This is a genomic window from Salipiger sp. IMCC34102, from assembly GCF_004145405.1.
Taxonomy (GTDB): Bacteria; Pseudomonadota; Alphaproteobacteria; order Rhodobacterales; family Rhodobacteraceae; genus Loktanella.
In genome coordinates this window covers 1-56,209 of sequence record NZ_SELQ01000004.1, presented here as the reverse complement: position 1 = coordinate 56,209, position 56,209 = coordinate 1, and the positions used below count along the sequence as shown (strand labels likewise).

The following is a 56,209-nucleotide window of genomic DNA, read 5'->3' as shown; positions in this document are numbered from 1 at the left end:
GAAAAGCGCGGGCACGATGGCAAGGGTCTGCGGTGTCATCATCGCCCCGCCGATCCCCTGCACCACCCGCGCCCCGATCAGTGTCTCGATAGAAGGCGCCAGCCCGCAGAGGGCGGACCCCAGGGTAAAGACGCAGACACCGCCGATGAACATCCGCCTGCGCCCGTAGACGTCGCCCAGGCGCCCCATCGGCAACAGCAGCAGGGCGAAGGTCAGGATGTAGACCGCGACGACCCACTCGATCTGGGCCTCGTTGGCGCCGAAGGCCGCCTGCAGCGACGGAATCGCCACGTTCACGATGGTCACGTCCATCAGGTTCATGAAGCCCGCCACCAGCAAGGCGGCCATGGCAATCCATCGCCCCGGAAGGGGCGCGTCGTCGTTCGTGCGGTTCATGGGTCCGGTCTTTCCGTTTTGCCCACACTTACGGCCAGCCACCGGGGAGTTACAGGGCCGCTTTCGAGTAAATAGAAAGGGCCCGGCGCATCTCTGCACCGGGCCCTTTCTATTTACTCGAAAGCCCGACGGATCAGCGCAGGATGCGCACGATCGTCCCGGTCTCGGCATCGACCAGCACGGGCAGGTTGTTGACGTTGAGATAGCGCAGGTTCTCCTGCGGGACCTCGTAGGTCGTCACGCTCGCCGGAATCGCGGCGCCACGGACGACTTCGCCGTCCAGGTAGACCGTCTCGACCGGGTTCGCGTTCACGAAGGTGATCGTCTCTTCGGTGGGCTCTGCCACCTCGGATCCCAGCACCGTTCCGGCGATGCCAGAGGCCACGATCGCGCCTACCGGGCCACCGAAGGCCGCCGCCGTCAGCGCACCGACCGTGCCGGTCGCCAGCGCGGAGGCGGTCTGGTCGCCTTCCGTCACCTCGCCATCCGCGACCTCGGCTTCGGCCTCCACGGGGCGCTCGATCACGGTCACGGGGGCCTGCTCACCGGCCATGTTCACCAGCGGCACCGCCTCCGAGCCTTCGGCCACGTAGAGGTACTGGCCCGACGCCCAGCCCATCATCTCGCCCGAGGAGATCTGGCACCAGCTCACGTCTTCCAGGCAGCCGTCGATCGTCACTTCGGCACCCTGTTCCAGCACGCCGGAAATCTCGCCGAAGGGGCTGGGGGTCGCGCGCACGTTCAACTCGGTCGCGGTGTTGGCCATGGTTTGCGCCGCGACGGGTGCAGCCGCGATCAGGGCGGCCACGGATACAGCGGTCATCATCTTCATCGACATCTTGGTTCTCCTTCCGACCCACGGGACCGCCAATCGGTCCCGACCCACAGGCCGGAGCTTGTGACCAAGATCTGCGCCCCGCGTCGGTGCAAATCCAGATGGCAGCACGAGGGGTGAGCGCAGATTGGCCTATCGCGACAGGGCGAATGGCGGAATTTCGGAAGGGTGGATTTCGAGCGGGAACCAAACCCGTTTCGGCGTACTCACCAGCGCAGGATGCCAGCAAACCTTGCCGTCACGCTTTGGTAGCAGTTGCAGCGGCGCGGCCCGAGGACCGCGCCGCGAGGTTCGCTTACGAGTTGATCTTGGCCGTGATCTCGACCAGGCGCTTGGACTGGTGCGCGATGGAACGCTTCTGCACGTCGGTCAGATCGTTGCCGCCGACCATGGAGTAGCCATAGGCATTGCCGCCGTCCTCGAACTTCACCTCGTCCGAGTAGCCCGGCACGACCGGGATCGCCCCCCAGTGCATCGCCGCATGATAAAGGTTCATCAGCGTGTTCTCGACGCCGCCGTTGGGGTTCTGGGCCGAGGTGGTGGCGGTGATCGTCTTGTTGACCAGGATGCCGGTGCCCCACAGGCCGCCCAGGGTGTCGATGAACGCCCGAACCTGGCTCGACTGGCCGCCGAACCGCACGGGGCCGGAGAACCACAGCCCGTCGGCCCATTCGACATCGTCTGGGGTCGCCTCGGGAATGTCGGCGGCGCGCTCCTGCTGGGCCTTCCAGGCGTCCTGTCCGTCGATCACGGACTGGGGCGCCGTTTCGGGGATTTTCGCCAGGCGCACTTCGGCGCCCGCGGCTTCGGCCGCCGCCTTGGCTTCGAGGGCGACAGAGTGGTTCGTGCCATAAGTGGAATAGAAGAAGATCGCGATTTTCGGGGATGCCATTTTGATCAGCCTTTCGTCTCGGGTTTCCTTGCCGCAGATCTAGCGTCAGGCACGCCGCACACAAGTTGCACCTGAAAACAGGCCCCCTTGCAAAATCGCACCGATCCGATCAGCCGCCGTCGCGCCAGCGGTTCACGATCGGGTAGCGCCGGTCCAGCCAGAAGGCACGCTGGCTGAGTCGCGTGCCGGGCGCGGACTGGAAGCGTTTGTATTCGCTGATGTAGATCAGGTGTTCGATTTTCTTGACCGTCTCGAGATCATGGCCCGCGGCCACGCAATCGGCGACCGATTGCTCCTCGTCGACCAGCCGGATCAGGATGTCGTCCAGCACCGGATAAGGCGGCAGGCTGTCCTCGTCCCGCTGGTCGGGGCGCAACTCCGCGCTGGGGGGCTTGTCGATGATCGCCGTGGGAATGACCTCCCCCGCCGGGGCCTGCATCCACGGCCGGTGGTGCGCGTTGCGCCAGCGGCAGATCTCGAAGACCCGCGTCTTGTAGAGGTCCTTGATCGGGTTGTAGCCGCCGGACATGTCGCCGTAGATCGTGGCGTAACCCACCGCGACCTCGGACTTGTTGCCGGTGGTCAGCAGCATCTCCCCGAACTTGTTGGACTGCGCCATGAGCAAGAGCCCGCGCAGGCGGGACTGGATGTTCTCCTCGGTCAGATCCGGGGCGTGGCCGTCGAAGAGCGGTGCGAGCGCTGCCTCCACGGCATGCACCGGATCCGCGATCGACACCTCGTCCAGCTTGCAGCCCAAGCTGCGCGCAACCGAGGCCGCATCGTCGAGCGATGCCTGGCTGGTGTATTTCGACGGCAGCATCACGCAGCGCACATTCTGGGGCCCCAGCGCGTCCGCGGCGATGGTCGCCACGATCGCGCTATCGATTCCGCCCGAAAGCCCCAGCAGGGCGGTCTTGAACCCGGTCTTGGCGAAGTAGTCCCGCACCGACAGCACCATCGCGTGATAGTCCTGTTCGTGGCTGTCCGGCAGAACGGGCCGCGCCGCCGGGACGGCCTGCCAGCCCGCCTCGCCCCGTTCCAGATCGACATGCGCCACCGCCTCCTCGAAGACCGGCAGTTGCAAGGCCAGCGCGCCGCCGCGGTTCAGCACGAAGGAGCCGCCGTCGAAAACCTGGTCGTCCTGCCCCCCCACCATGTTGAGGTAGATGAGCGGCACGTCGTTCTCGACCACGCGGGCGACCATGTTGTTGAGCCGCACCTCCATCTTGTCGCGGAAATAGGGGCTGCCGTTGGGAACCAGCAGCACCTCGGCGCCGCTTTCCACCTGCGCCTCCGCCACGTCCGGGTACCAGGCATCCTCGCAGATCGGCGTGCCCAGGCGCGGGCCCGGGGTCGCGAAGGGTCCCTGGATGTCGCCGCGATTGTAGAGCCGCACTTCGTCGAAGACGTTGTAGTTCGGCAGGAAATGCTTGTCGGCCCGCCCCGCGATCTTGCCGTCCCGCAGCAGGTAATAGCTGTTGTGCAAGCGCACGCCGTTCATGCCCGGCGCCCCGATCATCAGCGCCGGCCCATCGGCACAGGCGGCGGCCAGCGCCTCGACCTGCGCCACGGCGTCCAGAATGAACCCCGCCCGCCGGATCAGGTCCTGGGTCTGGTAGCCGGTCAGGAACATCTCCGGCAGGGCCACGAGGTCGGCACCGGCATCGCGGCCCAGCTCCCAGGCGGCGCGCGCGCGCGCTGCGTTTCCGTCGAGGTCTCCCACGGTCGGGTTCAACTGGGCCAGCGTGATGCGGAAGCGGTCGGTCATGGCGGATCTCCGGTTTCGCAGGAGCCATAGCAGATTGCGGGGCAAGGGAAACCCGCCGGCAAGACCGCGCGCGTGTTGTCATGATGCAGGCCCGCGCGGTAGGGTGCAGACCGAGACAACATCCGGGGACTTCCATGACGCGCATCGCCACGGCCGCATTTCTGGCGCTGGTCCTTTCGGGACCCGCGTTCGCACAGACCGTCGAGACCAAGCAGTACGACGATGGCGGCGTCTACGAAGGCGCGTTCCTGGGCGGCAAGCAACACGGGCAAGGCACCTATCGCCTGCCCAACGGCTACGAATACACCGGCGAATGGGTCCAGGGCGAGATCTCGGGCCAGGGCCGCGCCGTCTTTCCCAACGGATCGGTCTACGAGGGCAGCTTCGCCGCCGGCAAGCCCGACGGCACCGGCACCATCGCCTTCGCGGACGGCGGGACCTACGAAGGCGACTGGGACGCGGGAGAGATCACGGGCCGCGGCACCGCCACCTACGCCAACGGCGTGGTCTACGAAGGCGAATTCCGCAACGCCATGCACCACGGCACCGGCACCATGCGCAGCCCGGACGGCTATTCCTACACCGGCGACTGGATCAACGGGGTCAAGGAAGGCCGCGGCACGATCACCTATGCCGATGGTGCGACCTACGACGGCGCGTTGACCAACGGCGAACGCAACGGCGAGGGCTCGCTCTCGATGCCCGACGGGATGACCTACACCGGCACCTGGGTCGACGGGCAGATCGAAGGCTCGGGCACGCTCGTGCAGGCCAACGGGGATACCTACGAAGGCGATCTCGTGGGCGGACGCCGCGAAGGCCAGGGCCGCGTGACTTACGCCAACGGCGACGTCTACGAAGGCGGTTTCGCGAACGATCTGCGCGAAGGCGAAGGGACCTTCATCGGCACCGACGGCTACCGCTTCGAAGGCGACTGGGTCGCGGGACAGATCGAGGGCGAAGGCACCGTGATCTATCCCGACGGCGCGGTCTACACCGGGCAATTCGCCGACGATCTCGCCGATGGCACCGGCAAGATCACCTATCCCGACGGCTCCACCTACGAAGGCGAATGGACCAGCGGCGTGATCGACGGCACCGGTCGCGCCGTCTATGCCAACGGGCTGATCTACGAGGGCGAGTTCTCGAACGCGCGCAACGACGGGCAAGGCACGATGACCTACCCCGACGGCTACACCTACAGCGGCGGCTGGTCCGACGGCGAACGCGACGGTCAGGGCACCGCCACCTACGCCGACGGCACCGTCTACGAGGGCGGCTTCCGCGCCGGACAGCGCCACGGCACCGGCACGATCACGCTGCCCGACGGCTTCACCTATACCGGCGACTGGGCGGACGGAGAGATGTCGGGCGAAGGCATCGCCACCTACGTCAACGGCGACGTCTACGAAGGCAACTTCGTGCGCGGTCGCAGGGAGGGTCCCGGCACCATGCGCTACGCCAGCGGCGAGACCACCAGCGGCGAATGGGCCGACGGCGCGATGCTCGTCCCCGACAGCGACGCCGCTCCCGACGCCGCCCCGGCGAACTGAACGCCGCCCCCTCTGTTCTAGAAATATCCCCGCCGGAGGCATCGGCCGCGCAGCGGCCGACCCCTTGCACCGAGGCATGAAGCGCATAGGTCAGTCCCACCCAAAGGACCGACCCCATGCACCATTCCATCCTCGACCTCGCCCCCGTCACCGAAGGCCAGACGGCGGCCCAGGCCATCGCCAATTCCGTGGACCTCGCCCGCACCGCCGAGGAGGCGGGCTATCACCGCTACTGGCTGGCCGAGCACCACAACATGCCGGGCATCGCCTCCGCCGCGACCTCCGTCCTGATCGGCCATATCGCGGCTGCGACCCGCCGGATCCGCGTGGGCGCCGGTGGCGTGATGCTGCCCAACCACGCCCCGCTCGCCATCGCCGAGCAGTTCGGCACGCTGGCCACCATCTACCCCGACCGCATCGACCTTGGCCTGGGCCGCGCGCCGGGCGGTGATCACGCGGTGATGCGGGCGATGCGCGCAGGCCCGCGCGGCGACACCTTCCCCAACGACACGGTCGAGCTTCTGTCCTACTTCGGCGAGGCCGATCCCGCAGCCCCCGTCCAGGCGCACCCGGGCCAAGGCACGCATGTTCCGGTCTGGATCCTGGGGAGTTCGCTTTTCGGCGCCCAGCTTGCAGCACACCTGGGCCTGCCTTACGCCTTCGCGAGCCACTTCGCCCCCGACGCGCTCGAGGATGCCGTCGCGGTCTACCGCGATACGTTCCGACCCTCCGCCTACCTCGATCGGCCGCATTTCATGCTCGCGGTGAACGCCATCGTGGCCGACACGGACGCGGAGGCGCACTACCTGCGGACCTCGCAACAACTGGCCTTCGCGCGCTTGCGCACGGGGCAGCCGGGCAAGCTGCCCGCCCCCGTCCGCGATCTGGATGCGACCATCGGCGCCGGTCTTCGGCAGGGGATCGACAACGCGCTGCGCATCAGTGCCGTGGGCAGCACGTCAGCCGTTCGCGCCCGGATGTCCGAACTGATCGCGCGCTATGCCCCGGACGAGGTCATCCTGACCGGCCAGATCTTCGACCCGGAGGCGCGCCAAAGGTCCTTCACCCTCGCGGCGGAAGCCTTGTCCGACCTCAAGATCGCCGCCTGAGCGCGGAATCGCGGATTGGAAATGTCGGCGGGGGCGATCCCGCCGCTTTCGGGTCAATATCCCGCGCGGCGATCCACCAGGTGCAGCGCCGTCTTGCCCGCCTCGACCCGCGCGATGTTCTGCGCGACCACGGTGGAGGCAGTCTTCGCCCGCGTTGTCGAGGCGATATGCGGCGTGACCGTGACCTTGGGATGGGCCCAATAGGGATCATCCGCGGGCAAGGGTTCCTCTCGGAAGACGTCCAGCGTCGCAGCCGCCACCTGACCGCTGTCGAGTGCCGCCAGAAGGCCCGCGTCGTCGATCAGCGGCCCGCGGCCGGGGTTGATGACGAAGGCACCGGGTGCCAGCAGGGCAAGGGCGTCGGCGTCCAGCGTATTCTCTGTCTGGGGGGTCTGCGGCAGCAGCAGGATGACGATCTGCGCCTGCGTCAGCGCCGCGACCAGACCATCCTCGCCTGAAAGACAGCGGATACCTTCGACCGATTTCTGGCTGCGCGACCAGCCCGTCACGGGAAAGCCCAAGCCCGCGAGCGCCTGCCCGCAGGCGGTGCCCAACTCGCCCAAGCCCAGGATCGTCACCGGCCGGTCCTGCGCCAGCGGCGGATAGTCCATGTTCCGCCAGACGCCGTCCTGGCCCTTCACATGCGCGTCGAGGTCCAGGTGATGACGCATCGTGTGACCCGTCACCCATTCGACCATGCCTTGCGTCAGGGCGGGATCGACCATGCGGGCGAGCGGCTGGGTCAGGGTCTCGTTGTCGACGATCTGCTCGACCCCCGCCCAGAGCCCCATGACCAGCTTGGTGTTCACGTAAGGTGCGAGGTCCGTGACCGGTCCGTTGGGGGCGAAGACGATGTAGTCGACCTCTGCCGGGTCGGACTCGCGCGTCAGCCGCGCGTCCAGCCCTTCGGCGGCCAACGCCTCTGTCAGCAGGTCGCGGTAGTCGTCCCACAATTCGGGGCGGGCGGAAAACAGGACGGTGATCATCGCGGCTTGTGCACGTGGGCCGACTGGATCAGGCCGAAGGCCACGAGCAGCACCAGCATCGCCGATCCACCGTAGCTGACCAGCGGCAAGGGCACGCCCACGACGGGCGCCATCCCGGTCACCATCGCCATGTTGACGGCAAAGAACAGAAAGAAGGTCATCGCGATCCCCAGGGTCAGAAGGGCCGCGAACCGGTCCTTGTTGGTCATGGCCGAGGCCACGCAGAACAGGATGATCAAAACGTAGAGCGTCAGCAACCCGATCGCCCCCAGAAATCCGAATTCCTCGGCCAGCGTGGTGAAGATGAAGTCGGTGTGCTTCTCGGGCAGGAAATCGAGGCTGCTCTGCGTGCCTTGCATGAATCCGCGCCCGGTCAACCCGCCAGAGCCCAGCGCGATCTTGGCCTGCGTGATGTGATAACCCGCCCCCAGGGGATCGTTCGATGGATCGATGAAGGTGTCGATCCGGCGGAACTGGTAGTCCTTCAAAAGCTGCCAGGACGTGCCGCGTGATTGGAAGACCGCCAGAACGGCGCCCACGCCCGCGGCGAAGACGGTCACGAAATAGGCCCAGTGCACGCCCGCCACGAACATCACCGTCGCCCCGCCCAGTAGCAGCAGCAAGGCGGTGCCCAGGTCCGGCTGCCCCAGCACCAGTACGGTGGGCGCCAATATCAGCCCCACCGGGATCAGCACCCAGAGCGGATGCGACGTCTTGTTGATCGGCAGCCAGTCGTAATAGGCGGCAAGGAACATCACGAGCGTGATCTTCGTCAGCTCTGACGGTTGCAGGCGCATGAACCCCAGGTCGATCCAGCGCTGTGCGCCCATCCCGACGGAGCCGAACAGCTCCACCCCCACCAGGAGCGCGATCGACAGACCGTAGGCAAGCCCCGCCATGTTGCGCCAGAACCAGATCGGCACCATGGCTACGCCTACCATCAGCACCATGCCCAACGCGAAGCGCTTGATCTGCGGCTCCATCCAGGGCGTCGCCGATCCACCGGCGACGGAGTAGAGCATCAGGAACCCGAACGAGCAGACCGCCAGCAGCAAAAAGATCACCGGCCAGTTGAGATACATCAGCTTGCGCGGCCCGGTCGGCACGTAGGTCGCGTTGTTCGTCAGGTAGCTCATGCGGGCGAGACTCCACGCCCGACCTTGGCGATCCGGTCGGCGATGCGCTTCTGCTGCTCCTCGATCGCGCCCCGGTCGGCGCTGGGATAGGCCTCCAGCGGCGGCGGCCCGTCGTAGAGCGCCTGCAGCATGATGTCGCGCGCGATGGGGGCCGCGGCGGTGGAGCCGCCGCCGCCGTGTTCCACCACGACCGCGATTGCGTACTTGGGATTCTCGACCGGCGCGAAGCTCACGAAAAGCGCGTGGTCGCGGCGCTCCCACGGCAGGTCCTCGTTGCGGGTCACGCCGCGGGCGCGTTCTTCGGCGGTGATCCGGCGCACCTGGCTGGTGCCGGTCTTGCCGGCCATGTGCATGCCCTCGGCCACGATCCGGGAGCGCTGCCCGGTGCCCCGCGGATGGTTCACCACCGCGTCCATGGAGGCGCGGCACCGGCGCAGCCAGTTCTCGTTGATCGGCAGGGGATCGCCCAGCCCGCTCGGCTGTTCGACCCCGTCGATGGATTTCACCAGCCGGGGCGTGACGTGTCGCCCTGTCGCGATCCGCGCGGTCATCACCGCCAGTTGCAAGGGCGAGGCCAGCACGTAGCCCTGCCCGATCGAGGCGTTGACGGTATCGCCCACGCGCCAGGTCTCGTCCCGGACCGCGCGTTTCCAGGCCTTGTCGGGCGCCAGCCCCTCGGCCACCGCCGACAACGGCAGGTCGTGCCTGACACCCAGTCCCAGCAGGCGCGCCATCTCGGCCATCTTGTCGATGCCGACGCGTTGGCTGACCTCGTAGTAGTAGCAATCGCAGGATTGCTTGAGGCTTTCGTGGAAGTTGATGTTGCCGTGCCCGGCGCGCTTCCAGCAGTGGAACCGCGTGCCCGAGACATTGGTGTAGCCGGGGCAATAGACCGTCTCGTCGGGGGCCACGACGCCCGCCTGCAGTGCGGCCAGTGCCGTGACCATCTTGAAGGTCGACCCCGGCGGATAGGCGCCCTGCGCCGCCTTCGCCGCGAGGGGGCGGTACTTGTTCTCGTTCAGGTCGGTCCAGTCCTTGACCGAGATGCCCCGCACGAAGAGGTTCGGATCGAACGACGGCGCCGAGGCGATGGCCCGCAGATCGCCGTTTTCCAGGTCGATCACCACGGCGCCCGCGCTTTCGCCGTCCATCCGGGCCTGCGCGTAGGATTGCAGCCGCTCGTCGAGGCACAGCTGGATGTCCTTGCCCGGCTCGCCTTCCTGCCGGTCGAGCTCTCGCATCACCCGGCCGAGGGCGTTGACCTCGATGCGCTTGTTGCCGGCGCTGCCGCGCAGCGTGTGTTCCAGCTTGTTCTCCACCCCGGTCTTGCCGATCTGGAACTTCGGGATCTGCAAGAGCGGGTCCTTGTCGTCGATCCGCGCCAGGTCGTAGTCGCTGACGGGGCCGACGTAGCCCACCACGTGGCCTACGTCCGCACCATAGGGGTAACGGCGCGACAGGCCCACCTCGGCGGTGATCCCGTTGAGCGCGGGGGCGTTCACGTTGATCCGCGCCACGTCGTCCCAGGACAGACGGTCCGCGATGGTCACCGGCACGAAGGGAGAGCGGCGGTACATCTCCGTCTTGGCCCGCTCGATGACGTCTTCGGACAGCGGGACCAGCTGGACCAGCTTGGCCAGCACCTCGTCCACGTCGCCGGCCTCCTCCCGGACGATCACGACCCGGTAGTTCTGCTCGTTGTCGGCGATGGCAATGCCGTTGCGATCGAAGATCAGCCCGCGGGCAGGCGGCAGAAGACGGATGTTGATCCGGTTCTCCTCGGCCAGCAGACGGAACTCGTCGGCCTGATCGACCTGCATCGACTGCAACCGCCAGCCCAGCACGCCGGCGACCCCCAGCTGGGCGGCGCCCACGATCAGGGCGCGACGGCTGACCGTGCGGCTTGAGGTCTCGATATCCTTGGCGACGCGTCTCATAACTTGTGTCCAAAGCTGTCGACCTGACCGGGTGCCGGTCGGGTCAGTCCGAAGAATAGCTGTGCCAGCCCCACCACCACCGGGTAGACCGCGATCGTGGCGACCGTCTGCACGAGGGTCAGGCCCAGGGGCGGCTGAGGCACCATCGCCAGGATCAGGACCAACCGGTAGCCCAGCGCGATGGCGACGATGCTCAAAGCTACCGTACCCCATTCCATCAGCAATGGCACGTTCCGCAAGCCCCGGCTGCGCCTGCGCAACATTTCGCTGACCCCGCAGACCAGGGCGGCCCACAGGCCCGGCGGGCGTTGCAGCAGCAGGTCCGCCATCAGCAGCACCCCCGCCAGCAACGCGAAGGGCACGAAGGCGGGGCGGCGAACGACGAAGGCCAGCACCAGCACCAGCAGCATGTCGGGTCCGGTCCAGCTTTCCGGTTTCGCGCCGGTGGGAAGAAGCTGCACGAAGAAGATCGTTATGGCGAGCGCGACGAAGGTCAGACGGCCCCACCAGATCCGCGTGGTGGGCGTCTCAGCCATCGGTGGCCTGGGCGGTCGCGGGCAGGAAGGGGCCGAACTGCGGCATCTCGCCGGCCAGAAGACCACCCGGATCCTCGATCCGCTCGTTGGGACGCGCGCGCAGCACGCGCAGGAACTCCAGCCGCTCGTAGTCGGCCGCCAACCTGACGCGCAGCCGCCGGTCGCTGCCCAGCGCCACCTGCCCGATCAGCAGATCGGCGGGAAACACGCCGCCGTCGCCGGAGCTTACGACCCGGTCGCCGGGGCGCACGGCGTCGGGATTTTCGAGGAACTCGATCGGCGGGTTCAGGGTGTTGTCGCCGCCCAGCACCGCCCGCTGGCCGGTCGGTTGGATCGTCACGGGGATCCGGCTGGAAGTATCGGTCAACAGCATCACCCGCGCGGTCTTCTGCCCCACGCCGCTGATCCGGCCCACCAGGCCGATCCCGTCCATCGCGGCCCAGCCATCGACGATTCCGTCACGCGCGCCCACGTTCAGCAGCACGGACTGCCGGAACGGAGAGCCGCTGTCGGCCATCACCACGCCCGTCACGTAGGTCAGCTGCGGATCGAGCCGCACGTTGTTCAGATCCAGAAGGCGTGCGTTCTCCTGCTCGAGTTGCAGGGCCGCTTCCTTCCAGGCCTTCATCTGCTGCAATTCGCGGCGCAGATCGCCGTTTTGCTCGGCCAGCGCCTGGTAGCTGCGGAAGTTGTCGACCAGCCCCACGAAGCCCGTCACCGGGGCCATGGCCCAGTCGAAGTTGGGGATCACCCGGTCGATCACCGCCATTCGGAAGCGTTCCACCCGCGGGCTGTCGATCCGCCAGACCAGGAAGATCCCCAGCAACAACGCGATCCCCACCGCCACCAGAAGGCGGCGCAGCGGCGTCGTGAAATCCTCAGAGGCGCGGTCGCGGGCCAAACACGGGCTCCCGTGATGAGATCAGCTGTCGTAGTCTATCACATGACTAAGCTGTTTTTCATACTCAAGCGCCTTGCCGGTGCCCAGCGCCACACAATTGAGTGACTCGTCGGCCACCGAAATCGCAAGCCCCGTCTGCTCGCGCAGGGCAAGATCCAGCTGGCCCAGAAGCGCGCCGCCACCCGTCAGCATCACGCCGCGGTCGACGATATCGGCCGCCAGATCCGGCGGCGTGGCCTCGAGGGCCGTCATCACCGCCTCGCAGATCTGCTGCACCGGCTCGGCCAGCGCCTCGGCCACCTGGGCCTGGCTGATCTCGGTTTCCTTCGGCACGCCGTTCAGCAGATCGCGGCCGCGGATGTGCATGGAGGATCCGCGCCCGTCGTCGGGCATCCGCGCGGTCCCGATTGAGGTCTTGATCCGCTCGGCCGTGGCCTCCCCGATCAGCAGGTTATGCTGGCGGCGCAGGTAGTTGATGATCGCCTCGTCCATGCGGTCGCCCCCCACCCGGACGGAGCGGGCGTAGACGATGTCGCCCAGGCTCAGCACCGCGACTTCCGTGGTGCCGCCGCCGATGTCCACGACCATGTTGCCGGTGGGATCGGTGATCGGCATGCCCGCGCCGATGGCCGCCGCGATGGGCTCCGCGATCAGGCCCGCGCGACGCGCGCCGGCCGACAGCACCGACTGGCGTATGGCGCGTTTTTCCACCGGGGTGGCGCCATGGGGCACGCAGACGATGATCTTGGGCTTGGAGAAGGTCGAGCGCTTGGCCACCTTGCGGATGAAGTACTTTATCATCTCCTCGGCGGTGTCGAAATCGGCGATGACGCCGTCGCGCATCGGACGGATCGCCTCGATGCTGCCCGGCGTGCGGCCCAGCATCAGCTTGGCGTCCTCGCCCACGGCCAGCACCTTCTTCTGGCCGTCCTTGACGTGGTAGGCCACGACCGACGGCTCCGACAGGACGATACCGCGGCCCTTGACGTAGACCAGCGTGTTCGCCGTGCCGAGGTCGATCGCGATGTCGGATGAAAACAGGCCGTGCCAGAATGCCATGTCAGTGCCCTTTGAAGCCTTCGGAGTCCAGGTCGCCCGACGATTCCCACGTGCGCCGGACTGCCGCCTTATAGAAGAGGCCGCGCGGGAATTGAAAGGCCCGCTGTCAAGTGGCAATCCTCTGCCGCCCACGGGCCTGTGGCACTTCGGGCAAACGCACGCGGCCCTGCGTGGAAAGGCCGGGCGGCCCGCACCGGGCGCGGCGAAAATCCGCCACCGCCCGGTGCGGGCCTGTGTCCGGGCCGGCCCTCAGGCGCCGACGTCGCGGTAATCGACGCTCTTGCGGTCGTGATCGGGCATCGTCTTCTCGCGCCGCACGATCAGCCGGTTGAGCGCATTGACGTAGGCCCGCGTGCTGGCCACGACCGTATCGGTATCGGCCGACTGGCCGGTCGCGATCCGGCCGTCCTCTTCCAGCCGCACGCTGACCGTGGCCTGCGCATCGGTGCCTTCGGTCACGGCATGCACCTGATAGAGCTGCAGCCGCCCCTCGTGCGGGAACAGCGACTTGACCGCGTTGAAGGCGCTGTCGACCGGTCCGTCGCCCGTGGTCTCGACCGATTGCTCCTGGCCGTCGATCTCCAGCGTCATCTCGCAGGTCTGGGGTCCCGTGGTGCCGCAGACGACCCGCATGGAGACCAGCCTGATCCGGTCCTCCTCGGCGGTATTCTGGCGCACGAGCGCGATGAGATCGTCCTCGAAGACCTCCTTCTTGCGATCCGCGAGCTCCTTGAACCGCACGAAGACGTCCGACAGCTGGTTGTCGGCGAGCTCGTAGCCGAGTTCCGCCAACTTGGAGCGCAGCGCCGCCCGCCCCGAGTGCTTGCCCATGACGAGCGAGGTTTCGGACAGGCCCACGTCGGTGGGGCGCATGATCTCGAAGGTCTCGGCGTTCTTGAGCATCCCGTCCTGGTGGATGCCGCTTTCGTGCGCGAAGGCGTTCTTGCCGACGATGGCCTTGTTGAACTGCACGGGAAAGCCCGAGACGGTGGCGACCCGGCGCGAGATGCCCATGATCTTGGTGCTGTCGACGCCGGTGCTGTAGGGCATGATGTCCTGGCGCACCTTCATGGCCATGACGACCTCTTCCAGCGCCGTGTTGCCCGCACGCTCGCCCAGACCGTTGATCGTGCACTCGATCTGGCGCGCGCCCCCCTCGACGGCGGCCAGGCTGTTGGCCGTCGCCATGCCGAGGTCGTTGTGGCAGTGGGTGGCGAAGATCACCTCGTCGGCGCCGTCGACCTCTTCGATGAGCCGCCGGATCAGGTCGGCGCTTTCCACGGGTGCCGTATACCCCACGGTGTCGGGGATGTTGATCGTCGTCGCACCCGCCTTGATCGCGATGTCGACGGTGCGACGCAGGAACTCCCACTCCGTGCGCGTCGCATCCATCGAGGACCACTGCACGTTGTCGCAGAGGTTGCGCGCATGGGTGACGCAGTCGTGGATCCGCTCGGCCATCTGGTCCATGTCGAGGTTCGGGATCGCCCGGTGCAGCGGAGACGTCCCGATGAAGGTGTGGATCCGTGGCTGGCGGGCGTGTTTCACCGCCTCCCAGCAGCGGTCGATATCCTTGTAGTTCGCGCGCGACAGGCCGCAGATGACGCTGTTGCGGGACAGCCGGGCGATATCGCTGACGGCGGCGAAGTCCCCTTCCGAGGCGATGGGGAAGCCCGCCTCGATGATGTCGACGCCCATCTCGTCGAGCATCTGGGCGATCTCGAGCTTTTCGGCGTGGGTCATGGTGGCGCCGGGCGATTGCTCGCCGTCGCGCAAGGTGGTGTCAAAGATATAGACGCGGTCGGTCATTGATGTCGTCCTGAACGAATGGAAGCTGTGGAAAGTCGGCGCGGGACCTGTCCGAGCGGTCGCGCCGACAAGGCACGCTCAGACGTGGTTCAGGCGTAGGGCACGCAGTCGCAGCAGGGCCGAAGGGCCGGATGCGGTGATATGTGGGCGTGCGCTCATGCGCCGCACTATAGCGGTTGTGTTTCACATGAAAAGAGGCGTTTCGCCCTTTTGGGGCTCTGCCCCCGGCCCGAGACGGGCCTCCCCCGGAGTTTATCCGGCCAGATGAAAGATGGACCGCGCGATCCTGTGGCCTAGGTCGCGGAGCATGACAAAGACACTTATCGTCACCGGAGCGGCCTCCGGCATCGGGCGCGGGATCGCGCGGGATTTTGCGGCGCGCGGCTGGCGCGTCTTCGGGCTGGATGTCGACCCGGTGAACCTGGAAGACGTGACCGGGATCACCTGCGACGTGGGCGACGAGGCCCAGGTCTCCGACGCCTTCGCCCGGATCGACGCCTGCGACCTGCTGGTCAACAACGCCGGGATCGCGGGCCCCCACCGCGGCCCGATCGAGGATCTCTCGCTCGCCGACTGGCGGCGCGTCACCGACAGTCACCTGACGGGGGCGTTCCTCGTGACCCGTGCGGCCGTCCCGCTTTTGCGCGCGGCCCGCGGTGCGATCGTCAACATGGCCTCCACCCGCGCCGCGATGTCGGAGCCGAACTCGGAAGCCTACGCCGCCTCCAAGGGTGGGATCGCGGCGCTGACGCACGCGCTTGCGATCTCCCTCGGCCCGCTGGTGCGCGTGAACGCCATCGCCCCCGGCTGGATCGTGACCGAGGGCTGGGACGACCTGCGCGAGGAGGACCACGCGCAGCATCCGGTGGGCCGCGCCGGCACGGTCGAGGACATCGTCGCCGCCATCCGCTGGCTTTCGGAAGCGGGTTTCGTGACCGGGCAGACCGTCACCGTCGACGGGGGCATGACCCGCAAGATGATCTATGCCGACTAGCGCGCTGATCCTGGGCACCGGCGGGATAGGCGCGGCCGTGGCCGAGGCGTTGCGCGCCCGCGGCGACGCGGTCACGACCCTGTCGCGCAGTGCCGACGGTTTCAACGTGACCGATCCCGCCTCCGTCGCGCGTCACCTCGACGCCCTGGAGACCCCGTTCGACCTCGTCTTCGTCGCCGTGGGCACGCTGGGCGCACCCGAGAAAAAACTGTCCGAGATCGACCGCGATGCCATGGCGGCGGTCTTCGCCGTCAATACCTTCGGCCCCGCCCTGATCCTGCGCCACGCGGGCGACCTGCTGCCGCGCGACCGGGCGGCCACGCTGGCGGTGCTCTCGGCGCGGGTCGGCTCCATCGGGGACAACCGGATCGGCGGCTGGTATTCCTACCGCGCCTCGAAGGCGGCGCTGAACCAGATCGTTCACGGCGCCGCCATCGAGCTTGCGCGCACCCACAAGCAGGCCCGCGTCGTGGCCCTGCACCCCGGCACGGTCGATACCCCTTTCACGCAAGGCTACGCCGACCGCCACAAGACCGTCCCCGCCACCGAGGCCGCCGCGAACCTGCTCGACGTGATCGACGGGCTTGCCCCTGCGGACAGCGGCCAATTCTTCGACTACGCAGCGGAGCCCATCCCATGGTGAATCTCGTCCTCGTCCTCGGCGACCAGCTCTCGCCCGGCCTTTCGGCCCTGCGCGAGGCCGACAAGTCCTCCGACATCGTCGTCATGGCCGAGGTCGCGGACGAGGCCTCCTACGTCGCCCACCACCCAAAGAAGATCGCCTTCCTCTTCGCCGCGATGCGAAAGTTCGCGGGCAGGCTGAAGGATGACGGCTGGACGGTGGATTACACGAAGCTGGGCGAGGGGTCGGACAGCATCTGCGGCATCCTGATGGCCAAGGCACAGGACCACGATGCGAAGGAGGTGCTCGTCACCGAACCCGGCGAGTGGCGCCTGATCGAGGCGCTGGAGAATTGCCCGGTCACCGTACGCCAATTGCCCGACGACCGCTTCATCGCCTCCCACAAGGAGTTCGAGGACTGGGCCAAGGGACGCAAGACCCTGCGGATGGAGTATTTCTACCGCGAGATGCGCAAGAAGACCGGCTTGATGATGGACGGCGAGGAGCCGGCGGGCGGGCAGTGGAACTACGACGAGGACAACCGCAAGCCGCCCCCCGACGGCATCGACTACAGCGGTCCCATGCAGTTCACCCCCGACGACGAGATCGAGGAGGTGCTGCAATTGGTCGAACGCCGCTTCGGCAATTCCTTCGGCGACGTCCGTCCCTTCTGGTTCGCCACCGACAGCGGCCAGGCGCGCCAGCACCTTGCCCATTGGGTGAAGAAGGCGCTTCCCGATTTCGGCGCCTACCAGGACGCGATGATCGACGACGAACGCTTCATGTATCACGCCCTCGTCGGCCTCTACATTAACGCGGGCCTGCTGGACCCGCTGGAGGTCTGCCGCGCCGTGGAAGACGCCTGGCAGGCGGGCGACGTGCCGATCAACGCGGCCGAAGGGTTCATCCGCCAGATCATCGGCTGGCGCGAGTACATCCGCGGCATCTACTTCCGCGAAGGTCCCGACTACACGCGGCGCAACGGGCTGGGCCACGACCGCGACCTGCCCGGTCTCTACTGGGGGGACCGGACCCGGATGAACTGCCTGCATCAATGCGTGACGCAGACCAAGGAAGAGGCCTACGCCCATCACATCCAGCGGCTCATGATTACCGGCAACTTCGCCCTGCTCGCGGGCATCGAACCCGCACAGGTCCACGACTGGTACCTGCGCGTCTACGCCGACGCCTACGAATGGGTCGAGGCGCCCAACGTCATCGGGATGAGCCAGTTCGCCGACGGCGGCATCATCGCCAGCAAGCCTTACGTGTCCTCGGCGAACTACATCAAGAAGATGTCGACCTATTGCGACAATTGCGAATACTCCGCCACGACGAAGACCGGTGAAGGCGCCTGCCCCTTCAACCTGCTTTACTGGCATTTCCTCGACCGGCACCGGGACAAGTTCGAGAACAATCCCCGCATCTCCCGCGTCTATTCGACATGGGACCGGATGGACGCCGACAAGCGGAAGACGATCGTCTCCGAAGCCGACGCGTTCCTCGACCGCATGGACAAGGGCGAAACGGTCTGACCGAACCGCTGCACCGTGGGTCCGCTTCTTCTGGCCTGAAATATCCCGGGGTCCGGGGCAGAGCCCCGAAAAGGGGTGGGTGGGCCCACCCGCCCTCACCGCAATTTCGGCGGCATGGTCGGATCGCTGCCCGGTGCCACCGGCACCTCGGGCGTCGCCCGGACGAACTTCGGCAGATCGAAGCGCAGCCCGACCCGTTCCAGCCGCTTCGCCATCTCGTCGCCCGCGCCGACGAAGACCACGTCCATGACGCCCGCATCGATGCCCGAGAAGGTCAGAGCCTCGCCAGCGGCGTGCGCCAGGGCGGCCTGCGCGCTTTCCTCCGCGCCGACGAAGCCCAGCACGTGCCCCTTGGCCCCGTCCTCGTATTCAGCGGCGACGAGCCAGGCGGTCTCGGCCAGGCCCGCGGTCTTCGACAGCTTCCGGTCCAGCGCATCGAACACGCTTTCGGGCAGGCCCGTGGGGCGCGAGATCCCGACCAGCCGCGCCTCGGTCTGTTCGGGCGCGTGGGACAGCGTGCCGATCAGCCACTCCACCCCGTCGGGCGGGATCAGCATGGCCGAGGGCGCGACTTTCAGGTTCACGCCGAGGCCCGCCCCCTGCCCCGCCATCATCTGCACCAGCGCGCGCCCCGGCAAGCTGGCGTAGGGTGCCTCGCGCTTCGTGAAGGCCGTCAGGCGGTCTTCGGTGTCGAAGCACAGCACGTAGTCCACGTCCTCGATGCGCAGGGTCGCGGGCCGCACCGTGTCGCCTTCGGGCTCTCCGTCCAGAAGGATGAAGATGTCGCTGTCGCACAGATCCTCGTAGAACCGCAGGCGCAGGGTATCGTCGCCGGGGGCGGCCTCCATCGCGGCGTGGGATCGGTCGAGGGTCGTCTCGCTCATGCCAAAACCTCTCGCACCCGGGCCTTCAGCACGGGCAGCAGTTCCGTTTCGAACCAGGGATTGCGGTTCAGCCACGCGGTATTGCGCCAGGACGGATGTGGCAAGGGAAAGACCGCGGGCGCGTGATCGCGCCAGTCCATCACACGCTGCGTGACGGAGACCTTGCCGCCCAGGTGCCAGGTCTGCGCATAGGCGCCGATCAGCAAGGTCAGCGGGACCTCCCCCAGCGCCGACATCGCCCGGTCGCGCCACGTCGCGGCACAGATCCGCGGCGGGGCGAGGTCGCTGCCCTTGGCGTCGTAGCCCGGAAAGCAGAAAGCCATCGGCACGATCGCCACCCGGTCGCGGTCGTAGAATTCGTCCTGGCTGACCCCCAGCCAGTCGCGCAGGCGATCGCCCGAGCGGTCCCAGAACGGCGTCTGCGCCTCGTGCACCCGCGCGCCGGGGGCCTGGCTTGCGATCAGCATGCGGGGCGGCCCCTTGAACCAGACCACGGGACGCGGCTGGTGACGGGTCGCGGTGGCGGCGAAACGCTCCGCGCAGATGCGGCAGGCGGCGATCTCTGTCCGAAGGCTCATGAAGGTCCAGCTAAGCCCGCACACCCTCGCACGCAAGGACCGCGGCCACGACCGGACCGGGTCCGCCGGGCCCCCGATCAGGGCCGAAGTGCGCATCACACTTACGAAAATAGTGCAGGAAACGCCTGTCTTTGGCCGTAATTTCCGGGCAGGTAGGCGCAAAGGCCGCAGGATGACTGCCCGCGCCCGCGATCGCGCGGGGCAGGGCCGCGCGCGGCGCAGGAGGCATACAGGCCAGATGCTCGAATTCAACGCGGTCAGCAAGTCCTTCTGGACGGGCAAGCAGCGCAAGGTCATCCTTGACCGGGCGTCGTTCCGCGTGGAACTGGGCAACTCGCTGGGCATCCTCGCCCCGAACGGCACCGGCAAGACGACCTTGATCAACATGATGGCCGGGCTGGAAAAACCCGACGAGGGGACCATCCTGCGGACCTGCCGGATCTCGTTTCCTCTGGGGTTCATGGGCGGCGTGGTCAACAAGCATACGGGCCGCGAGAACGTGCGCTACATCGCGCGGCTCTACGGCCTCGATCCCGATTACGTCGAATCCTTCTGCCGCTGGCTTTGCGGCATCGCCGAATACTTCGACATGCCCGTGGGCACCTACAGCGCGGGCATGCGCAGCCGGCTGACCTTCTCGCTGCTGCTGGCGCTCGATTTCGACATCTACCTCATCGACGAGGGCATGCCCTCCACCACCGACGCCGAGTTCAACCGCAAGGCCGGAGAGATCCTGCGCGAACGGCTCGACTCCACCACCGTCATCATCGTAAGCCACCAGGCCGCCACGCTGGAGCGGTTCGCCCGTTCCGCCGCGGTCCTGCGCGATGGCCAGATTTACATGTTCGAGACCCTGGAAGAGGCCAAGCAGCTTTATGACTACGAAGCCGACAGCTAAGAAATTCCGGATCCGCCGCCCGTCGGAGGTGTCCGCCGACAAGACCGACGCGACCTACGAGGACGCCTCCGTGGCGAATGACGCAGGAGAACGCGCGGCCACACCCTCCCCGCAGTCCCAGTCCCCCGCCAAGCGGCCGCAAGGCCCCGAGACGCCTGCAGGCACGGCCCCCTCGACGCCCGACACGGCAGCGGCGGCGAAGGGCGACGCGGGGCTCACCGATATCGACAGCATCCGGCGCGAGGCTCTGACCGGACGCCAGTTGCGCATGGCGCGGAGGGTCGCGCAGAAACAGGGCATGGCGGTCACGTCGGATTACGACGCGGTCCGGCAGTTGCGCCTGGCGGGGATCGATCCGTTCTCGCAATCGACGGTCCTCGACCAGCCCGCGCAGACCGGCACGGCCCTCACGACGACCAGGGGGGCGGCCCGTGGCGCGGTCCAGACCGTGCCGCAATCGCGGTCGCAGCTGCCGCAGACCCAGGTCAACCTGCCGAACCTGCCGTCGACCGAGGTGGCAGATCCCGGCACCCGCCGGATGAGCGAGCTGACGAAGATCCGGACCGACATGGCGCGCCGGCGGCGGCGGCGCGCCGTCCTGATGTTCACGCGGCTGGCGGTCTTCGTGGTCCTGCCGACGTTCCTGGTGGGGTATTACTACTACAACATCGCCACCCCGATGTACGCGACCGATTCGGAATTCGTGATCCAGCAGGCCGAACCCGCCAGTGCCGCGGGCGGGCTGGGCGGCATGTTCCAGGGCACCTCGATGGCCACGCAGCAGGACAGCATCACGGTGCAATCCTACCTGCAGTCACGTGCCGCCATGGTGCGCCTCGACGCGGACCACGACTTCAAGGAGCATTTCTCCGCGCCGCAGATCGACCCGATCCAGCGCCTGCCCGAGAACGCCTCGAACGAGGCCGCCTACAACGTCTACCAGGAGCGGGTGAAGATCAGCTACGATCCCACCGAAGGCATCCTGCGGATGAAGGTCATCGCCGCCTCGCCCGAGGTCAGCCAGGAATTCTCCAACGCGCTCATCAACTACGCCGAGGAACAGGTCGACCAGCTCACCCAGCGCTTGCGCGAGGACCAGATGTCGGGCGCGCGCGAAAGCTACCTCCTGGCCGAGACCGCCCGCTCGGAGGCGCTGCAGAACTGGCTGGAGATCCAGGAGCAGGTCCAGCAGATCGACCCGATCGGCGAAACCCAGGCCCGCACCGCCCAGATCAGCGAACTCGAATCCGAGCGCCAGCGCCTTACGTTGACCTTGCAGGAACGCCTCTCCGTGCGCCGCCCGAACGAAGCGCAGGTGAACGCGCTGGAAAGCCAGATCGCCAACATCGAAAGCCTGATCGCGGATCTGCGCCAGCAGATGACGACCGCCGACGACGCCGGCACCAGCCTCGCCGCGCGCAACACGGAACTGCGCCTGGCCGAAGAGGATTACACCTTCCAGACCGCCCTCGCCCAGCAGGCGCTCACCCAGATGGAGACCGCCCGGATCGAGGCGAACCGCCAGGTCCGCTACCTCTCGATGGGCGTCGAACCCGTCGCCCCGGACGAGGCGACCTATCCAAAGGCCTTCGAGAACACGATCCTCGCTTTCCTGATCTTCTCGGGGATCTACCTGATGATCTCGATCACGGCTTCCATCCTTCGCGAACAGGTCACCAGCTGATGCACGACGTCTCCATCGGATCCCTCACCGTCTCCAACGACCGGCCCTTGACGGTCATCGCCGGGCCCTGCCAGCTCGAAGGGGTCGAGCACGCCGTCATGATCGCCGAGACGATGGCGCAGGCCTGCGCCGCGGCGGGCGCGCAGTTCGTCTTCAAGGGCAGCTTCGACAAGGCGAACCGGACCTCGCTGTCGGGCAGGCGCGGCCTGGGCATCGACGAAGGGCTGGCCGTGCTGCAGGCGGTCAAGGACCGGATCGGCTGTCCCGTGCTGACGGACATCCACACCGCCGATCAATGCGCCCCGACGGCGCAGGTCGTGGACATCATGCAGATCCCGGCGTTCCTGTGCCGCCAGACCGATCTGCTGATCGCCGCCGGAGAGACCGGCGCCGTCATCAACGTCAAGAAAGGCCAGTTCCTGGCCCCCTGGGACATGCCCAACGTGATCGACAAGATCGAAAGCACCGGCAACACCCGGATCCTGCTGACCGAGCGCGGATCCTCCTTCGGCTACAACACGCTGGTGGCGGACATGCGGTCGCTGCCCACGATGGCACGGACCGGCTACCCGGTGGTCATGGACGCGACCCATTCGGTGCAGCAGCCGGGTGGCCAGGGCGGATCCAGCGGCGGGCAACGCGAGTTCGCCCCGGTCATGGCCCGCGCCGCCGTCTCGCTGGGGATCGCCGCGGTCTTCATCGAGACGCACGAGACCCCCGACACCGCCCCCTCCGACGGCCCGAACATGATCCCGCTCGACCGGATGCCCGCCCTGGTGCGCAGCCTGATGGACTTCGACCGGCTGGCGAAGGCAGACCCCCTGCGCGTCTGATCGATCCTGCCGGAAATAAGCTGGAAAATGCATCGACCGGGGCTTGAAGCCCCCTCCGGTTTCTTCTATTCGATCCCTCGCGTTGGGGTGTAGCCAAGCGGTAAGGCATCGGTTTTTGGTACCGTGTATCGTAGGTTCGAATCCTACCACCCCAGCCAACCTCCCGAAAAAGATTTTTTAGATCACGACTTTAGGGTTTTCCGCTGAGGAGCCCTGAGAGAAGGTTACACAGCTGTTTACACGGATGGTCACACGTGACCGTTCGAGGATCCGCTGTTCGCTTCATCACTCCCTGTTGCGGTGACCCAGCGGAGGTCACGATGCAGAGCGTTCTCTATCTGACCCAAAGGCGAGAAATCTTCTTTTTTCGCAGAAGGTTACCGGAGTTATCCACCGAGTTATCACCGATACTGGTCTCCCTCGGGACGACAGATCGGCGGCTGGCCTGTAAATTGTGCATGCGATTGACCGCCCACATGGACCAGATGCTCGACGCCAGACTGCATATCGACCTGCCCTCGCGGACGTTCCGGCCTTCTTCAAGGCCGAGCTGCGCCGGTATCTCACGTCGCTGACGGCGCAGCGACAGCGCGAGTTCATGGACGGATCCCTGACGTCCGAGCGCGCGCGCACTCAGAGGCTGGAGGTCCATGCCCTGCGCAGCCTGGTCGAGAATGGACTGCGTGAGCACATGCCATTCGATCAAATAAGAGCTCTTCCCAAGACCGAGTGGCGCGAAGCCTGCAAGATCCAGAAAGACCTCTTCGAGTTGTTCAAGTCTTCCGAGTTCACCGCTGAGGTCGTCAATCGAGCGAAGGAGATGACGCCGCACCTCGATCCGACGGAACTGGAGACGCTTGAACTTCGCTGGGCTGCCGTGAAGGCACGTATGGCCGCCCACGAAGCGGTCGCCGCGATCCCGGCACAGCAGGCCGAGACCGCGTGCCATGAAGCGGAAGCGATGCTTCGGAAGATCCGCCTTGGCAACCCGGCACCTGACGCCGAGAATAAACCATCGTCGGAAGAGGTTGCGGTTCAAGAACCGGAAGGCCTGGCACACCTCGGGCAAGTCGATACGGCCTCCCCTCTCCTGACCCCCGGTGTCGCGCTGATCACGGGTCGTATCACCGCAAAGACACTCTATGCCCAGCGAGATGCGGCACTTTCGCAGCCCGTGGATGAAGCTTTCTCCGGCATCGCCGACCAAGTGAAAGTTGAGCGAATCTACGGGCAGGATCTGTTCGGGACCGCTGTCCGGATGTGCCGCAAACAGACCTCGCGTCAGGGCTCGAAAGACCAGAAGCTGAAAAGTGTGGCGCTGTTCATCTATACGACAGGGGTCCAACTCGTGACCGATATCCGAACGCACCACATCGAAAGCTTTGCGCGGATCCTGCGAGACGAACTTCCGAAGACATACTGGAAGGCACCTCGCGAACAGTCTCTGACTTTCAAGGAGCTTCGAGAGATCAACGTATCAACCAGCGATGCAAAGATCGGCCTGGCGGCGGCGTCGATCGAGCGGCATGTCACGGCCCTGAAATCCGTCATGACCTACGCAAGGCGGGAGGGGCATCACGTCCCGTTTCTCTTGCGAATCGCGGGCCTTGTTCCGCAGGACCCCAGAACCGAAGCCGAAAAGCGCGCGGTCTTTACCGAGACCGACGTCCAGCGACTCTTTGCGCATCCTCTCTGGTCGGGCTGCAAAAATAAGTTGCGCCGCCATCAGCCCGGCCAGCAGGTGTTCAAGGACCATCACTATTGGATCAATCTCATTCTTGCATTAACCGGCGCGAGGCGCGGCGAGATCGCGGGCTTGCTGGCAATGGATGTCCTCGCAGAAGGCGGTATTCCATATGTCTACATTCGCCCCAATCATCTTCGTGGGTTGAAAAAAGTTCATTGCAAGCGGCGCATCCCACTTCACCCACAAATTCTGGAGCTCGGCTTTCTTGATTTCGTTGAATCGGCACGAGACAGAGGTGCGATCGCTCTTTTCCCCGAAGCAATCCCGGCACGCAGCCGCGCACCTGAAAGTATCTCCGAACATGCCACGGCCATTTACAACGAAAAGTTCGGCGACGGTCTCGACCACATCTGGCGCGAGTGCCTGACCAGAGCCCTGGATGGCAATCCTGAGAGATATACGTTTCACAGTCTCCGCCACTACGTCAACGATACGCTGCTGAATTTGAGAGCCGCGGACGGGATGACGAAGCTGGTCAACGATACCGACCGGAGGGATCTCTTGGGACATCAGCCTATCGACGTAAACGAAGCGACTTACCGTCGAGAAGAAAAACCTCTTGGCCCGCTCTTCGAAGTCGTCAAGCTGCTCCCGTGCCTCGCGAAGGTAGGATCTTGAGGTATAACGGCGTATTCCGTTGAAAAACTCTCGCTTGATCGATGGGCACCCTGCTGATTCAAGTCCTGCGTGGGGTGGGAGGAATGGCGATGATGGGACCGCGGCAGGAGGCGCAACCAGCGCTGTTCTACGAGTTCTCGCTGGAGGATCACGTCCCGCAAGATCACCTGCTTCGATCCATCGACCGGTTCGTCGATCTGAGCGGCATTCGCGCCCATCTTGCAGATTTCTACAGCCATACCGGGCGTCCCTCGGTCGATCCTGAGCTGCTGATCCGGATGCTGCCGGTCGGCTATTGCTTCGGCATCCGATCGGAGCGGCGGCTGTGCGAAGAAGTGCATCTAAACCTGGCGTATCGGTGGTTCTGCCGGTTCGATCTCAGTGACCGCGTCCCGGACCATTCGACCTTATCCAAGAACCGACATGGTCGGTTTCGTGACAGCGAACTGCTGCGGCATCTGTTTGAGACGACCGTCTCGCGCTGCATAGAGGGAGGCCTGGTCAGCGGTCAGCGTATGGCAATCGACGCCAGCTTGATCGAAGCGGATGCCAACAGGCAGAACTCGACGCCGAAGGAGGACTGGGACGCATCCACCATTGACGTAGCTGATGCGTCTCGCGCGGTTCGTGAGTATCTCGACACTCTGGATGAAGCTGCGTTCGGCGCCGCCAGCGAAGTGCAGCCCAAGTTCACCTCGCATTCTGACCCGGCCAGCCAATGGACCGCGGCTCGTAAAGGACCAGCGTTCTTCAGCTACTCCGACAACTACCTGATCGACACAGACTACGGGGTCATCGTGGACGTGGAAGCGACACGGTCTATCCGGCAAGCGGAGGTGGGATCGACGAAGATCATGTTGAAGCGCGTCAAAGAGAAGTTCGACCTGCATCCGGAACGCCTGATCGCAGACACCGCCTACGGGTCGGGCCCGATGCTGGGCTGGCTGGTGGATCGAAAGATCGCCCCACACATACCGGTCATCGACAAGGGTGGGCGCACTGATGGCACCTGGTCTCGATCCGACTTCGAGTGGGACGCCGAGAACAACCAATACATCTGCCCCGAGGGCGAAGTCCCAAAACAGTTCCGTCGGAACTACTCCGATCCCAAGCGTGGCCCGACTGGCAAAGGCGTTGCCGCATACCAGGGTCTCAAACACACCTGCCAAGCCTGCCCATCAAACCCCAAATGCTGCCCGAAAGCCGATGCGCGCAAGATCACTCGCGAAGAGCACGAAGACGCCCGGGACATCGCCCGCGCAATCCGAAAAACGTACCAATACGCGGTCTCATCCAAGCTCCGAAAGAAGGTCGAGATGCTGTTCGCCCACCTCAAGCGCATCCTTGGCCTTGGACGGCTTCGATTACGCGGCCCGTGCGGCGCCAACGGCGAATTCCTCCTCGCCGCCACCGCCCAGAACCTCAGGAAACTGGCGAAGATCCTTCCTGCACCGCAGCAAAGGCGAAATGCCTGACGGAAAAGGCGCTCGCGCCACGTTAAGCCGTTGATATTCTGCGCTCGCAAACGAGCCTTTTTCCACAAAATGGGCGGACAGCCGACTTTCGCTGCGATTACAAGCACAGCTGCTTTCCGACTACTGTGGAACGTATTCCGAAGATTTTCGTGCCAAGCCTGAAAATCACGGATGGTGTGAGAAAAGAAAGAGATCGATTGCAAATAGCTTCGCGCAGCCTTTACCGCGAAGTGGATTCGGACCTTTAGGCTCGCAGGTCAACTGGGTCGCCGACTCGGTCTACTTCGTGAGACCTTATCCTTACCCAAAACAAAAATGTAGCGTCTGGCCGGAATGGATTGGCCGAGAGGAATCAACCAAGGACTAACTGTGGAGCACAATTCATACTTCGAGGACTTCCTAAAGGGCGTCGTAAACATCGACCAGGATCGCCTGGACTCACTCGACACAAGCATCAGCGCAATTCAAAACCACATTCTCAAATCCGACTACGGCACAAGGATTCGCTTTTTTAAGAGGCAGGGCTCACTTGCACATGGAACGATTGCTCGCCCATTGAGCGGACAAGAATTTGATGCTGACGTCGTGATGATGGTTGCCGAGAACAGTGAATGGGAGCCCAAAGACTATCTGCTGGACCTCCGCCGTGTGCTTTGGGCCAATTCTAAATACAAAAGCAAGTCACGTCTCTCGGATGTCTGTGTTACAATCGACTACGCCGGCGACAAGAAGATCGATTTGATGCCGATAATTGAGGTTGCCGATAAAGATTGCGAAATCAATATTTGCCACCATCGGCACAACCAACTTATCCGCAGTGAGCCGTTCGAGTTCACTGATTGAATAGCCCCGAGTTTCTTAGACGCCTTCGTGCCTCAGTTTCTGCTGCCGCTCGAACTCGAGCGGCGACAGCATTGTGTTTCAGCGCGGGACCGTAGCTGCCGGCTCGCCCGTGAAACCGGCCTCCTGCCCCGCCCCGGTGGCAATGCCGGGACGGACTGGTCCGCTCAGAGCGGGTTCAACAGATCCGGCAGGAACAGGACCAGCGCGGGCAACAGGACGATCAGCGCAAGCCGGAAGATATCCGCGATCCAGAACGGCGTGACCCCGCGGAAGATCGTCGCGGTCGAGACATCCCCCACGACCGAGCGCATGATGAAGACGTTCAGGCCGACCGGCGGGGTGATGAGGCTGATCTCAGTCACCACGACGACCACGATGCCGAACCAGACCGGATCGAAGCCCAACTGACTGATGACCGGAAAGAAGACCGGCACCGTGAGCACCATCATCGACAGGCTCTCGAACACGCAGCCAAGCGCGATGTAGATCAGCAGGATGATCGCCATGACCGCCATCGGCGGAATGTCGTTGCCAGTCACAAGTGCGACGAGCGCCTCGGGCAGCCCCACGATGTTCACGAAGTTCGAGAAAATCCAGGCGCCGATCAGGATCGCGAATAGTCCTGCCGTGGTGACGCAGGTCTCCGCCAGGGCGACCTTCAGCGCGGGCCAGGGCAACTTGCGCCGCCAGAGCGCTATGAAGAACGTGCCCATCGCGCCCATGCCCGCGGCCTCGGTGGGCGAGAAACTCAGGTTGATCGGCCAGAAATCCAGCACGCCGTAAAGACCACCGATGACGAAGACGAAAAGGCCGATCACCGCCCCCACGCCCCGCAGGGCCGATAGGCGCGCCCGCCAGTCCTGGCGCTCCCCGCGCGGGCCGCTGTCGGGCTTGCGCCAGACGACGAAGGCGACGGCGGCCAGATAGAACAGGATACCCAGCAACCCCGGCACCAGCCCCGCCAGGAACAGCGAGGCGATCGAGGTCTGCGTCAGCAGCCCGTAGATGATCAGGATGACCGAAGGCGGAATGAGGATCCCCAAGGTGCCCCCCGCCGCAATGGAGGCCGTAGCCAGCCCGTCGGAATACCCGAACCGGCGCATCTCGGGCATGGCGACCCGGCTCATGGTGGCGGCGGTGGCAAGCGACGAGCCCGAGATCGCGGCGAAGACCCCGCAGGCCGCGATCGTGGCCATCGCCAGCCCCCCGCGCCAATGCCCGAGGAAGGCATGGGCCGCGCGGTAGATCTCGCGGCTCATGCCCGACTGGTTCACGAACAGCCCCATCAGCACGAAAAGCGGCACCACCGACAGCCCGTAATCCCGCGCGGAATCCGTGATCAGCCGGGCCGTCATGGACACCGAAGCGGACATCGAGGTTTCCATCCCGTAGCCCACCAGGCCCACGAGCCCCATCGCCAGCGCGATGGGCACCCGCGCGAACACCAGCAAAAGAACGGCACCGAAGCCCAGCAACGCAAGCGTCATTAGAAGGATCCTTCCCGAGTGGTGGTATCGGTTGCGCCGGCGTCCGTCACGCCCCGGGAGCCGAGGTCGGGATCGATCCGGGGCACGAACAGGATAAACACCCCGCGCAGGACCATCGCCGCCGCCGACAGCGCCAGAGCGACGGCGATGAAATAAAGAATCCACCCCACTGGAACGCGCAGGTAAAGCGTCACCTCGCCGTAACCCATGGTCCGGCTGGCGCTTTCGAGGCACTTGGCCACCGGCCAGAACAGCAGGATCCCGAAGATCAGGTTCACCAGGCCGTCACGCCTGCGCGCAAAGAGGTAGCCATCGAACAGATCGACAGCGATGTGACGCCCCCAGAGGGACGTCGCGGGCAAGGCGGCAAAGACGGTTGCCGCCAGCAGGATCTCGGTCACCTCGGCGGCGCCGGGGATTGGGGCATTCGCGAATGACCGCAGGATCACGTCGGCAAATGTCAGTGCCATCATGGCGAAGAGCGACGCCGCCGCGATCCACAGGGGAAGGCGCGCGGTCGCATGGACCGCGCGCGCGATGGTCGCTCGCATCAGGGTGCGATTTCAGCCATGACCTCGGCCACTTCGGCATCGAACATCGCCTTGGCTGCTTGCGCATCGACACCGCGCGCTGCGACGTCTTCCAGCACCCGTTGGGTGATGTCCTCCACGATGGGGGCGAAGTGGTCGATATCGGCTTCGGTCGCCTGCACGATCGGGTTGCCTGCCGCGCGGGTCCGCTCGATTGCCACCGTGTCGGAGGCATCCCACATGCGACCGAACATCCGCGACATGGGCTCGCCGAAGACCTCTTCATCCAGCGCGGTCTGTATATCGGGGTCGAGGCTCTCCCAGGTGTCGCGCGACATGAGCGCCGCGAAAGACCCGCGGTAGAGCCCGCCGGGCATCTCGAACATGACCGGCGCCACTTCGTCGAGGTTGTAGCCGATGCGCCCGTCGGGGTTCATGCTGACGGCATCCGCAGCACCCGCCGACAGGGTTTCGTAAACCTTGGTGGCGGGCACCTGGATGCCGACACCGCCCAGCCCTTCGATCGCCATTGACCCCACGCCGCCGGGCGCGCGGATCTTCATGCCGTCGATCTCGGCCAGCGCGTCAATCGGATCGGCCAGATGAAGCTGCGCCGGGCTGTGCTGGAACATGGCGATCGTCTTGAATTCCTCCTGCTCGCCGGCCGCTTCGAGGTGTTCCTCCCAGACGCGCCAGTAGGCCGCCGATGCCGCTTCCGCGTTGCCCTCGACGCCCGGCAGCTCGACAAGCTGCGGCACGACGAACCGGCCCGCGTTGTAGCCGTGGAAGATGAACGTGATATCCGCCCCCCCGTCGAGCACGAAGTCCGCCATTGCGGGCGGCGGGACGAGGTTCAGCTTCACCTCGGCGGTGAGCGCGCCGTCGGTAGCCTCTTCGATCATGTCGATGAAGGCCGGCCACATATCGGCGTTGACCGAGTGGTTGGGCCCGGCCCAGGACGCGATGGTCAGAACTCGCGCGTCCTCCTGCGCGACAGCCGAGGTCGCGACCTGCGCCGCGATTCCGGCGGCCGCGAGTGTCTTGATAAGTGTCATAGGTTCCTCCCTGGAAAGCTGCCCGCCGCAAGGGCGGTCTTCGTCAATGCTGCTCTGCCGGTATCTCGATCTCCGCCCCCTCCAGGGCGTCGGTTACAGTGACCTGGCAGGTCAGACGGCTGTTGTCGCGCCGCGGCGTGGCCGCGAAGTCGAGCATCTCATCCTCCATGTCGCTCGACCGGCCGATCTTCTCGATCGTGGCCTCGTCGATGAAGGCGTGGCACGTGGCACAGGCCATGGAGCCGCCGCATTCCGCGACGATGCCCGCGATCCCGTTCGACTGCACGACTTCCATGACCGATCGGCCAGGCTCGGCCTCGATGGAGGTGCGGGTGCCGTCGGGCTGGATGAAATGAAGCTGAACCATGGGGCCTCTATCTGTCTTCGTTAAGCCGGACCGGAAGCCGCGACGGTCCCCGGAACGACAGGGTGCGCGTGAAAACCATGTTGTCCTCGGCCAGCTCCATCCGTGGGAAGGCCGCGCTGAGCTCTTCCAGCAGGATCCGCAGTTCGAGCCGCGCGAGTGGCGCGCCGAGGCAATGGTGCAGCCCCTTGCCGAAGGCCATGTGCTCGCGCGCGTTGGACCGGGTGATGTCGAAGGTGTCCGGGGCGTCGAACTTCGCCGGGTCGCGGTTGGCCGAAGCCAGCGACAGCAGCAGGTTCGCACCGGCGGGAAGGTCGACCCCGCCGATGGTGACCGGCTCCTTCGTCTGCCGCCTCCAGGCGACGACTGAAGAGGCATAGCGCAGCCCCTCTTCGACGGCATTCTTCGCCAGACCCGGATCCTCGACGATGGCCTTCCACTGATCGGGATGCCGCATCAGTTCGAGGATGATGTTACCGGCGGCGTTCGTGGTCGTCTCGTGACCGGCAAGCAGAAGCCCGAAGACAAGGCTGCGGATCTCGTTCTCGGTCAGGATCTCGTCGTCGCCGTCGCGGATCTCGAACAGCAGGCTGGGGTAGTCGTCCTGCGGCGCGTGCTTGCGCGCCTTGACCAGCTCCACGGTGTAATCCCAGAAGTCGGCCAGATCGCTGGCCCCCTGCACCAGATCGTGTTCATCGGGGTTGCCCCAGATCATGTGCAGCCGCAGATCGCCCCAGGCCTTGATCTTGCGCGGATCGAAATCCGTCACGCCAAGCAGCAGGAACACCACTTGCGCGGGGAACTCGTAGGTGATCGCCTCCACCAGGTCGACGGTCTCCTGCCCCTTCATCTTCTCGATATAGCCGCGCACCAGATCGCGCAGGCGGTCCTCGTATCCCATGAACTGGCGGATGTTCAGGAACTTCGTGGCCGACCCTTTCACCCGCGTATGGCGGGGCGGATCACAGGCCACTTGGACCGCTTCGTTGGTGAAATCGCGGTCCTTGAGCAAGGCGCCCACGGTCTCGGGCCAGGGAAAGATCGGCTGCGTGGCGATCGCGGCCGAGAATCGTTCGCTGTCGGGCATGATCGCCTCGATGTCGTCCCGCTGGGTGACGACCCAGTAGTCGATTTGCTCGGCGTGGAAGATCGGAACATCCTCGCGGATGGAGGCAAGGAAATCGTACATCCCGCGGTGCTCGAACGGTTCGAACTGCCGGGACGCGGCACTCATCGGACAGCCGGACGCCGCCCGGTTTGCTGGGTCGTTCATGGCTTACTCCTCCTCGTGTGGCGGCCTCTCCCCCGGCGCCACATCCGAACGCTAGGAGATTCGTTGTTGCAGGGTCAACATTAAATTGTGCTGACATCATCGAATGCTGTCGTTAGGCGTTGCGATCCGCTATCACGATCTCATGAGCGACCAACCCGACGACCTCGATTCTTACTTTCTTGTCGAAACTGAAGACGAAGACGGGCACCGCGCGCGCACCTTGAGCTTTTCGCGCAGCCCCACCGTGCTGCTGACCTTCGCTGCGAACCGCTTCACGCGCGCTGCGTCGAAGATCTACGCCGAGACCTACGGAATCGGGGTCGTGGACTGGCGCATGCTGGTCATGCTGACGCGCCAACCCGGGGCCACCGTGACCGAGGCCGCGAACACCATCGGCATCGACAAGGGCGCGGTGAGCCGCTGTGTTTCGCGGCTGGAAAAGATGAATCTGGCCCACAAGGGTGAGCTGCACGCCAACGGTCGAAGCCGCGGGTTCTGGCTGACGGAGGAAGGCCGGCGCCTGCACGACCGCATCCTTACGGAGGCGCTCGGACGCCAGCACCTTCTTTTGGACGGCTTCAGCATCGAAGAGATCGAGGTCTTCAACGACATGCTGCGGCGGTTCCTGCACAACCTCGACAAGCTGAACGCCGCCAAGGGCGAATGACAACGGACGGCCCGCATCCGGGGGGACCGACCACCGCCCGGCACCGACCGCCTAGCGCGCGAAGGCCATGCCGGGCCGGTCCTTCATCCTCGAATGTACTTCGAGCAGGCCTGCTTACTAGGTAGCTTTTCCTTCGCCTTTTGGGTTTTCCAATGTGGCCTAAATTTTCAGCCTAGAACGACTATTCGACAAGGCACTCAAGCTGACAGCTTTAAGATCGCGCCGGGTTGGCGCAACGTCGACCAGCCCGACTTCCCCGACGCCTACAAGCCCAAGGCGCGAGCCGGCGCGGTCTTTCTCGACAAGCTGCGCGCAGTTTAAGATTGAGCTACTCCCTGATCGTTGCAAAAGATCTGACGTAGTTTAAGCTACTCTTTGCACTTACTGATCGGGCTGGTTGATATCATTTCTCTGCCAGAAGACCAGCGCCGGGGGCTGGCCGACTAGGGCTGACTGCCGGCGCTGGTGATTGTAGAAGGTGATTTATTTCCGAATAACGGATTTCGTCTCCGGACCGGTCTCCCAGGCAAGCTGGCATACCCATTTGTATTTCAGGGTGCGCCATAGCCGTTCGATGAAGATGTTATCAAGGAACCGACGTTTCCTACCCAGCGATATTGAGACACCTGATCGACGGAGCCGATCCGTCCAAGCGAAGGATGTGAACTGCAATTCCTGGTCCGTATTCATGATCTCGGGCGGCCCGAACTTGTGGATGGCCGGGCAAGACCTATAGATGTTTTTCATTGTGCGCGCCGGTGAGCGACACTCCAAAGGTTTTCGCTCAGTTGCTTATCCCATTGTCGGCATGACGAACTCGGGATCTGTCCGCACGCCCGTGGGCCAGCGGGTGGTGATCATCTTGAGGCGCGTGTAGAACCGCACGCCCTCCATTCCGTGCATGTGGTGGTCACCGAAGAGCGACTGCTTCCAGCCACCGAAGCTGTGAAAGGCCATCGGCACCGGGATCGGGACGTTCACGCCGACCATGCCGACCTCGATATCGTGGGCGAAGTTGCGGGCCGCGTCGCCGTCGCGTGTGAAGACCGCCACGCCGTTGGCGTAGTCGTGCGCGTGGATCAGGTCGACCGCCTCGGCGTAGTCCTTGCGGCGCACGACCGACAGGACGGGACCGAAGATTTCCTCGCGCCAAACGGTCATGTCCGGGGTCACCTCGTCGATCAGCGTGGGGCCCACGAAGTAGCCGCCTTCATAGCCCTGCGGCGGGGTGAAGTCGCGCCCGTCGACGACGATCTTCGCACCTTCCGCTTCGCCCTTCTCGATCAGACCGACGATCTTCTCTTGCGCGGCTTTCGTGACGACCGGTCCCATGTCGCTGGCCTTGTCCGCGGCGGGGCCGACCTTCAACGCCTCGATCTTCGGCACCAGCCGCTCGATCAGCGCGTCCGCCACGGCATCCGTAACCGGCACCGCGACCGAGATCGCCATGCACCGCTCTCCGGCAGAGCCATAGGCCGCGCCCATCAGCGCGTTGGCGGCCATGTCGAGGTCGGCATCAGGCAGGATCACCATATGGTTCTTGGCCCCGCCAAGGGCCTGCACCCGCTTGCCGTTCTTCGTGCCGGTCTCGTAGATGTATTTTGCGATTGGGGTCGAGCCGACAAAGCTGATGGCCTTCACGTCCGGATGGTGCAGCAGCGCATCGACCGCGTCCTTGTCGCCCTGCACGACGTTGAAGACGCCTTCGGGCAGACCGGCCTCGGCAAGCCACTCGGCGATCAGCAGCGACGCGGAGGGATCGCGTTCGCTGGGTTTGAGGATGAAGGTGTTGCCGCAGGCGAGCGCCACCGGGAACATCCACATCGGGACCATGGCCGGGAAGTTGAAGGGCGTGATGCCCGCGACGACGCCCAGCGACTGGCGGACGGAATTGCTGTCGACGCCGGTGCCCACGTCCTCTGTGTAGTCGCCTTTCAGCAGGTGCGGCGCGCCGGTGGCGAATTCGACGACCTCCAGCCCGCGCGTGACTTCGCCCAGCGCGTCCTCGTGGGTCTTGCCGTGCTCGGCACTGATCGCCTGCGCCAGCTGATCGGCCCGGTCCCACAGGATCGTCTTGAACCGGTCGAGCACACGCGCGCGGCGCAGAGCCGGCGTCTTGGACCAGCTTTTCCACGCAGCCCTGGCAGAGGCGACGGCGGCATCGACTTCGTCGGCGGACGCCAGAGCTACGGTCTTGTCCGACTCGCCGGTGGCCGGATTGTAAACCGGCTGGCTGCGGCCGGACGTGCCGGCGACGCGGGCGTTGTCGATGAAATGGGCGATCTCGGTCATGGGTGGCTCCTGCGTTTGCTGCAGGATGTATCCGCGATCCGCTTTCGCATATAAACGGACGCAACCGGCAAACCGTTATGCACGAATGGACATATGAACTGGGACGATCTTCGGTATTTCCTTGCTGTCGCCCGCGAGGGCCAGATGCTCGGGGCCGCCACACGGCTTGGTGTCAGCCAATCCCGTCTCAGCCGACACATCACTGCCCTCGAGAGCGCGCTCAACACGCGCCTGCTGGAACGGACGACGCGCGGTTCGACCCTGACGGAGGATGGGGCCGCCTTGTTCGAGACCGTCGAGCGCATAGAGGCAGAAGTGCTGGCAGGCACATCCCGGTTGCGCGGCGAGGATGATGTGGCCGGAACCGTTCGGATCGGCGCGCCGGACGGATTCGGCAGCGCGTTCCTGGCGCCCCGACTGGGGCGGTTTCGGGACACTTATCCTGACCTGCGAGTGCAACTGGTCCCCGTTCCGCGCAGCTTTTCACTGTCCGAGCGCGAGGCCGATATCGCGATCATGGTGGGCCGACCCGAAAAGGGACGGTTGCGGATCAAGAAACTCGTCGACTACTCGCTGGGCCTTTACGCCTCAAAGGACTACCTCGCCCGCGCCGGGACGCCAGACACGATCGAGGCGCTCAAGTCGCACACTCTGATCGGCTACGTCGATGATCTGATCTACAGTCCCGAACTGAACTACGCGCAGGAGATCGCGCGCGACTGGCGCGCCGATATCGCGGTCTCGACCGCCGTCGGCCAATTTGAAGCGGTTCGCGCGGGCGCGGGCATCGGCATCTGCCACGACTTCATGGCGTCGGGAATATCGGGCCTGGTGCGACTCTTTCCCAACGTTTCGGTCACTCGAAGCTACTGGATCGTCTGGCACGAAAACCTGCGCGTCGCGCGCCGGGTTCAGGCTGTCGTCCAACTGCTCGATGAGCTGGTGCGGGACGAACGCGATCATTTCGCCCCGTTTTGAGCCGCGGCATCGCCGCGCACATCGTTCGCAAAGACCCTGCGCGAAGCCCCTCCGGCTCTCGCGCGATGCGACACGGCTTGCACGAGAAGCCACAAGATCTTCAGATCGAACTCAGCAAACAGGTGGAACCACATGGCCGTCACATTGCACGATGTCGCCGTTCGGGCCGGGGTGTCGAAGTCCGCGGTGTCGCGGACGTTCACACCCGGTGCCTCGGTCTCGCCCGCGATGCGTGTGCGGGTCGAACGGGCCGCGCGGGAGCTTGGTTATCAGCCGAACGTGCTTGCCTCCAGCCTGACGACGGGGCGGACGAAGCTGATCGGCCTGATCTCCAACAATTTCACCAACCCCTATTTCCTCGAGATTTTCGACGCATTCACGCGGGCGTTGCAGGATGCGGACCTGCGACCGCTCTTGCTGAACCTGTCGGGCGCAGCCGACGCGGGCGAATCCCTGACGAAGCTTCGACAATACAGCGTCGACGGCGTGATCGTGGCCTCCTCGACCTTGCCCCCGCAGTTCGCAACCGTGTTTCAAGACGCGGGTATCCCGGTCGTGCATGCATTCGGATGGTCGTCCCCGGTCGCAGGGACGGCGTTCGCCGGCATCGACAACGCGGCGGCGGGCCGGTTCGCGGCGCAGACACTCTTGGCGCGTGGATACCGGGATGTCGGGTTCCTCGGCGGTCCCGAACACGCCACGACCACTCAGGAGCGCCTTGCGGGATTTCAATCGGCTCTGACAGGCTCAGGGAAGGTTGCCACCGTCCATTTCGCACGGGATTACTCCTACGCGGCCGGACACGAGGCCATGACCGTGGCACTGAGGCAAGGCCCGGTCGAGGCTTGGTTCTGTGGCGACGACGTGATCGCCGTGGGTGCGTTGCAGGCCGCGCGCGCCGCCGATCTTCGGGTGCCGCAGGACCTCGGCCTGCTGGGGCTGAACGACATGGCTATCGCCGGTTGGTCTGGGATCGAGCTGACCACCATCGTCCAGCCCTTGGGCGCTATCGTCGATGCGGCGGTCGGCCTGATACAACGGGGCATTGCCGACCCCGAGGCCGTGCCCGAACACCGGATGCTGCCCTTCGGCCTGGCGGAGCGCGGGACGCTCGGGCCGCCCGTCTAGCGGAACATCGGCGGGCGGGCGTCGGTCCAGGCGCCCTGCGCCTTGCCGCTTTCGGCCACGGCAAAGACCGCGGCCATCGACCGCAAGCCATCCTCGGCCATGGGATAGAGGGTCGCGGCAGGATCGGGCTCGCGGTTCTCGTGCCGGGCCCGGATCGCCTCGGCGAGGTCCGCATAGATGTTGGCGAAGGCCAGCGGCATGCCTTCGGCATGGCCGACCGTGACGCGGCTGGTGCGGTCCGCCTCGGGCGACAGGCCCGCCTGCCCGCGCTCGATGGTCTGCAGGTTCCCCCCCAGCGGCATCCAATAAAGCTGGTTCGGCTGTTCCTGGCTCCACCGCAGGCCGCCCTTCTCTCCGAAGACCTGCAATGTCAGACCGTGCTGGCGGCCGATGGCGATGGACGAGGTCCAAAGCCGCCCCACAGCACCGCCGTCGAAGCGCAGGTTCACCATCGCGTCGTCTTCCAGCTCTCGGCTGGCGATGCAGCTGACGGTATCGGCAGAGAGGCGTTCTGCCTGTTGCCCGATCACGAAGCTGGCCATATGCAGCGCGTGGATCCCGCAATCGGCGAACTGTGCGCTGACCCCCGCCTGTGCGGGATCGTAGCGCCAGCGGACGCGCGGGTTGTCGGCGTCGGCGGCATCGGCGTGATGGCCGTGGGCGAACTCGGCCTTCACCAGACGGATCGCCCCCAGATCGCCCCGGGCGACCATGGCCCGCATGTGCCGCACGAGGCTGTAGCCCGAATAGCCGTAATTGACCGCGCAGATCCGGCCGGTTTCGCGGGCCAGACCGACGATCTCTTCGCCCTCTTCGACGGTCATCGTCATCGGCTTTTCGCACAGGACGTGGAAACCTGCGCTCAGGTAGGCCTTGGTGATTTCGAAATGCGTGGCGTTGGGCGTGGCCACGGTGACAAGGTCGACCGGGTCGTCGCGGCCTACCTCGCCGTCCAGCATCTCTCGCCAGTCGCCATAGGAGCGGTCGGGGGTAAGCCCCAGCCTGCGCCCGTAGGCGCGGCCTTCGTCGGCGCGATGGTCGAGCGCCCCGGCGGTGAACTCGAAGAGCCCGTCGAGACCCGAGCCCAGACGATGGGCCGGGCCGATCTGGCTGCCCTCGCCACCGCCGATCATGCCCCAGCGTAACTTACCCATGGCGCGTCCTTTCAAAATCCGATTGACCGCAGATAGGCGCGATTGGCCCGCGCGTCCTCGATGGGAGAGACAGCCAGCATCGGGTCGCAATCCTGCTCGACCGTGCACCAGCCGTCGAAGCCCGCCTCGACGAGGATCCGCCGCACCGCCGGGAAATCCACGTCTCCCTTTCCAAGGTTGCAGAAGATCCCCTGCCCGCAGGCCGTGTAGAAGTCCGTCCGGGTCGCGACGACGCGAGCTTTCACTGCGGGGTCGATGTCCTTGAAGTGCATGTAGGACACGCGCGCGGCGTGGCGTTCAAGGAAATCGACCGGATCGAACCCGGCATAGGAATGGTGGCCGGTGTCGAAGCAGATCTTCAGCAGGTCCGCGTCGATCGCGTCCAGAAGGCGGTCCAGCTCTGGTTCGAAGTCGATGAAGCCGCCCGCGTGGGCGTGGATCGACGGGATGAGGCCGTGATCCGCGCCGATCTGCGCGGCGGCCTCGATCCGGTTCTTCAGACCGCGCCATTCGTCCGCCTCCATCTGCTCCGCCTCGTCCGCGCGTCCGGCCGTCGGCGCGCGGCGCGCCGAGATCGAGTCGATCAACACGAAGTGGCGCGCCCCGTGCGCGGAAAGCGACCGCGCCGTTCGGATCGCTGCATCACGGACCTCGTCCCATTTGTACGGATCGTGGAACGGGCGGAAGACGACGCCGCCGATCAGTGACAAATCGTGCTCGGCCAGTGCGTCGGCCAAAACGACCGGATCCTCCGGCATGTAGCCGATGGGACCCAGTTCGATGCCCCGATACCCGGCGTCCGCGCAGTCCTTCAGCACCTGCCGCCACGGCGGATTGCGCGGATCGTCCGCGAATTCCACACCCCACGAACAAGGCGCGTTTCCAAGGCTGATTTTCATGTCGCGTCCCTCACCTCTTCTACATCGACCCAAGTCCCCCGGTCCGCAGAGCGGAATACGGCCTCGACCACCTCGGCGACCTCCAGCCCGTCCCGGAAAGTCGGAAAGACCGGTTGACCCGTGTCGATGGCGGTCAGGAAATCCTTTGCTTCGATGATGATCTGATCCTGATAGCCCGTCCCATGACCGGGTCCCTGACAGAACGGCGCGTAATCCGGGTGGGCCGGGCCGGTCAGGATCTTACGAAAGCCCCGTGTCGCTTCCGGTCCCTCGGCCAGATAGAGCCAGACCGCGTTCTGGTCCTCTTGGTCGAAGCGGATGGCACCCTTGCTGCCCGTGATCTCGTAGGCGTAGCCCATCTTGCGCCCGGTCGAGACACGGCTGGAATAGATGTGCCCCATCACGCCTGAGGCGAACTGGCACATGATCTGCGCGTGATCGTCGTTGGCTACACGCCCGCCGGGCCGGTCCGTCACGACCGTCCTGACCTCGCCCATCACCCGCGCGATCGGCCCCATCAGCGCAAGCGCCGCGTTGATCGGATGCGGGGCAAGGTCGCCCATGTTCCCGTTCGCGCGCCCCGCACAGCGCCAGTTGAAGGGCGTCTCGGGATCGGCAAGGAAATCCTCCGTGTGCTCGCCCCGGAACCACCTGATCTCTCCGATGGTGCCATCGGCCAGGATCCGGCGGACGAATTGGCTGGCCGGGGTGCGGATGTAGTTGAACCCGGTCATGTTCACGACGCCCGCGCCTTCGGCCGCGGCGATCATCGCGCGCGCATCAATGAGCGTCGCGGCCAGCGGCTTTTCGCACAGCACCGGCTTGCCCAAGGCAAAGGCCGCCTCGGCGATCTGGCGATGGGTGTCCTGTGGCGAGGCGATGACGATCGCCTCGACCTGAGCGTCCTCGACCAGCGCCAGCCAGTCGTCCGTCGCGCGGCGGAACCCGTAGGCCCGCGCGTAGCTTTGCGCGCTGGCCGCACTGGTGGCAGCGATCATTTCCAACTTCGGCCTTAGACGTGTGTCGAAGACGGCGCCGACCGCCGACATGGCGACAGAATGGGCCTTGCCCATGTAGCCGCCCCCGACGATCCCGATCCCGATATCCGCCATGCCGAACCCATATTGCAACCGGTTGCAAATTTCGTATCCTGCGCCGAGACCTTCGGCAACGGCAAAAGGCCAGTTTTTAGTGACGGATATTCTCGACCGGGATGGGGCCGGGTTTCTGATCATCGGACGCGCCGGAATGGACCTTTATGCCGATCCTCCGGGCACCACGATCGAGACCGCCACCGCCTTTACCGCCGCGCTTGGCGGATCGTCGGCGAATATCGCGGCCGGTCTGTGCCGTCAGGGGATGCGGGCGGCGCTCGTCACCTGTGTGTCCGACGACGCGGTGGGCCGCTTCTGCCTTGCGCAACTGGACGCCTACGGGATCGACCGCCGGTTCGTCCGCGCGGTCGGCGGCGAGGCGCGCAACTCGCTCGCGGTGGTCGAGACGCGGCTGCAGGACACGCAGTCGGTGATCTACCGCAACGGTGCTGCCGATTTCGAGATGAGGCAAGAGGACGTGCGCGCCCTGCCCTACGCCGCGTTCCAGGCGCTGGTGACGACGGGAACGGTGCTGGCGACCGAGCCGTCGCGCAGCGCGGCCCTGAGCGCTGTCGAACTGGCGAAGGCGGTGGGCCTGCCGGTCGTTTTCGACGTCGACTATCGTCCTTACACCTGGGCCTCGGCGGAGGAAGCCGAGCGGGTCTACAGCCACGCGGCCACCTTTTGCGACATCATCGTCGGCAACGACGAGGAATTCGGCTTCATGGCCGGGGACTACGACCGGGGCCTGCCCAAGGCCCGCGCCCTCGCTGCCGAAACGGCAAGGATCGTCGTCTACAAGATGGGCGAGCGAGGGGCCGTCACGATCACCCGCGACGGCGAGGTCCGCACAGGCATCTTCGAGACCGGGGCGATCAAGCCGACGGGGGCGGGCGATGCATTCATGGCCGGGTTCCTCGGTGGATTGGCGGCCGGGGTGCCGGTCGCTGCCGCCGTGGAGCGCGGGTCTGCCGCCGCGGCGATCGTCGTCTCCCGCGTCGGCTGCGCGCCCGCGATGCCCACGGCGGACGAATTGGCCCGCTTCATGGCCTCGCATACCCTTTCCCCGATCCAGCAGGTGACCGATGCACATCCCGCCCCATGACAATGCCAACCGTCCCATCGTGGACGTGGACGACGCCCACGTCCCGCTCACCTATTTCAACATCGTCAAGCTGAAGGCGGGCGAAAGATTCGACTACCGCGTCCCCGGATACGAGACCTGCATCGTGCCCGCCACCGGCACCGTGACGGTAGAGACCGGCGGAGAGACCTTCGCAGACATCGGCCAGCGCGGCGCCGACGTCTGGGACGGCGAGCCCGAGGGCGTCTACGTGCCGACCGACACCGGCGCGCGCATCACCGCCCGCACCGACACCGAGACCTTCGTCGCCGGGGCGAAGTTCGACGAGCGGCTTACCCCCTTCGCCGTCCGGGCCGCCGATCTGGACCTCGTGCAATACGGCTCCGACGACACCAAGACCCACCGCAAGATCAAGCACATCCTGGGCGCGGGCCACCACGACCGGGTGGGCCGCCTGCTGGTGAGCGAGCTTTTCACCGTAGGCGCGGGCGGCTGGTCGGGCTTTCCCAGCCACAAGCATGACACCGACCGGCTGCCCGACGAGACGCGGCACGACGAATGCTACAACTTCCGCTTCAAGCCGGACTACGGCTCTGGCCTGCAGATGCTGCAGCGCGTCGATAACGAGCCCGGCGACGCCTATCATATCATGGACGGCTCCACCGTGCTGATCGACAAGGGCTATCACCCCTGCTGCGCCCTGCCGGGCTACCAGATGTATTACTTCACGATCCTGGGCGGCCTGTCGCAGCGGTCGCTGAAGCAGTATTTCCAGCCCACCCACGCCGAGCAGTTGCACACCATCCCCGGCATCATGGACATGGTGGCCAAGTTCAAGTGACCCGGGCGACCCTGAAAGACGTCCTGCCCGCCGCCAATGCCCACGGCTATGCGGTGCCCGGCTTCGTCTGCCTTGGCTGGGAAGACGCCCGCGCTTACGTCGCCGCGGCCGAGGCCGAAGCCGCGCCCGTCATCCTGCAGGCGGGACCCTCCTGCCGCGCGCACACGCCGCTGCCCGTCCTTGCCGCCATGTTCCTGCATCTGGCGGACCAGGCTTCGGTGCCAGTCGTGGCGCATCTGGATCACGGCCATACCCTCGCGGAATGCGAGGAGGCGCTGCGCTGCGGATTCACCTCGGTGATGTTCGATGGCTCACGATTGCCGCTGGAGGAAAACATCGCGCAGACAAAAACCGTGGTCGATCTCGCACGGCGGTTCGGCGCATCCTGCGAGGGCGAACTCGGCTTCGTCGGATATGCCGAAGGAGCCGCGTCCAAGGGAACGGACCCCGACGAGGTCGGCCCCTTCGTGACCGAGACCGGTGTCGATGCCCTGGCGATCTCGGTCGGCAACGTGCATCTGCAGACCAGCGCGGGGCAGGCGCTTGATCGGGAGCGGCTGCAAGCCATCGCGCGGCAAACCCCTGTGCCGCTGGTCATCCATGGCGGGTCCGGCCTGGGCCTCGAAGATCGGCAGGATCTGCCCGCACAAACGCTCATCGCCAAGATCAACGTCGGAACCGAGTTGCGCCGGGTGTTCGGACAGGCCCTTCGAAACTTTTTGTCCGCCGATCCCGACCTCTTCGACCGCATCGCGATCCTCTCGGCAAGCGAACCGCCGCTCACCGACGCGGCCCGCAAGGTCATTCGACAGTTCGGTGCGGGCGGGCAGGCTCGATCGATGTTGCGACTATGACAAGCTATCGGCGGAAATACTGAAGCAATTTCGACTGACCTTCGGCGTGCGTCAGTGTCCTGAAATGATTGCTATATATTTGAAATGAACCCCTGCGCTATTTTCTGAGAACGCTGCTGGGTCCAAAGGAAACTAGATTCATACCTCAGAGCTTTCGGACCCGCGAGACGGGGGATTATTCCCGTAAACTAACCAAACCTGACTCTTACCCACTCGACGAATAATCCGAAGGGCCGAGCCAGTAAGATCATGAAGACAAGAGCGGAACCGAGCGCCGCGCCCAGCTCTGCGAGTTCTGCACCGGCCAGTAAAAGAGTTGCCCCATACACCGGGCCCTGAAAGGTGAGAAAAGCACCGATATCGACCAAGGTTGTCGTTATGCGGTTGCGAGGCGCAGCGCGCTCGAGAAGCCAGTCTCGCCACCCAGTATACGGGCGCGCGGTTGCGATCATGATCGGCACCATCAAGATCCGCGTAGCCAAAACCTCTTTGGCCTCCAAGCCTGCGATGAAAAGCTCAGAGAAGCTCGCAACGGCCGTGAAAAAAAGAACTGTTGCCAAGGTGTCCACCACGAACAGGCGCGCGGTGGAAGGTCTTTGTGTTCGTGGGGTATGATGCGACATCTGAACTGAATAGCCTTTAATGTTCGGCTATGACCAGCCTGACGGCCAAGCCGACAAATACCACCGCCGCGATCTAATTCAAGACAAGTTGAAGGGCTGGCGAAGCTCTTAGCCACTTGCCAAGGAACCCCGATCCCAATGCTATGGATCCGAATACGAGGATCGTCGCAAATATGAAAACGCACCCTAGAAGAAACAATTGCGGAGCCAAGGGACCGACGGTCGGGTCTGCGAATTGCGGAAGAAAGGCGAGAAAGAAGATTAATACCTTTAGATTCGTAATATTCATTACGATTCCACGGAAATAGAGCTGCGTAAGCCCCGGATCGCCCGCTTGGTTCGCCGTCACGGCCGATGTGCCCGCTCTGAACGCGCGCCATGCGAGATACAGCAGATAGGCGGCTCCGAGAATCTTTACCATGTTGAACGCCATGGAGGATGCTGCGAAAACGGCGGCGATACCGAATGCAACAGCAGCGGTGTGGACCAGCAAACCTGTGCATAATCCCAACGTGACGACCAGTCCCGCAAGTCGCCCGTAAAGTGCTGACTGGGTGATGACGAATATATTGTCTGGTCCGGGAGCGAGCCCAAGTGCAGCCGAAGCGGCGAAGAAAATCAGAAAGACTTCGAAATCAGGCATTCATGTTTTCCAATAAAGCTTTATCATTAAGCGACGGTTCCCACATGGCGTTGGTGACGCATACGCTGATATCCAACTCGCGTTGAATGCGTCCACCGAAGCGGGCCACATCTCTTCCCGTAGTTTCAGTCACCGCTCCTTGGCTTTGTCCGAGGTGATCTGGGAGACAAATCTCTCAAATTCCGCATCGGAAATCGAAACAGAATGCTCTGAAGCCGGATAGGCGCCGCTGGCGACTTCCGCATTGAACTCCTGGAACGCAGCGATGCGCTCCTTTTGCAGACGGTTTAGCTCCATTCGAAAATCGCGGTAAGTCTTGGCATGACGTGGCTTGTGGCCCCGGGTATATCCAAGAACATCCTCGGCAAAGAGATATTGCGCATCCGCATGGGGGCCCGCGCCCATACCGAGAAGGATGAGGTTGGTGCGCTTGGCGATCTCGGCGGCGACCCTGTCGGGAACCACCTCCAGCTCCGCCCCGAAGCAACCCGCCTCTTCCAGCGCCTTCGCGTGCCGGAAAACGTCCATGGCGCTGTCAGCGGTCTTGCCGACCGCCTTGAACCCACCGGTCCAGGTCGCTTTCGACGGGATCAGCCCGATATGACTTACGACCGGTATACCGTCGTCGGCCAAAACCTTGATCGTTCCAAGCGAAGAGGCGCAATAGACGCAGTCACCGCCCACCTGCATCGCCCGGTGTGCGGCGCGTTGGTAATCCTCCACCGTCACGAGGTCTCCGTAAAGCAGTCCGACTTGGACGAAACAATCGCCCGCCGCCTCGCGCATTTCGGGGGTCCAGACGGGATCGACGATCGACAGCATGTCGATCCCGGCCTCGGACGCCGCCGCCGCCTCTTCGGGCGTGTCGACATAGAGCATCGACAGCATGCGCTTGCCCTTGAGCGCGCGGATATCCGCGACCGTCGGCCGGTTGTGGTATAGTTCCATTGATCCCCCTCGCTCAGGCCGCCCTGAGCAGTTTCTTCAAGTTGTGCGCGGGATCGGACAAAAGCACCGGATCAAGGGTGGTGCCGATAAGCCTCTGTGCGATCTTGATGTCCTTTGCGACGGCACTGCCCTGCCCCAGACCCGCGGCGCCGATCAGCGCGCCCGCGTCGTTGAGGAAGAACAGGATTTCGGAATCTCTGCCCATCTCACGCGACGCTGCCGGCTGACCAGACGTATCCCCGACACCCTGCAACCCGATCTCGTAATGGTCCGACCAGAACCAGACGGGCACATCGAATTCTTTGTTGCCGCCTGCAAGGTTACGTCCGGCCACCTCGCCCTGCGCCTGTGCGTTCTGCCAGGTTTCGTATCGCAGATGCAGGCCGGAGCGCATCTCGACCGCCGCGCAATCGCCTGCAGCCAGAATATCAGGGTCGTCCGTCACCAGTCGGCGATCCACGCGAATGCCGTTCTGGATCGTCAGCCCTGCAGAGACCGCCAACTCGACATTCGGCTCCACACCGATGGCGGCTACGATCAGGTCTGCCGCGATAGCACGTCCATCTTCCAGAACGACGTCACTTTCGGTGCAGGAGGCCACCTGGACTCCGCAAAGAACCTCCACACCCGCCTGTTGATGGCGAGTCGTCAGTTTGGACGCCAGCCGCTCGGGGACATTGCGCCCCAAGGGACGAGGACCGGCTTCCAGAACCGTCACGCCCAGGCCGCGGCCCGTCAACTCGGCGGCAAGTTCCAGCCCGATCAGGCCCGCCCCGACGATCACCGCCGACCGGGCCGTCCCGGCCGCGGAATAGATCGCGCGCGCGTCCTCCATCGTTCTCAGAACCCGCGCGCGATCCCCACCGGGGCAGCTCAGCCTGCGGGCGCGCGCGCCCGTCGCGAGCAGCAGTTTCCGAAAAGGCAGGGGGTCTCCCTGCGCGCGGACCACCATGCGCTCGTCCCGATCGATCGCGGTTACGGACACATCGGTTTCGAGCGTGATCGACATGTCATCCAAAGCCTCCCGCGTCGCGATCAGCTTCTCGACCACACCGCCCGAATTTGGCTTCGACAGCAGGGGCCGCTCGTAAGGCAGAGCGGCCTCGTCGCCGAGGACGGTGATCGGACCGTCATACCCAGCCTCCCGCGCGGTCAATGCCGCGCGGATCCCGCATTCACCGGCGCCAATGATGACGATCCCGGGCACGTCAGATCTCTATGAAGACGCGGTCGCCCTCGACCTTGACCGGGTATGTCGCGAGGTTCACGCAAACCGGAGCACGCTTCGCCTCTCCGGTGCGGTAGTCAAACTGGCCGTTGTGCTTGGGGCACTCGATGGTGTGGTCCATCACCAGCCCGTCGGCCAGATGCACGTCCTCGTGGGTGCAGCGTCCGTCGGTGCAGAAGAACTCGTCCTCGGGGCTGCGGTAGATCGCAAAGGTGCGATCCCCGTGATCGAAGCGGATAAGATCCTCTTCCTCGATGTCGTCCTTGGCGCAGGCGTCGATCCAGTCTGCCATGTCGTTGTCCTCCCGGTTGAGTGTTATTCTGCGGGAACCGCAGGGGAATTGAGGTCGGCCTTGCCCTTCGGCTGGTCCACGTCCTCGCCAAGGGCGGACCGGTGCAGGTCGACGCGGTAGGGAGCGGCACCCTCGGGCAGATCGCGCTGCAGGAACTCATCGTGATATTGCAGCTGACGGCGCAGGATCGGCAGCACCTCGCGATAGGCTTGCCACATCGAGGTGTTCGGCACGGGCAGGTCGTGTTTGATCCGCTCGTGCAGCTCGGGCAGCCGGTGATAGGGCACCATCGGGAACATGTGATGTTCGCAGTGGTAGTTCATGTTCCAGTAAATGAAGCGGCTGACCGGATTCATATAGACGGTGCGGCTGTTCAGGCGGTGGTCGATGACGTTCTCGGCCAGACCCGCGTGCTGCAGCACACCCGTCAGGACATGGTGCCAAGCACCGTAGAGCCGCGGCAGCCCGATCACCATGAGCGGCAGGATCGACCCCATCGCCACGGCCAGCGTGATGACGACCGCATAGATCACGACCCAGATGCGGGCGATTCGCACGACTTTCGGCTTCTCGCTGTCGGGGATGTAGGTCGCTTCTTCCTCGTCCAGCTTGCCGGTGGCGTTCACCAGCATCCGCTTCCAGCCGTTGAAGGCGTCGAGAATGCCGAAGAAGTTCAGAAAGATGCGAAACAGCGCCGGCGGACGCATCGCCACGATCTCTGGATCGCGGCCGACGATGACGGTGTCGGTATGGTGGCGCGCGTGGCTCCAGCGCCAGGTGACCGGGTTGCGCACCATGCAGAAGGACGCGATCTGATAGACCACGTTGTTCATCCATGGCGTCTTGAACGCCGTTCCGTGCCCGCATTCGTGCCAGCGGCTGTCCATCGCCGAGCCATAGAGCACACCGTAGGCCAGCCAGAAGGGCGCCGACAACCACGACGGCCAAAGCGCGATGCCGATCCCGGCTAGCGCAATCATCGACCCGAACAGGATGATCGCATCGCGGATCGCGGGGCCGTCCTCGCGTTTCATCAAAGCTTTCATTTCCTTGCGGGGAATATCGGTCAGATACCAGTCCGCCGCCGACAGACCCGTGTCCACGGCACGCTGGGCGTCCGCGCCCAGCAGGGAATAGTCGCGCTTTGCCATCAGAACCTCCCAAGTTGGCGTGCCTTTGAAGTTACCTGCACTTTCCGGTTCCGCCATGCTCGGGCTTGTCGATCACCTCAAAAGACCTCAATATCGCTCGCGACATGATGCAAAGCACTCAAATACCGTGAAGCTCCGCCGCCCGACCCTGAAAGATCTGGCCAAAGCGGCCGGCGTCGGTCTTGCAACGGTGGACCGGGTCCTTAACGAGCGACCGGGCGTCAGCGCCGCGGCGATCGACAGCGTGCTCGCGGCTGCCGAACGGATCGGTTATCCAACGGCGAAACTGGAAGCGATCAAGCTGGATGCGACGCGACCACTGGTCCGGTTCGGCTTCGTGCTGCACAAGCCGAGCCAAGAATTCTATCGCAATTTCGCAAAAGCGTTGGAGACCGCAGTCAGCGGACGCACGGACATTCGCGGTCGATGCGACGTGCGCTTCGCCGCCTCTCAATCCCCGTCCGACTTTGCCTCTGAATTGACCGCGGTGGCGGAGACGACGGACGTCGTTGCAACGTCGGCGATCAATCATCCAACCGTGTCGGACGCGATCCGCGCACTTCAAGAGCGCGGCAAGCCTGTCTTTTCGCTTCTGAATGACGCCGCATCGGGCGTCCAGCAAAGCTACTTCGGGCTCGATAACGTCAAGGTCGGGCGGATCGCGGGGTGGATGATCGGCACGCAGTCGCGCGCGCCCGGCAAGGTGGCGGTCTTCATCGGCGGGAACCGCTGGCACGGGCATATCCTGCGCGAGACAGGACTGCGCAGCTACCTCAGGGACCACGCGCCGCACCTCGACCTGTCGGATGCGACCGTGAACCTGGAGACCCGGCAGGTCACCTATGAGGCAACGCTCGATCTTCTCGACCGCCACCCCGATCTGCGCGGCATCTATGTCGCCGGCGGCGGCATGGAGGGTGCGATCGCGGCCCTGCGAGAGGCGCGCCCCCCCGGCAAGGTCGCGTTGATCGTGAACGAATTGACCGCCGAAAGCAGGCAAGCCCTGACAGACCGCATTGTAAGCCTTGTGATTGCAACGCCGCTTGACCAGCTGTGTCGCGCGCTGATCGCGTCGATGATCGAGGCGGCGCGCGGCGACAGGACAGCGATTTCTGGCCAGCACTACCTCGTCCCGCAGCTCTACTCCCCGGAGTCGCTTTGACCCTCAGGCGTCGCGTTCCATGATCCACTGGGCTTCCGGTGCGGGAACGAAGCGCCATTTGCGCAAGGGTCCGGCCATGACGTTGAGGTAATACATCTCGAACCCATAGGGAGCGCCGCAGGGGTGGTGGCCGCGCGGGACGCAGACAACGTCGTGGTCGTGGACGGCCATGGTCTCGTCCAGCTGGCGGTCGTCGGTATAGACGCGCTGCACACCGAAGCCCGAGGCGGGGTTCAGGCGGTGGTAATAGGTCTCTTCGAGGTAGGTGATGCGGGGGAAGTCGTCCTCGTCGTGCCGGTGGCTGGGGAAGGACGACCAGTGGCCCGCGGGAGTGAAGACTTCGGTGACCAGCAGGCGGTCGGCGACCGGGCGATCCTCCATCGCGATATTGTTGATGTGGCGGGTGTTGGTGCCGCGCCCGCGTTCGGTCAGCGTGATGCCGTCCGGTCCCAGCCGCTGCGCGCGATAGTCGCAGCCCGCGGCGGCGGGGGCAGTGCAGACAGCGAGCGTGCAGTCGGTCTCAGCCACGGCCGACCAGTCGGCATCGCGGGGGATATAGGCGGCGTGGGGTGGAGACTTCTCGAAGACGTCCATCCGGTCGCCCATGAGGCCGAAGTCCTCTCCGCCGCCGGTGATCCGCGCCTTGCCTTCGATGATCACGAGGATCGCCTCGCGATCGCCCGTGGCCTCTTCCGCGCTGTCGCCCGCGCGCAGCCGGTGCAGCGAGAAGCCCACATAACGCCAGCCCGCGCTTTCGGGCGTGATCCGGTGCACCTCGCCGCGGGTGCCGAAGGGGCGGTGAAGAAGATTGGGCATGGGAACTCCTGTGTCAGGCGGTGCGTCGGCCCGCGAGGGCATCGAGGGCTGTGTAAAGGTCCTGCGCGGGCCAGCCGCCCGCATGCGCCCGGCGCAGGATATCCGCCTGCGTTTCCGGCGCATTACCGTCCAGCGGCGGGTCGGTGTCGAGGTTGGTCGGAAAGGCGTAGCCTTCGGCGGTCGCGGCGATGGCGGCCTGCGCTGCGTCGCGCGGCAGCGCCCTCAGAGCCGGATAGACGGCCCGGCACATGGCATCCCTGTCGATCGCCTCCATCGCGCGGCCGAAAGGCGAGGAGACCTGCAACAGGTTCGCCATCCGGTCGATGTCGTCGCTGCGGTTCTCGCCCGCCGCATGGAACAGCGCGGGATTGAAGAAGATCGCGTCGCCTTTCCGAAGCGGCAGCTGGATGTAATGCGCCTCGAAGAACGCGCCGTGGCCGGTCTGGTGGAACGCGATGTAGCCCGGCGCATAACGCTGCGAGAACGGCAGCAGCTTCGTCGGTCCGCTCTCGATCGGCATGTCGCAATGGGCGACAGCACCCTGCAATGTCAGCGCGGCGGTCAGATCGTGGACGTGGACGGGATAGCTGGCAGCGACCTCGGCCGTCTGAAAGCCAAGATGGTAGTCGCGGTGCGCCCGCTGCGCCTTGCCGCCGGGACGCACCTGGTTGACCTGTGCCGTCATCTGGTAGTGCGGGCCGAGCCAGGCCCGCGATGCCGCGGCGATGGCGGGGTTGGCGTAGTAGGCGGCAAAACCTTCGGGATCGCGCAGGCAATGCTTTTGCAGCGCGTTCCAGATCCGGTCGTTGGCCCCCGCCGCCGCGAAGTGATCGCCCTTGCCTGCGCCCGCCGCGCGTTCCTCGGCGATGATCTGCCGGAACACGTCGGTCGCGCGGTCGACCGGTGAGGTGTCGGGAAAGGCGCGGCCGAGACAGATGACGCCTGCGCCGTGTCGCAACACCCGCGCCCATTCGGCCAGCAGGGCCGGATCGTCAAGGTCCAGCGCGGGGACGTCATAGAACGGCACGTTCTGGCGGATATCTGACGCGAACGGCACGTCGCCCGGCTTGAGCCGCTGCGCGATCAGCGCTTTGAGCGTGGCGATGTTGCCGCTGTCGATCAGGAAATAGCCCGCCTCCATCGCCTCACCCTTCGACCGCCAGCCCCGCGCGGTCACACAGGTCGCGGATATGATCGTATCCCATCTTGGAATACTCGAACGGCGGAGCCTTGGCGGGATCCTGTTCGGCCTCGACGACAATCCAGCCGTCATAGTCCATGGCCTTCAGCCTGTCGGTCACGGCCTGGAAGTCGAGGCAGCCCTCCGGGTCGCCCGGCACGGTGAAGGCCCCACCCGCGACGGCGTCGAGGAAGCTCGCGTCATCGCGGTGGATTCGGTCCAGAACAGGCTGGCGGACGTCCTTGAAGTGGACGTGGTGGATGCGGTGGCCCCACTTGTCCAGAACCGCCAGCGGATCGGCCCCGGCGAAGTGCAGGTGCCCGGTGTCGTAGAGCAGCGTGAGATCCTCCGAGGAGCCCTCCATTAGCCAGTCGATATCCTCGGCGTCCTGCACCATCGCGCCCATGTGGTGATGGTAGCTCAGCACGACGCCCTGGTCCCGCGACCACTTCGCCAGTTCCGACAGCTTCGCGGCATAGCCCGTCACCTCGTCGCGGCTCAGCTTGGGGCGCTGGCTGACGGGCGTGTTCAGCATGCCCTGGATGGTGTTCGAGCATTCCGCATAGACGATGCAGGGGGCGTCCAGTGCCGCGAACTGCTCGACCTGCTGGCGGATCGCGGCGCGCTCTTGCTCCACGGGGGCGACCATGAGGTTGCCGGAACACCAGCCGCCGCACAGGCTGACGCCGTAGCGGTCGAGGTAGGCACGCAAACCTTCCGTGTCGGCGGGCATCCGGCGGCCGCGCTCGACCCCGGAATAGCCGATGCGGGCGGCGTCCTCCATCGCGCCTTCGGTGGTAAAGGCGGCGGTGAGGTCGGGCAAATCATCGTTCTGCCAGGCAATGAGAGAAATGCCGATCTTGACGGGCATGATTGGGTCCTTGGGTCAGGGGGGCGGGACAAGTCCCGTCCTACGGTTGCGGCGATGCGGTAGGGCGGGACTCATCCTGCCGCCCCCGCCCTAAAAGCGGCGTTGGGTGGCCTTGTTGCGCTCGTAGGTCTCGCGCGCGGCGCGCACCTCTTCGCGGTCCGAGACCTGCGGCACCCCGACCTCCCACCAGGTCCCGCCGGGTTCGGTCGAAGGATAGGGGTCGGTGTCGATGACGACGACGTAAGGCCCCTTGGCCTCGTGGCGCTTTGCCAGCGCCTGCTCCAGCTCCGCGACAGAGCCGACCTTGACCGACGTGGCCCCCATCGCGGCGGCGTGCGCGGCGAAGTCGATGGCAGAGTTTTCGCCCCCGGTGGCATGGTCGAGAAGGTTGTTGAACTCCGCCCCGCCGGTGCCCATCTGCAGCCGGTTGATGCAGCCATACCCGCGGTTGTCGGTGACGACGACGGTGAAGGGGACGCCCATCATCGCGGCGGTCGCCATCTCGGAATTGGCCATCATGTAGGTGCCGTCGCCGGTGAAGCAGATCACGTCGGCAGAGGGCTGGGCCATCTTGATGCCCATGGCACCCGCGATCTCGTATCCCATGCAGGAGAACCCGTATTCCATGTGGTAACTGCCGGGACGGCCTGCCTTCCATAGCTTGTGCAACTCGCCCGGCATGGTGCCGGCGGCGCACATGACGACCGTCTCGGGGCCAGCCGCGCGCTGAACTGCGCCGACGACCTGCATGTCGGTCGGAAGGGCGTTGCCATCGCCCGGCCTGTCGGTCAGCGGATCGACCGCCGCGAACCAGTCGGCCTTGGCCGCCTCGGTCTCGGCGCCGAAGCTGCGTTCGCCTAAGGCCGCGCTCAGCGCGGCCATCCCGGCCTGCGCGTCGGCCACGACGGGCAGCGCGCCGTGCTTCTCGGCGTCCCAGGCCTGCGTGTTGAGGCTGACCAGACGGCGGCCGGGGTGTGAGAACAGGCCCCACGACCCGGTGGTGAAGTCCTGGAACCGCGTCCCGATCCCCAGCACCAGATCGGCGCGCGCGCAGGCGTCGTTCGCCGCGGCACCGCCGGTCACCCCGACGGGGCCAAGGTTCAGCGGGTGGTCCCACGGCAGTGCGGACTTGCCCGCCTGCGTCTCGACCACGGGGATGCCGTGCGTTTCGGCGAAGCGCGCAAGCTCTGCCGTGGCGTCCGAGTAATGCACGCCCCCGCCCGCGACGATCACCGGGCTTGTCGCGGCCTCCAGCGCCGCGACAGCCCGCGCCAGCTCTCCGGTGTCGGGATGGACACGCCGGGCATACCATGTCTTCGGCTCGAAGAAAGCCACGGGGAAGTCGAACGCCTCGGCCTGCACGTCCTGGCACAGCGATAGGCAGACCGGCCCGCAGTCCGCCGGATCGGTCATCGTGCGGAAGGCTCGGGGTAATGCGGTCAAAAGCTGTTCGGGCCGGGTGATGCGGTCGAAGTAGCGCGTCACGGGCCGGAAGCAGTCGTTCACCGTCACGGTGCCGTCGCCGAAGTCCTCGATTTGCTGCAGCACGGGGTCCGGGCCGCGCCCGGCGAACACGTCGCCCGGCAGCAAAAGCACCGGCAGGCGGTTCACATGCGCGAGCGCCGCCGCCGTCACCATGTTCGTGGCCCCCGGCCCGATGGAGGAGGTCACGGCCATCGCGCGGCGGCGCCCCGACTGCTTGGCGTAGGCGATGGCCGCGTGCGCCATGGTCTGTTCATTGTGGCCGCGCCAGGTCGGCAGGTCCTCGCGGTGGGCGTAGAGCGCCTCGCCCAGTCCCGCCACGTTGCCGTGGCCGAAGATCGCCCAGACTCCTTCGATGAAGCGCTCGCCCGCCTCGTTGGTCTGCGCCGCGATGTAGCGCACCAGCGCCTGCGCCGCCGTCAGCCGGATCGTTTCGCTCATGCCGTCTCCTTTCGCGCGGATGTCCGCGCATCGTCCCAAATCCCGCAAAGCCTGGCAAAGCGCTCTGCCATCCTGTCCACCGCCTGCGCGTCATCAATCTCGCCACGCATCCACGACCGCGCGGTGTCGCCGAAGATCGTCCGGCCCACGGCAAACCCCCTGACTAAGGGCTGCGCCGCGGCCAGCGCAAAGCTTTCCGCCAGTTCCGCCTCGGGCGCGTCAAGGCCCAGCACCACGATGCCCCGCGTGCGCGGATCGTTCCGCTCGATCGCGGCAACGGCATTCGTCCAGGCGGCCTTGCTCCTGAACGGCTCCAGCTTCCACCAGTCGGGGAAGACGCCCGCGTCGTAGAAGGTCTGGATCAGGGTGGCGGAGGTCTGATCGTCCACTGGCCCGACCTTCGAGGGAATGATCTCCAGCAGGAACTCCAGCCCGTTGCGCCGCGCGGCGGTGAAGAGCCGCTTCACCCGCGCGACCTGAATCTTCGCGGTCTGCGCGTCGTCGTCCGGGTGGCAAAAGACCAGCAGCTTCACGACGTTCTCGCGCGCCCATTCGCGCAAGGCCCCAAGGTCCGCGCCCAACCCCGGCTCGAACGCGATGGGCCGAGAGCCCGGCAGTTCCGTCGGCCGCCCGATCCAGAGCCCCGTGCCGCTCGCCCGGTGCAGCGCGGACCGCCCGATGCGGTCGTCGCAAAGGATGCCGTAGCCCCCCTGCCCGCCCTGCACCCGCAGCGCCGCATCGAGGCACAATTCCTTGAACGCCGCGCCCTTGGCGGGCGTGTAGCCCTCCATCTCTTCCAGCTGGCTGCGGTGATCGAAGGCAAAGGTGCGGACCGTGGACCAGTCGCCGTGCCGGTTGGTCGCCCAGTGGACCTGCTCCAGCTCCGCGTCGTTGCGCAGGTCGGGGCGCTTGACGCCGCGATCCAGGAAGAACTGCAGCTCCTCCCAGCTGGGATAGGCCGGCGTGCAGCCGTGGCGGCTGACCGCGAAGGCCCCGCAGGCGTTGGCGTATTCCAGCGCGCGCGGCCAGGGCGCGTCCTCCAGCCACCCCTTGAGAAGCCCCGACATGAACCCGTCGCCCGCCCCCAGCACGTTGAAGACCTCGATGGGAAAGCCCGGCCCCGCCTCGCCGTCGTCGAGGTTGCCCGGGATGTCGCCGGTGAAGGCCACCGCGCCCTGCGCCCCGCGCTTGCACACCAGCGTCGCGTCAGAGACGCCACGCACCGCGCGCATCGCTTCTATCGTGTCGGTCGAGCCGCCCGCGATGTGGAACTCTTCTTCGGTGCCCACGATCAGATCGAACAGATGCAGCGTCGATTGCAGCTTCTGCGTCACTGCGGCACTTTCCACGAAGCGGCTCTCGCCCTCGCCGTGGCCCGCGACGCCCCAGAGGTTCGGACGGTAGTCGATGTCGAGCGCCGTGCGCAGACCGGCCACGCGCGCGATCCGCAGCGCCTTAAGCGTCGCGGCCTCCACCCGAGGGTGGCTCAGATGCGTGCCGGTCGCGACGATGGCCCGCGCGGACCGGATGAACCCCTCGTCGATATCGTCCTCGGTCAGCCCCATGTCCGCGCAATTCTCGCGGTAGAAGATCAGCGGAAAGCTGTCCTCGTCCCGGATGCCCAGCAGCACCAGCGCCGTGAGCCGGTCCGGGTCCACCTTTACGCCCCGCGTGTCCACCCCCTCGCGCCGCAACTGCTCGCGGATGAAGCGGCCCATGTGTTCGTCGCCTACCCCGGTGATGAGGGCGGACTTCAGCCCCAGTCGCGCCGTTCCGCAGGCGATGTTCGTCGGGCTGCCGCCGATATACTTATCGAAGGACCCCATGTCCTCCAGCCGCCCGCCAACCTGCGCGCCATAAAGATCGACGGACGAACGGCCGATGGTGATCAGATCGAGTGTGTGCGACATGCCTTATCCCATCCGTTCCGACGCGTAGGAACCCGGCGAGGCCGGGAAGACGACCGTCTTGTTGCCGTTGAGGAAGACCCGCCCGTGGATATGCGCGTGGATCGCGCGGGCCAGGACCTGCGCCTCGACGTCAC

At 65.3% G+C, this 56,209-nt stretch carries 52 protein-coding genes, 1 tRNA gene and 1 pseudogene (1 of these 54 cut by a window edge); 20 read left to right on the top strand and 34 right to left on the bottom strand.

The genetic code is table 11. The features are described from left to right. From EU805_RS09830 to EU805_RS09815, 4 genes are all read right to left on the bottom strand, one after another. Positions 1-396: the start of a DHA2 family efflux MFS transporter permease subunit gene (locus EU805_RS09830; RefSeq protein WP_129763803.1), read on the bottom strand. The gene continues 1,053 nt to the left of window position 1, outside the view; the window shows 396 of its 1,449 coding nt (coding positions 1-396); the start codon lies at positions 394-396; its stop codon lies off the left edge, out of view. A gap of 133 nt (positions 397-529) precedes the next feature. Next, positions 530-1,234, bottom strand: a complete 705-nt coding sequence (locus EU805_RS09825) for a DUF1236 domain-containing protein (RefSeq protein WP_129763802.1) — start codon at positions 1,232-1,234, stop codon at positions 530-532. Between the two features lie 292 nt (positions 1,235-1,526). Next, the gene (locus EU805_RS09820) at positions 1,527-2,123 is read right to left on the bottom strand and encodes an NAD(P)H-dependent oxidoreductase (protein ID WP_129763801.1); all 597 of its coding nucleotides are present in this window, start codon (positions 2,121-2,123) and stop codon (positions 1,527-1,529) included. A gap of 109 nt (positions 2,124-2,232) precedes the next feature. After that, positions 2,233-3,891 (bottom strand): NAD+ synthase, encoded by a 1,659-nt coding sequence (locus EU805_RS09815; RefSeq protein ID WP_129763800.1) that lies wholly within the window; start codon positions 3,889-3,891, stop codon positions 2,233-2,235. 134 nt (positions 3,892-4,025) lie between these two features. Here EU805_RS09815 and EU805_RS09810 point away from each other — a divergent pair, with 134 nt between their 5' ends. Continuing rightward, positions 4,026-5,444, top strand: a complete 1,419-nt coding sequence (locus tag EU805_RS09810) for an MORN repeat-containing protein (RefSeq protein WP_129763799.1) — start codon at positions 4,026-4,028, stop codon at positions 5,442-5,444. Positions 5,445-5,560: 116 nt separating this feature from the next. Next, complete coding sequence (locus EU805_RS09805) at positions 5,561-6,553, top strand: LLM class flavin-dependent oxidoreductase (protein WP_129763798.1); 993 nt, start codon at positions 5,561-5,563, stop codon at positions 6,551-6,553. Positions 6,554-6,606: 53 nt separating this feature from the next. On the opposite strand, the gene EU805_RS09800 is transcribed toward EU805_RS09805, so the two are convergent. The 7 genes from EU805_RS09800 to EU805_RS09770 form a co-directional block, all read right to left on the bottom strand. Next, the gene (locus EU805_RS09800) at positions 6,607-7,539 is read right to left on the bottom strand and encodes a glyoxylate/hydroxypyruvate reductase A (protein ID WP_129763797.1); all 933 of its coding nucleotides are present in this window, start codon (positions 7,537-7,539) and stop codon (positions 6,607-6,609) included. Further along, on the bottom strand, positions 7,536-8,675 hold the full coding sequence (gene rodA, locus EU805_RS09795; protein ID WP_129763796.1) for a rod shape-determining protein RodA: 1,140 nt from the start codon (positions 8,673-8,675) through the stop codon (positions 7,536-7,538). Before rodA ends, EU805_RS09800 begins: the two co-directional genes overlap by 4 nt. Continuing rightward, positions 8,672-10,612: a penicillin-binding protein 2 gene (mrdA, locus tag EU805_RS09790; protein ID WP_129763795.1), complete on the bottom strand. Its 1,941-nt coding sequence runs from the start codon at positions 10,610-10,612 to the stop codon at positions 8,672-8,674. The genes rodA and mrdA overlap by 4 nt, the downstream gene beginning before the upstream one ends. Continuing rightward, the gene (locus EU805_RS09785; protein WP_129763794.1) at positions 10,609-11,148 is read right to left on the bottom strand and encodes a rod shape-determining protein MreD; all 540 of its coding nucleotides are present in this window, start codon (positions 11,146-11,148) and stop codon (positions 10,609-10,611) included. The genes mrdA and EU805_RS09785 overlap by 4 nt, the downstream gene beginning before the upstream one ends. Further along, the gene (mreC, locus tag EU805_RS09780) at positions 11,141-12,049 is read right to left on the bottom strand and encodes a rod shape-determining protein MreC (RefSeq protein ID WP_129763793.1); all 909 of its coding nucleotides are present in this window, start codon (positions 12,047-12,049) and stop codon (positions 11,141-11,143) included. Before mreC ends, EU805_RS09785 begins: the two co-directional genes overlap by 8 nt. A gap of 21 nt (positions 12,050-12,070) precedes the next feature. Next, complete coding sequence (locus EU805_RS09775) at positions 12,071-13,108, bottom strand: rod shape-determining protein (protein ID WP_129763792.1); 1,038 nt, start codon at positions 13,106-13,108, stop codon at positions 12,071-12,073. 249 nt (positions 13,109-13,357) lie between these two features. Further along, positions 13,358-14,917, bottom strand: a complete 1,560-nt coding sequence (locus EU805_RS09770; RefSeq protein ID WP_129763791.1) for a 2-isopropylmalate synthase — start codon at positions 14,915-14,917, stop codon at positions 13,358-13,360. Positions 14,918-15,224: 307 nt separating this feature from the next. Between EU805_RS09770 and EU805_RS09765 the strand changes: the two genes are divergently transcribed. From EU805_RS09765 to EU805_RS09755, 3 genes are read left to right on the top strand one after another with little or no spacing between them, the layout of a single operon-like run. Beyond that, positions 15,225-15,911 (top strand): SDR family oxidoreductase, encoded by a 687-nt coding sequence (locus EU805_RS09765; RefSeq protein WP_129763790.1) that lies wholly within the window; start codon positions 15,225-15,227, stop codon positions 15,909-15,911. After that, positions 15,901-16,554 (top strand): SDR family oxidoreductase, encoded by a 654-nt coding sequence (locus tag EU805_RS09760; RefSeq protein WP_129763789.1) that lies wholly within the window; start codon positions 15,901-15,903, stop codon positions 16,552-16,554. Before EU805_RS09765 ends, EU805_RS09760 begins: the two co-directional genes overlap by 11 nt. Then, positions 16,548-18,068, top strand: coding sequence for a cryptochrome/photolyase family protein (locus tag EU805_RS09755; RefSeq protein ID WP_129763788.1), 1,521 nt, complete (start codon positions 16,548-16,550; stop codon positions 18,066-18,068). The genes EU805_RS09760 and EU805_RS09755 overlap by 7 nt, the downstream gene beginning before the upstream one ends. Before the next feature lie 95 nt (positions 18,069-18,163). Here the strand turns inward: EU805_RS09755 and EU805_RS09750 are convergent, their stop codons facing one another. Both EU805_RS09750 and EU805_RS09745 read right to left on the bottom strand, forming a co-directional pair. Further along, positions 18,164-18,952, bottom strand: a complete 789-nt coding sequence (locus tag EU805_RS09750) for an SseB family protein (RefSeq protein WP_129763787.1) — start codon at positions 18,950-18,952, stop codon at positions 18,164-18,166. Beyond that, entirely contained in the window at positions 18,949-19,530 is a 582-nt protein-coding gene (locus EU805_RS09745) for a uracil-DNA glycosylase family protein (protein WP_129763786.1), read from the bottom strand. Before EU805_RS09745 ends, EU805_RS09750 begins: the two co-directional genes overlap by 4 nt. Positions 19,531-19,768: 238 nt before the next feature. On the opposite strand from EU805_RS09745, the gene EU805_RS09740 reads away from it, so the two are divergent. The 8 genes from EU805_RS09740 to EU805_RS09710 all read left to right on the top strand — a co-directional run bounded on the left by EU805_RS09740 (position 19,769) and on the right by EU805_RS09710 (position 27,628). Next, the gene (locus EU805_RS09740; RefSeq protein ID WP_129763785.1) at positions 19,769-20,428 is read left to right on the top strand and encodes an ABC transporter ATP-binding protein; all 660 of its coding nucleotides are present in this window, start codon (positions 19,769-19,771) and stop codon (positions 20,426-20,428) included. Continuing rightward, positions 20,406-22,112 (top strand): capsule biosynthesis protein, encoded by a 1,707-nt coding sequence (locus EU805_RS09735; RefSeq protein WP_129763784.1) that lies wholly within the window; start codon positions 20,406-20,408, stop codon positions 22,110-22,112. Before EU805_RS09740 ends, EU805_RS09735 begins: the two co-directional genes overlap by 23 nt. Continuing rightward, positions 22,112-22,945 (top strand): 3-deoxy-8-phosphooctulonate synthase, encoded by an 834-nt coding sequence (kdsA, locus tag EU805_RS09730; protein WP_129763783.1) that lies wholly within the window; start codon positions 22,112-22,114, stop codon positions 22,943-22,945. Before EU805_RS09735 ends, kdsA begins: the two co-directional genes overlap by 1 nt. 83 nt (positions 22,946-23,028) lie before the next feature. Continuing rightward, positions 23,029-23,103 (top strand) — tRNA-Gln (locus EU805_RS09725). Positions 23,104-23,265: 162 nt separating this feature from the next. Continuing rightward, positions 23,266-23,520 carry a DUF6538 domain-containing protein gene (locus EU805_RS17935; RefSeq protein ID WP_370318191.1) on the top strand — a complete coding sequence of 85 codons (255 nt, stop codon included), beginning with the start codon at positions 23,266-23,268 and terminating at the stop codon, positions 23,518-23,520. A gap of 23 nt (positions 23,521-23,543) precedes the next feature. Then, the gene (locus tag EU805_RS09720; protein WP_129763782.1) at positions 23,544-25,310 is read left to right on the top strand and encodes a hypothetical protein; all 1,767 of its coding nucleotides are present in this window, start codon (positions 23,544-23,546) and stop codon (positions 25,308-25,310) included. 89 nt (positions 25,311-25,399) lie between these two features. Then, a complete protein-coding gene (locus EU805_RS09715) occupies positions 25,400-26,785 on the top strand; it encodes an IS1182 family transposase (protein WP_129764084.1) in 1,386 nt (461 codons plus the stop codon). Positions 26,786-27,154: 369 nt separating this feature from the next. Beyond that, the gene (locus EU805_RS09710; protein WP_129763781.1) at positions 27,155-27,628 is read left to right on the top strand and encodes a cyclic GMP-AMP synthase DncV-like nucleotidyltransferase; all 474 of its coding nucleotides are present in this window, start codon (positions 27,155-27,157) and stop codon (positions 27,626-27,628) included. Positions 27,629-27,792: 164 nt separating this feature from the next. Here EU805_RS09710 and EU805_RS09705 read toward each other — a convergent pair whose 3' ends face one another. Genes EU805_RS09705 through EU805_RS09685 form a run of 5 tightly spaced genes read right to left on the bottom strand, consistent with a single transcriptional unit; the run spans position 27,793 to position 32,337 of the window. Further along, complete coding sequence (locus tag EU805_RS09705) at positions 27,793-29,115, bottom strand: TRAP transporter large permease (protein ID WP_129763780.1); 1,323 nt, start codon at positions 29,113-29,115, stop codon at positions 27,793-27,795. Beyond that, complete coding sequence (locus tag EU805_RS09700) at positions 29,115-29,666, bottom strand: TRAP transporter small permease (protein WP_129763779.1); 552 nt, start codon at positions 29,664-29,666, stop codon at positions 29,115-29,117. Before EU805_RS09700 ends, EU805_RS09705 begins: the two co-directional genes overlap by 1 nt. Further along, positions 29,666-30,700 carry a TRAP transporter substrate-binding protein gene (locus EU805_RS09695; protein WP_129763778.1) on the bottom strand — a complete coding sequence of 345 codons (1,035 nt, stop codon included), beginning with the start codon at positions 30,698-30,700 and terminating at the stop codon, positions 29,666-29,668. Before EU805_RS09695 ends, EU805_RS09700 begins: the two co-directional genes overlap by 1 nt. A gap of 43 nt (positions 30,701-30,743) precedes the next feature. After that, on the bottom strand, positions 30,744-31,067 hold the full coding sequence (locus EU805_RS09690; RefSeq protein WP_129763777.1) for a 2Fe-2S iron-sulfur cluster-binding protein: 324 nt from the start codon (positions 31,065-31,067) through the stop codon (positions 30,744-30,746). Positions 31,068-31,074: 7 nt separating this feature from the next. Continuing rightward, positions 31,075-32,337: a cytochrome P450 gene (locus tag EU805_RS09685; RefSeq protein WP_129763776.1), complete on the bottom strand. Its 1,263-nt coding sequence runs from the start codon at positions 32,335-32,337 to the stop codon at positions 31,075-31,077. Positions 32,338-32,479: 142 nt separating this feature from the next. On the opposite strand from EU805_RS09685, the gene EU805_RS09680 reads away from it, so the two are divergent. After that, a complete protein-coding gene (locus EU805_RS09680; protein ID WP_129763775.1) occupies positions 32,480-33,004 on the top strand; it encodes a MarR family winged helix-turn-helix transcriptional regulator in 525 nt (174 codons plus the stop codon). Positions 33,005-33,796: 792 nt separating this feature from the next. Here EU805_RS09680 and EU805_RS09670 read toward each other — a convergent pair. Continuing rightward, positions 33,797-35,296, bottom strand: a complete 1,500-nt coding sequence (locus tag EU805_RS09670) for a CoA-acylating methylmalonate-semialdehyde dehydrogenase (protein ID WP_129763773.1) — start codon at positions 35,294-35,296, stop codon at positions 33,797-33,799. A gap of 93 nt (positions 35,297-35,389) precedes the next feature. On the opposite strand from EU805_RS09670, the gene EU805_RS09665 reads away from it, so the two are divergent. Next, complete coding sequence (locus tag EU805_RS09665; RefSeq protein ID WP_129763772.1) at positions 35,390-36,274, top strand: LysR family transcriptional regulator; 885 nt, start codon at positions 35,390-35,392, stop codon at positions 36,272-36,274. 132 nt (positions 36,275-36,406) lie between these two features. After that, positions 36,407-37,402: a LacI family DNA-binding transcriptional regulator gene (locus EU805_RS09660; RefSeq protein ID WP_129763771.1), complete on the top strand. Its 996-nt coding sequence runs from the start codon at positions 36,407-36,409 to the stop codon at positions 37,400-37,402. On the opposite strand, the gene EU805_RS09655 is transcribed toward EU805_RS09660, so the two are convergent. From EU805_RS09655 to EU805_RS09645, 3 genes are read right to left on the bottom strand one after another with little or no spacing between them, the layout of a single operon-like run. Next, the gene (locus EU805_RS09655) at positions 37,399-38,556 is read right to left on the bottom strand and encodes a Gfo/Idh/MocA family protein (RefSeq protein ID WP_129763770.1); all 1,158 of its coding nucleotides are present in this window, start codon (positions 38,554-38,556) and stop codon (positions 37,399-37,401) included. The genes EU805_RS09660 and EU805_RS09655 overlap by 4 nt on opposite strands. Before the next feature lie 11 nt (positions 38,557-38,567). Then, a complete protein-coding gene (locus EU805_RS09650; RefSeq protein WP_129763769.1) occupies positions 38,568-39,455 on the bottom strand; it encodes a TIM barrel protein in 888 nt (295 codons plus the stop codon). Beyond that, a complete protein-coding gene (locus EU805_RS09645) occupies positions 39,452-40,567 on the bottom strand; it encodes a Gfo/Idh/MocA family protein (RefSeq protein WP_129763768.1) in 1,116 nt (371 codons plus the stop codon). Before EU805_RS09645 ends, EU805_RS09650 begins: the two co-directional genes overlap by 4 nt. Before the next feature lie 79 nt (positions 40,568-40,646). Between EU805_RS09645 and iolC (EU805_RS09640) the strand changes: the two genes are divergently transcribed. Genes iolC (EU805_RS09640) through EU805_RS09630 form a run of 3 tightly spaced genes read left to right on the top strand, consistent with a single transcriptional unit; the run spans position 40,647 to position 43,328 of the window. Further along, positions 40,647-41,654 carry a 5-dehydro-2-deoxygluconokinase gene (iolC, locus tag EU805_RS09640; protein ID WP_255465880.1) on the top strand — a complete coding sequence of 336 codons (1,008 nt, stop codon included), beginning with the start codon at positions 40,647-40,649 and terminating at the stop codon, positions 41,652-41,654. Next, complete coding sequence (locus EU805_RS09635) at positions 41,635-42,474, top strand: 5-deoxy-glucuronate isomerase (RefSeq protein ID WP_129763766.1); 840 nt, start codon at positions 41,635-41,637, stop codon at positions 42,472-42,474. The genes iolC (EU805_RS09640) and EU805_RS09635 overlap by 20 nt, the downstream gene beginning before the upstream one ends. Continuing rightward, positions 42,471-43,328 carry a class II fructose-bisphosphate aldolase gene (locus EU805_RS09630; protein WP_129763765.1) on the top strand — a complete coding sequence of 286 codons (858 nt, stop codon included), beginning with the start codon at positions 42,471-42,473 and terminating at the stop codon, positions 43,326-43,328. Before EU805_RS09635 ends, EU805_RS09630 begins: the two co-directional genes overlap by 4 nt. A gap of 188 nt (positions 43,329-43,516) precedes the next feature. On the opposite strand, the gene alaE is transcribed toward EU805_RS09630, so the two are convergent. From alaE to EU805_RS09600, 6 genes are all read right to left on the bottom strand, one after another. Next, positions 43,517-43,951, bottom strand: coding sequence for an L-alanine exporter AlaE (gene alaE / locus EU805_RS09625; RefSeq protein ID WP_129763764.1), 435 nt, complete (start codon positions 43,949-43,951; stop codon positions 43,517-43,519). A gap of 73 nt (positions 43,952-44,024) precedes the next feature. Beyond that, on the bottom strand, positions 44,025-44,594 hold the full coding sequence (locus EU805_RS09620; protein ID WP_129763763.1) for a LysE family translocator: 570 nt from the start codon (positions 44,592-44,594) through the stop codon (positions 44,025-44,027). 129 nt (positions 44,595-44,723) lie between these two features. Further along, positions 44,724-45,482 carry a 3-methyl-2-oxobutanoate hydroxymethyltransferase gene (locus EU805_RS09615; RefSeq protein WP_242494114.1) on the bottom strand — a complete coding sequence of 253 codons (759 nt, stop codon included), beginning with the start codon at positions 45,480-45,482 and terminating at the stop codon, positions 44,724-44,726. A gap of 73 nt (positions 45,483-45,555) precedes the next feature. Further along, positions 45,556-46,749 carry an NAD(P)/FAD-dependent oxidoreductase gene (locus EU805_RS09610; protein WP_129763761.1) on the bottom strand — a complete coding sequence of 398 codons (1,194 nt, stop codon included), beginning with the start codon at positions 46,747-46,749 and terminating at the stop codon, positions 45,556-45,558. Between the two features lies 1 nt (position 46,750). Then, positions 46,751-47,062, bottom strand: coding sequence for a MocE family 2Fe-2S type ferredoxin (locus EU805_RS09605; RefSeq protein WP_129763760.1), 312 nt, complete (start codon positions 47,060-47,062; stop codon positions 46,751-46,753). 23 nt (positions 47,063-47,085) lie between these two features. Beyond that, positions 47,086-48,213, bottom strand: coding sequence for a fatty acid desaturase family protein (locus tag EU805_RS09600; protein ID WP_129763759.1), 1,128 nt, complete (start codon positions 48,211-48,213; stop codon positions 47,086-47,088). A gap of 55 nt (positions 48,214-48,268) precedes the next feature. Between EU805_RS09600 and EU805_RS09595 the strand changes: the two genes are divergently transcribed. Further along, positions 48,269-49,375 (top strand): LacI family DNA-binding transcriptional regulator, encoded by a 1,107-nt coding sequence (locus tag EU805_RS09595; protein ID WP_129763758.1) that lies wholly within the window; start codon positions 48,269-48,271, stop codon positions 49,373-49,375. Between the two features lie 3 nt (positions 49,376-49,378). Here EU805_RS09595 and iolB read toward each other — a convergent pair whose 3' ends face one another. From iolB to purU, 6 genes and pseudogenes are all read right to left on the bottom strand, one after another. Next, a complete protein-coding gene (gene iolB, locus EU805_RS09590) occupies positions 49,379-50,191 on the bottom strand; it encodes a 5-deoxy-glucuronate isomerase (RefSeq protein ID WP_129763757.1) in 813 nt (270 codons plus the stop codon). Between the two features lie 13 nt (positions 50,192-50,204). Further along, positions 50,205-51,332 (bottom strand): phytanoyl-CoA dioxygenase family protein, encoded by a 1,128-nt coding sequence (locus EU805_RS09585; protein WP_129763756.1) that lies wholly within the window; start codon positions 51,330-51,332, stop codon positions 50,205-50,207. Positions 51,333-51,336: 4 nt separating this feature from the next. Next, positions 51,337-52,242 carry a myo-inosose-2 dehydratase gene (iolE, locus tag EU805_RS09580; RefSeq protein WP_129763755.1) on the bottom strand — a complete coding sequence of 302 codons (906 nt, stop codon included), beginning with the start codon at positions 52,240-52,242 and terminating at the stop codon, positions 51,337-51,339. Between the two features lie 90 nt (positions 52,243-52,332). Further along, the gene (iolD, locus tag EU805_RS09575; protein WP_129763754.1) at positions 52,333-54,165 is read right to left on the bottom strand and encodes a 3D-(3,5/4)-trihydroxycyclohexane-1,2-dione acylhydrolase (decyclizing); all 1,833 of its coding nucleotides are present in this window, start codon (positions 54,163-54,165) and stop codon (positions 52,333-52,335) included. Beyond that, positions 54,162-56,075, bottom strand: coding sequence for a 5-dehydro-2-deoxygluconokinase (iolC, locus tag EU805_RS09570; protein ID WP_129763753.1), 1,914 nt, complete (start codon positions 56,073-56,075; stop codon positions 54,162-54,164). Before iolC (EU805_RS09570) ends, iolD begins: the two co-directional genes overlap by 4 nt. Before the next feature lie 3 nt (positions 56,076-56,078). After that, a pseudogene (purU, locus tag EU805_RS17695) lies at positions 56,079-56,209 on the bottom strand (formyltetrahydrofolate deformylase); the annotation flags it as partial.

What these genes read in the sequence shown, in the direction of transcription:
- EU805_RS09825 (WP_129763802.1), bottom strand. Translation starts at nt 1,234, where the DNA reads ATGTCGATGAAGATGATGACCGCTGTATCCGTGGCCGCCCTGATCGCG.
- EU805_RS09820 (WP_129763801.1), bottom strand. Translation starts at nt 2,123, where the DNA reads ATGGCATCCCCGAAAATCGCGATCTTCTTCTATTCCACTTATGGCACG.
- EU805_RS09815 (WP_129763800.1), bottom strand. Translation starts at nt 3,891, where the DNA reads ATGACCGACCGCTTCCGCATCACGCTGGCCCAGTTGAACCCGACCGTG.
- EU805_RS09810 (WP_129763799.1), top strand. Translation starts at nt 4,026, where the DNA reads ATGACGCGCATCGCCACGGCCGCATTTCTGGCGCTGGTCCTTTCGGGA.
- EU805_RS09805 (WP_129763798.1), top strand. Translation starts at nt 5,561, where the DNA reads ATGCACCATTCCATCCTCGACCTCGCCCCCGTCACCGAAGGCCAGACG.
- EU805_RS09800 (WP_129763797.1), bottom strand. Translation starts at nt 7,539, where the DNA reads ATGATCACCGTCCTGTTTTCCGCCCGCCCCGAATTGTGGGACGACTAC.
- rodA (WP_129763796.1), bottom strand. Translation starts at nt 8,675, where the DNA reads ATGAGCTACCTGACGAACAACGCGACCTACGTGCCGACCGGGCCGCGC.
- mrdA (WP_129763795.1), bottom strand. Translation starts at nt 10,612, where the DNA reads ATGAGACGCGTCGCCAAGGATATCGAGACCTCAAGCCGCACGGTCAGC.
- EU805_RS09785 (WP_129763794.1), bottom strand. Translation starts at nt 11,148, where the DNA reads ATGGCTGAGACGCCCACCACGCGGATCTGGTGGGGCCGTCTGACCTTC.
- EU805_RS09775 (WP_129763792.1), bottom strand. Translation starts at nt 13,108, where the DNA reads ATGGCATTCTGGCACGGCCTGTTTTCATCCGACATCGCGATCGACCTC.
- EU805_RS09770 (WP_129763791.1), bottom strand. Translation starts at nt 14,917, where the DNA reads ATGACCGACCGCGTCTATATCTTTGACACCACCTTGCGCGACGGCGAG.
- EU805_RS09765 (WP_129763790.1), top strand. Translation starts at nt 15,225, where the DNA reads ATGACAAAGACACTTATCGTCACCGGAGCGGCCTCCGGCATCGGGCGC.
- EU805_RS09760 (WP_129763789.1), top strand. Translation starts at nt 15,901, where the DNA reads ATGCCGACTAGCGCGCTGATCCTGGGCACCGGCGGGATAGGCGCGGCC.
- EU805_RS09755 (WP_129763788.1), top strand. Translation starts at nt 16,548, where the DNA reads ATGGTGAATCTCGTCCTCGTCCTCGGCGACCAGCTCTCGCCCGGCCTT.
- EU805_RS09750 (WP_129763787.1), bottom strand. Translation starts at nt 18,952, where the DNA reads ATGAGCGAGACGACCCTCGACCGATCCCACGCCGCGATGGAGGCCGCC.
- EU805_RS09745 (WP_129763786.1), bottom strand. Translation starts at nt 19,530, where the DNA reads ATGAGCCTTCGGACAGAGATCGCCGCCTGCCGCATCTGCGCGGAGCGT.
- EU805_RS09740 (WP_129763785.1), top strand. Translation starts at nt 19,769, where the DNA reads ATGCTCGAATTCAACGCGGTCAGCAAGTCCTTCTGGACGGGCAAGCAG.
- EU805_RS09735 (WP_129763784.1), top strand. Translation starts at nt 20,406, where the DNA reads ATGACTACGAAGCCGACAGCTAAGAAATTCCGGATCCGCCGCCCGTCG.
- kdsA (WP_129763783.1), top strand. Translation starts at nt 22,112, where the DNA reads ATGCACGACGTCTCCATCGGATCCCTCACCGTCTCCAACGACCGGCCC.
- EU805_RS17935 (WP_370318191.1), top strand. Translation starts at nt 23,266, where the DNA reads ATGCAGAGCGTTCTCTATCTGACCCAAAGGCGAGAAATCTTCTTTTTT.
- EU805_RS09720 (WP_129763782.1), top strand. Translation starts at nt 23,544, where the DNA reads ATGGACGGATCCCTGACGTCCGAGCGCGCGCGCACTCAGAGGCTGGAG.
- EU805_RS09715 (WP_129764084.1), top strand. Translation starts at nt 25,400, where the DNA reads ATGATGGGACCGCGGCAGGAGGCGCAACCAGCGCTGTTCTACGAGTTC.
- EU805_RS09705 (WP_129763780.1), bottom strand. Translation starts at nt 29,115, where the DNA reads ATGACGCTTGCGTTGCTGGGCTTCGGTGCCGTTCTTTTGCTGGTGTTC.
- EU805_RS09700 (WP_129763779.1), bottom strand. Translation starts at nt 29,666, where the DNA reads ATGCGAGCGACCATCGCGCGCGCGGTCCATGCGACCGCGCGCCTTCCC.
- EU805_RS09695 (WP_129763778.1), bottom strand. Translation starts at nt 30,700, where the DNA reads ATGACACTTATCAAGACACTCGCGGCCGCCGGAATCGCGGCGCAGGTC.
- EU805_RS09690 (WP_129763777.1), bottom strand. Translation starts at nt 31,067, where the DNA reads ATGGTTCAGCTTCATTTCATCCAGCCCGACGGCACCCGCACCTCCATC.
- EU805_RS09685 (WP_129763776.1), bottom strand. Translation starts at nt 32,337, where the DNA reads ATGAACGACCCAGCAAACCGGGCGGCGTCCGGCTGTCCGATGAGTGCC.
- EU805_RS09680 (WP_129763775.1), top strand. Translation starts at nt 32,480, where the DNA reads ATGAGCGACCAACCCGACGACCTCGATTCTTACTTTCTTGTCGAAACT.
- EU805_RS09670 (WP_129763773.1), bottom strand. Translation starts at nt 35,296, where the DNA reads ATGACCGAGATCGCCCATTTCATCGACAACGCCCGCGTCGCCGGCACG.
- EU805_RS09665 (WP_129763772.1), top strand. Translation starts at nt 35,390, where the DNA reads ATGAACTGGGACGATCTTCGGTATTTCCTTGCTGTCGCCCGCGAGGGC.
- EU805_RS09660 (WP_129763771.1), top strand. Translation starts at nt 36,407, where the DNA reads ATGGCCGTCACATTGCACGATGTCGCCGTTCGGGCCGGGGTGTCGAAG.
- EU805_RS09655 (WP_129763770.1), bottom strand. Translation starts at nt 38,556, where the DNA reads ATGGGTAAGTTACGCTGGGGCATGATCGGCGGTGGCGAGGGCAGCCAG.
- EU805_RS09650 (WP_129763769.1), bottom strand. Translation starts at nt 39,455, where the DNA reads ATGAAAATCAGCCTTGGAAACGCGCCTTGTTCGTGGGGTGTGGAATTC.
- EU805_RS09645 (WP_129763768.1), bottom strand. Translation starts at nt 40,567, where the DNA reads ATGGCGGATATCGGGATCGGGATCGTCGGGGGCGGCTACATGGGCAAG.
- EU805_RS09635 (WP_129763766.1), top strand. Translation starts at nt 41,635, where the DNA reads ATGCACATCCCGCCCCATGACAATGCCAACCGTCCCATCGTGGACGTG.
- alaE (WP_129763764.1), bottom strand. Translation starts at nt 43,951, where the DNA reads ATGTCGCATCATACCCCACGAACACAAAGACCTTCCACCGCGCGCCTG.
- EU805_RS09620 (WP_129763763.1), bottom strand. Translation starts at nt 44,594, where the DNA reads ATGCCTGATTTCGAAGTCTTTCTGATTTTCTTCGCCGCTTCGGCTGCA.
- EU805_RS09615 (WP_242494114.1), bottom strand. Translation starts at nt 45,482, where the DNA reads ATGCTGTCGATGCTCTATGTCGACACGCCCGAAGAGGCGGCGGCGGCG.
- EU805_RS09605 (WP_129763760.1), bottom strand. Translation starts at nt 47,062, where the DNA reads ATGGCAGACTGGATCGACGCCTGCGCCAAGGACGACATCGAGGAAGAG.
- EU805_RS09600 (WP_129763759.1), bottom strand. Translation starts at nt 48,213, where the DNA reads ATGGCAAAGCGCGACTATTCCCTGCTGGGCGCGGACGCCCAGCGTGCC.
- EU805_RS09595 (WP_129763758.1), top strand. Translation starts at nt 48,269, where the DNA reads ATGCTCGGGCTTGTCGATCACCTCAAAAGACCTCAATATCGCTCGCGA.
- iolB (WP_129763757.1), bottom strand. Translation starts at nt 50,191, where the DNA reads ATGCCCAATCTTCTTCACCGCCCCTTCGGCACCCGCGGCGAGGTGCAC.
- EU805_RS09585 (WP_129763756.1), bottom strand. Translation starts at nt 51,332, where the DNA reads ATGGAGGCGGGCTATTTCCTGATCGACAGCGGCAACATCGCCACGCTC.
- iolE (WP_129763755.1), bottom strand. Translation starts at nt 52,242, where the DNA reads ATGCCCGTCAAGATCGGCATTTCTCTCATTGCCTGGCAGAACGATGAT.
- iolD (WP_129763754.1), bottom strand. Translation starts at nt 54,165, where the DNA reads ATGAGCGAAACGATCCGGCTGACGGCGGCGCAGGCGCTGGTGCGCTAC.
- iolC (WP_129763753.1), bottom strand. Translation starts at nt 56,075, where the DNA reads ATGTCGCACACACTCGATCTGATCACCATCGGCCGTTCGTCCGTCGAT.